The 57,671-nt window shown below is 34.7% G+C and carries 60 protein-coding genes and 2 tRNA genes (2 of these 62 only partly in view); 37 read left to right on the plus strand and 25 right to left on the minus strand.

All coding sequences use genetic code 11. From position 1 onward, the window contains the following. The 5 genes from D7004_RS08830 to D7004_RS08850 form a co-directional block, all read right to left on the minus strand. A protein-coding gene (locus D7004_RS08830; protein WP_123205506.1) for an alpha/beta fold hydrolase crosses the window boundary here: on the minus strand, positions 1-710 show its 5' portion. Its footprint begins 151 nt before the window's first position; 710 of the gene's 861 nt are visible here — the first part of the coding sequence; it begins with the start codon at positions 708-710; its stop codon lies beyond the left edge, outside the window. Between the two features lie 16 nt (positions 711-726). After that, the gene (locus D7004_RS08835) at positions 727-1,194 is read right to left on the minus strand and encodes a pyrophosphohydrolase domain-containing protein (protein ID WP_123205507.1); all 468 of its coding nucleotides are present in this window, start codon (positions 1,192-1,194) and stop codon (positions 727-729) included. Positions 1,195-1,287: 93 nt separating this feature from the next. Further along, positions 1,288-2,001: a LytR/AlgR family response regulator transcription factor gene (locus tag D7004_RS08840; RefSeq protein ID WP_123205508.1), complete on the minus strand. Its 714-nt coding sequence runs from the start codon at positions 1,999-2,001 to the stop codon at positions 1,288-1,290. Continuing rightward, complete coding sequence (locus D7004_RS08845; RefSeq protein WP_123205509.1) at positions 1,998-3,005, minus strand: sensor histidine kinase; 1,008 nt, start codon at positions 3,003-3,005, stop codon at positions 1,998-2,000. The genes D7004_RS08840 and D7004_RS08845 overlap by 4 nt, the downstream gene beginning before the upstream one ends. 93 nt (positions 3,006-3,098) lie before the next feature. After that, a complete protein-coding gene (locus D7004_RS08850; RefSeq protein ID WP_123205510.1) occupies positions 3,099-3,581 on the minus strand; it encodes a GNAT family N-acetyltransferase in 483 nt (160 codons plus the stop codon). Positions 3,582-3,669: 88 nt separating this feature from the next. Here D7004_RS08850 and D7004_RS08855 point away from each other — a divergent pair, with 88 nt between their 5' ends. From D7004_RS08855 to D7004_RS08865, 3 genes are all read left to right on the plus strand, one after another. Then, positions 3,670-4,311 (plus strand): DUF47 domain-containing protein, encoded by a 642-nt coding sequence (locus tag D7004_RS08855; protein WP_123205511.1) that lies wholly within the window; start codon positions 3,670-3,672, stop codon positions 4,309-4,311. Positions 4,312-4,393: 82 nt separating this feature from the next. After that, the gene (locus D7004_RS08860) at positions 4,394-4,669 is read left to right on the plus strand and encodes a hypothetical protein (protein ID WP_123205512.1); all 276 of its coding nucleotides are present in this window, start codon (positions 4,394-4,396) and stop codon (positions 4,667-4,669) included. A gap of 50 nt (positions 4,670-4,719) precedes the next feature. After that, positions 4,720-5,319 (plus strand): hypothetical protein, encoded by a 600-nt coding sequence (locus D7004_RS08865; RefSeq protein WP_123205513.1) that lies wholly within the window; start codon positions 4,720-4,722, stop codon positions 5,317-5,319. Between the two features lie 276 nt (positions 5,320-5,595). On the opposite strand, the gene D7004_RS08870 is transcribed toward D7004_RS08865, so the two are convergent. From D7004_RS08870 to D7004_RS08880, 3 genes are all read right to left on the minus strand, one after another. Continuing rightward, a complete protein-coding gene (locus D7004_RS08870; protein WP_123205514.1) occupies positions 5,596-7,188 on the minus strand; it encodes a S41 family peptidase in 1,593 nt (530 codons plus the stop codon). Between the two features lie 528 nt (positions 7,189-7,716). Then, positions 7,717-7,789, minus strand: a tRNA-Phe gene (locus D7004_RS08875). Positions 7,790-7,910: 121 nt separating this feature from the next. Further along, positions 7,911-7,983 (minus strand) — tRNA-Phe (locus tag D7004_RS08880). Between the two features lie 231 nt (positions 7,984-8,214). On the opposite strand from D7004_RS08880, the gene D7004_RS08885 reads away from it, so the two are divergent. Together D7004_RS08885 and D7004_RS08890 are read left to right on the plus strand one after the other, a co-directional pair. Continuing rightward, positions 8,215-9,510 (plus strand): 4Fe-4S dicluster domain-containing protein, encoded by a 1,296-nt coding sequence (locus D7004_RS08885; RefSeq protein WP_123205515.1) that lies wholly within the window; start codon positions 8,215-8,217, stop codon positions 9,508-9,510. Positions 9,511-9,633: 123 nt separating this feature from the next. After that, entirely contained in the window at positions 9,634-10,422 is a 789-nt protein-coding gene (locus tag D7004_RS08890; protein WP_123205516.1) for a (Fe-S)-binding protein, read from the plus strand. 9 nt (positions 10,423-10,431) lie between these two features. Here the strand turns inward: D7004_RS08890 and D7004_RS08895 are convergent, their stop codons facing one another. Then, positions 10,432-10,896 carry a hypothetical protein gene (locus D7004_RS08895; RefSeq protein ID WP_123205517.1) on the minus strand — a complete coding sequence of 155 codons (465 nt, stop codon included), beginning with the start codon at positions 10,894-10,896 and terminating at the stop codon, positions 10,432-10,434. A 50-nt stretch (positions 10,897-10,946) separates the two neighbouring features. Here D7004_RS08895 and D7004_RS08900 point away from each other — a divergent pair, with 50 nt between their 5' ends. Continuing rightward, positions 10,947-11,426: an ABC transporter ATPase gene (locus D7004_RS08900; RefSeq protein ID WP_123205518.1), complete on the plus strand. Its 480-nt coding sequence runs from the start codon at positions 10,947-10,949 to the stop codon at positions 11,424-11,426. Between the two features lie 93 nt (positions 11,427-11,519). Next, complete coding sequence (locus D7004_RS08905; protein ID WP_123205519.1) at positions 11,520-13,940, plus strand: AsmA family protein; 2,421 nt, start codon at positions 11,520-11,522, stop codon at positions 13,938-13,940. A gap of 98 nt (positions 13,941-14,038) precedes the next feature. Here the strand turns inward: D7004_RS08905 and mtgA are convergent, their stop codons facing one another. After that, the gene (gene mtgA / locus D7004_RS08910) at positions 14,039-14,761 is read right to left on the minus strand and encodes a monofunctional biosynthetic peptidoglycan transglycosylase (RefSeq protein ID WP_123205520.1); all 723 of its coding nucleotides are present in this window, start codon (positions 14,759-14,761) and stop codon (positions 14,039-14,041) included. 128 nt (positions 14,762-14,889) lie between these two features. Here mtgA and D7004_RS08915 point away from each other — a divergent pair, with 128 nt between their 5' ends. Continuing rightward, positions 14,890-15,594, plus strand: coding sequence for an SDR family oxidoreductase (locus D7004_RS08915; RefSeq protein ID WP_123205521.1), 705 nt, complete (start codon positions 14,890-14,892; stop codon positions 15,592-15,594). Between the two features lie 256 nt (positions 15,595-15,850). Here D7004_RS08915 and rplI read toward each other — a convergent pair whose 3' ends face one another. From rplI to rpsF, 3 genes are read right to left on the minus strand one after another with little or no spacing between them, the layout of a single operon-like run. Further along, on the minus strand, positions 15,851-16,294 hold the full coding sequence (rplI, locus tag D7004_RS08920) for a 50S ribosomal protein L9 (protein ID WP_123205522.1): 444 nt from the start codon (positions 16,292-16,294) through the stop codon (positions 15,851-15,853). 11 nt (positions 16,295-16,305) lie between these two features. After that, positions 16,306-16,569: a 30S ribosomal protein S18 gene (rpsR, locus tag D7004_RS08925; protein ID WP_056093004.1), complete on the minus strand. Its 264-nt coding sequence runs from the start codon at positions 16,567-16,569 to the stop codon at positions 16,306-16,308. Further along, positions 16,569-16,925, minus strand: a complete 357-nt coding sequence (rpsF, locus tag D7004_RS08930; protein ID WP_056871348.1) for a 30S ribosomal protein S6 — start codon at positions 16,923-16,925, stop codon at positions 16,569-16,571. The genes rpsR and rpsF overlap by 1 nt, the downstream gene beginning before the upstream one ends. 285 nt (positions 16,926-17,210) lie before the next feature. On the opposite strand from rpsF, the gene D7004_RS08935 reads away from it, so the two are divergent. Beyond that, positions 17,211-17,765 (plus strand): syntaxin family protein, encoded by a 555-nt coding sequence (locus D7004_RS08935; RefSeq protein WP_148042777.1) that lies wholly within the window; start codon positions 17,211-17,213, stop codon positions 17,763-17,765. 109 nt (positions 17,766-17,874) lie between these two features. Here D7004_RS08935 and D7004_RS08940 read toward each other — a convergent pair whose 3' ends face one another. Continuing rightward, positions 17,875-18,468, minus strand: a complete 594-nt coding sequence (locus tag D7004_RS08940; RefSeq protein WP_123205524.1) for a hypothetical protein — start codon at positions 18,466-18,468, stop codon at positions 17,875-17,877. Positions 18,469-18,641: 173 nt separating this feature from the next. On the opposite strand from D7004_RS08940, the gene D7004_RS08945 reads away from it, so the two are divergent. Then, positions 18,642-19,514 carry an AraC family transcriptional regulator gene (locus D7004_RS08945; RefSeq protein WP_123205525.1) on the plus strand — a complete coding sequence of 291 codons (873 nt, stop codon included), beginning with the start codon at positions 18,642-18,644 and terminating at the stop codon, positions 19,512-19,514. 136 nt (positions 19,515-19,650) lie between these two features. Next, positions 19,651-21,480, plus strand: a complete 1,830-nt coding sequence (locus tag D7004_RS08950; protein ID WP_123205526.1) for a DNA polymerase III subunit gamma/tau — start codon at positions 19,651-19,653, stop codon at positions 21,478-21,480. A 77-nt stretch (positions 21,481-21,557) separates the two neighbouring features. Here D7004_RS08950 and D7004_RS08955 read toward each other — a convergent pair whose 3' ends face one another. Further along, positions 21,558-21,965, minus strand: coding sequence for a hypothetical protein (locus D7004_RS08955; RefSeq protein ID WP_123205527.1), 408 nt, complete (start codon positions 21,963-21,965; stop codon positions 21,558-21,560). A 98-nt stretch (positions 21,966-22,063) separates the two neighbouring features. Between D7004_RS08955 and D7004_RS08960 the strand changes: the two genes are divergently transcribed. Further along, positions 22,064-22,687 (plus strand): hypothetical protein, encoded by a 624-nt coding sequence (locus tag D7004_RS08960; protein ID WP_123205528.1) that lies wholly within the window; start codon positions 22,064-22,066, stop codon positions 22,685-22,687. Between the two features lie 4 nt (positions 22,688-22,691). Continuing rightward, positions 22,692-23,222, plus strand: a complete 531-nt coding sequence (locus D7004_RS08965) for a hypothetical protein (protein ID WP_123205529.1) — start codon at positions 22,692-22,694, stop codon at positions 23,220-23,222. A 95-nt stretch (positions 23,223-23,317) separates the two neighbouring features. Here the strand turns inward: D7004_RS08965 and D7004_RS08970 are convergent, their stop codons facing one another. Next, complete coding sequence (locus D7004_RS08970) at positions 23,318-25,537, minus strand: NADP-dependent isocitrate dehydrogenase (protein ID WP_123205530.1); 2,220 nt, start codon at positions 25,535-25,537, stop codon at positions 23,318-23,320. 257 nt (positions 25,538-25,794) lie between these two features. Here D7004_RS08970 and D7004_RS08975 point away from each other — a divergent pair, with 257 nt between their 5' ends. Both D7004_RS08975 and D7004_RS08980 read left to right on the plus strand, forming a co-directional pair. Then, the gene (locus tag D7004_RS08975) at positions 25,795-27,126 is read left to right on the plus strand and encodes a PQQ-dependent sugar dehydrogenase (RefSeq protein ID WP_123205531.1); all 1,332 of its coding nucleotides are present in this window, start codon (positions 25,795-25,797) and stop codon (positions 27,124-27,126) included. 89 nt (positions 27,127-27,215) lie between these two features. Beyond that, the gene (locus D7004_RS08980) at positions 27,216-29,264 is read left to right on the plus strand and encodes a TonB-dependent receptor (protein ID WP_123205532.1); all 2,049 of its coding nucleotides are present in this window, start codon (positions 27,216-27,218) and stop codon (positions 29,262-29,264) included. A 138-nt stretch (positions 29,265-29,402) separates the two neighbouring features. On the opposite strand, the gene D7004_RS21140 is transcribed toward D7004_RS08980, so the two are convergent. After that, positions 29,403-29,525, minus strand: a complete 123-nt coding sequence (locus tag D7004_RS21140; protein ID WP_279634741.1) for a hypothetical protein — start codon at positions 29,523-29,525, stop codon at positions 29,403-29,405. Positions 29,526-29,777: 252 nt separating this feature from the next. Then, entirely contained in the window at positions 29,778-30,119 is a 342-nt protein-coding gene (locus D7004_RS08985) for a single-stranded DNA-binding protein (RefSeq protein ID WP_123205533.1), read from the minus strand. A 235-nt stretch (positions 30,120-30,354) separates the two neighbouring features. Between D7004_RS08985 and D7004_RS08990 the strand changes: the two genes are divergently transcribed. The 16 genes from D7004_RS08990 (at position 30,355) to D7004_RS09070 (ending at position 41,852) form a co-directional block, all read left to right on the plus strand. Then, on the plus strand, positions 30,355-30,711 hold the full coding sequence (locus tag D7004_RS08990) for a hypothetical protein (RefSeq protein ID WP_123205534.1): 357 nt from the start codon (positions 30,355-30,357) through the stop codon (positions 30,709-30,711). A 236-nt stretch (positions 30,712-30,947) separates the two neighbouring features. Further along, positions 30,948-31,067, plus strand: a complete 120-nt coding sequence (locus D7004_RS21250) for a hypothetical protein (RefSeq protein WP_407946536.1) — start codon at positions 30,948-30,950, stop codon at positions 31,065-31,067. Positions 31,068-31,165: 98 nt separating this feature from the next. After that, a complete protein-coding gene (locus D7004_RS09000) occupies positions 31,166-31,423 on the plus strand; it encodes a DUF7660 family protein (RefSeq protein ID WP_123205535.1) in 258 nt (85 codons plus the stop codon). Then, the gene (locus tag D7004_RS09005) at positions 31,416-31,790 is read left to right on the plus strand and encodes a pentapeptide repeat-containing protein (RefSeq protein ID WP_123205536.1); all 375 of its coding nucleotides are present in this window, start codon (positions 31,416-31,418) and stop codon (positions 31,788-31,790) included. The genes D7004_RS09000 and D7004_RS09005 overlap by 8 nt, the downstream gene beginning before the upstream one ends. A 220-nt stretch (positions 31,791-32,010) precedes the next feature. Next, positions 32,011-33,039 (plus strand): threonine aldolase family protein, encoded by a 1,029-nt coding sequence (locus tag D7004_RS09010; RefSeq protein WP_123205537.1) that lies wholly within the window; start codon positions 32,011-32,013, stop codon positions 33,037-33,039. A 164-nt stretch (positions 33,040-33,203) separates the two neighbouring features. Continuing rightward, a complete protein-coding gene (locus D7004_RS09015) occupies positions 33,204-34,073 on the plus strand; it encodes a hypothetical protein (RefSeq protein WP_123205538.1) in 870 nt (289 codons plus the stop codon). A 347-nt stretch (positions 34,074-34,420) separates the two neighbouring features. Next, positions 34,421-35,038 (plus strand): hypothetical protein, encoded by a 618-nt coding sequence (locus D7004_RS09020; protein ID WP_123205539.1) that lies wholly within the window; start codon positions 34,421-34,423, stop codon positions 35,036-35,038. Between the two features lie 348 nt (positions 35,039-35,386). Next, a complete protein-coding gene (locus D7004_RS09030) occupies positions 35,387-35,806 on the plus strand; it encodes a hypothetical protein (protein WP_148042778.1) in 420 nt (139 codons plus the stop codon). Positions 35,807-36,174: 368 nt separating this feature from the next. After that, positions 36,175-36,702 (plus strand): GNAT family N-acetyltransferase, encoded by a 528-nt coding sequence (locus D7004_RS09035; RefSeq protein WP_123205541.1) that lies wholly within the window; start codon positions 36,175-36,177, stop codon positions 36,700-36,702. Positions 36,703-36,943: 241 nt separating this feature from the next. Beyond that, positions 36,944-37,501: a DUF4256 domain-containing protein gene (locus tag D7004_RS09040; protein WP_208646810.1), complete on the plus strand. Its 558-nt coding sequence runs from the start codon at positions 36,944-36,946 to the stop codon at positions 37,499-37,501. Between the two features lie 169 nt (positions 37,502-37,670). Further along, positions 37,671-38,051 (plus strand): RidA family protein, encoded by a 381-nt coding sequence (locus tag D7004_RS09045; RefSeq protein WP_123205543.1) that lies wholly within the window; start codon positions 37,671-37,673, stop codon positions 38,049-38,051. A 102-nt stretch (positions 38,052-38,153) separates the two neighbouring features. Next, positions 38,154-38,720 (plus strand): cupin domain-containing protein, encoded by a 567-nt coding sequence (locus tag D7004_RS09050; protein WP_123205544.1) that lies wholly within the window; start codon positions 38,154-38,156, stop codon positions 38,718-38,720. An 85-nt stretch (positions 38,721-38,805) separates the two neighbouring features. Continuing rightward, complete coding sequence (locus D7004_RS09055; protein ID WP_123205545.1) at positions 38,806-39,702, plus strand: NmrA family NAD(P)-binding protein; 897 nt, start codon at positions 38,806-38,808, stop codon at positions 39,700-39,702. A gap of 15 nt (positions 39,703-39,717) precedes the next feature. Continuing rightward, positions 39,718-40,635 (plus strand): helix-turn-helix domain-containing protein, encoded by a 918-nt coding sequence (locus tag D7004_RS09060; RefSeq protein ID WP_123205546.1) that lies wholly within the window; start codon positions 39,718-39,720, stop codon positions 40,633-40,635. A 30-nt stretch (positions 40,636-40,665) separates the two neighbouring features. Next, the gene (locus D7004_RS09065; RefSeq protein ID WP_123205547.1) at positions 40,666-41,220 is read left to right on the plus strand and encodes a DNA-3-methyladenine glycosylase I; all 555 of its coding nucleotides are present in this window, start codon (positions 40,666-40,668) and stop codon (positions 41,218-41,220) included. 5 nt (positions 41,221-41,225) lie between these two features. Further along, positions 41,226-41,852: an alpha-ketoglutarate-dependent dioxygenase AlkB family protein gene (locus D7004_RS09070; protein WP_123205548.1), complete on the plus strand. Its 627-nt coding sequence runs from the start codon at positions 41,226-41,228 to the stop codon at positions 41,850-41,852. On the opposite strand, the gene D7004_RS09075 is transcribed toward D7004_RS09070, so the two are convergent. Then, positions 41,833-42,618, minus strand: a complete 786-nt coding sequence (locus D7004_RS09075) for a hypothetical protein (protein WP_123205549.1) — start codon at positions 42,616-42,618, stop codon at positions 41,833-41,835. The genes D7004_RS09070 and D7004_RS09075 overlap by 20 nt on opposite strands. Before the next feature lie 124 nt (positions 42,619-42,742). Between D7004_RS09075 and D7004_RS09080 the strand changes: the two genes are divergently transcribed. From D7004_RS09080 to D7004_RS09090, 3 genes are all read left to right on the plus strand, one after another. Then, positions 42,743-42,955 carry an alkylphosphonate utilization protein gene (locus D7004_RS09080; protein WP_123205550.1) on the plus strand — a complete coding sequence of 71 codons (213 nt, stop codon included), beginning with the start codon at positions 42,743-42,745 and terminating at the stop codon, positions 42,953-42,955. A gap of 71 nt (positions 42,956-43,026) precedes the next feature. Continuing rightward, positions 43,027-43,425 carry an META domain-containing protein gene (locus tag D7004_RS09085; RefSeq protein WP_123205551.1) on the plus strand — a complete coding sequence of 133 codons (399 nt, stop codon included), beginning with the start codon at positions 43,027-43,029 and terminating at the stop codon, positions 43,423-43,425. Between the two features lie 75 nt (positions 43,426-43,500). Further along, a complete protein-coding gene (locus D7004_RS09090) occupies positions 43,501-44,445 on the plus strand; it encodes a YihY/virulence factor BrkB family protein (protein ID WP_123205552.1) in 945 nt (314 codons plus the stop codon). Positions 44,446-44,481: 36 nt separating this feature from the next. Here the strand turns inward: D7004_RS09090 and glgB are convergent, their stop codons facing one another. The 3 genes from glgB to D7004_RS09105 form a co-directional block, all read right to left on the minus strand. Then, the gene (glgB, locus tag D7004_RS09095) at positions 44,482-46,467 is read right to left on the minus strand and encodes a 1,4-alpha-glucan branching protein GlgB (protein ID WP_123205553.1); all 1,986 of its coding nucleotides are present in this window, start codon (positions 46,465-46,467) and stop codon (positions 44,482-44,484) included. A 59-nt stretch (positions 46,468-46,526) separates the two neighbouring features. Next, entirely contained in the window at positions 46,527-48,989 is a 2,463-nt protein-coding gene (locus D7004_RS09100) for a glycoside hydrolase family 31 protein (protein ID WP_123205554.1), read from the minus strand. 234 nt (positions 48,990-49,223) lie between these two features. Then, entirely contained in the window at positions 49,224-52,088 is a 2,865-nt protein-coding gene (locus tag D7004_RS09105; RefSeq protein ID WP_123205555.1) for a TonB-dependent receptor, read from the minus strand. Between the two features lie 193 nt (positions 52,089-52,281). Between D7004_RS09105 and D7004_RS09110 the strand changes: the two genes are divergently transcribed. The 3 genes from D7004_RS09110 to D7004_RS09120 are packed head-to-tail and all read left to right on the plus strand — an operon-like array spanning position 52,282 to position 56,079. Then, positions 52,282-54,711 carry a penicillin acylase family protein gene (locus D7004_RS09110; protein WP_123205556.1) on the plus strand — a complete coding sequence of 810 codons (2,430 nt, stop codon included), beginning with the start codon at positions 52,282-52,284 and terminating at the stop codon, positions 54,709-54,711. A 5-nt stretch (positions 54,712-54,716) separates the two neighbouring features. Further along, the gene (locus D7004_RS09115; protein ID WP_123205557.1) at positions 54,717-55,076 is read left to right on the plus strand and encodes a hypothetical protein; all 360 of its coding nucleotides are present in this window, start codon (positions 54,717-54,719) and stop codon (positions 55,074-55,076) included. Between the two features lie 19 nt (positions 55,077-55,095). Continuing rightward, positions 55,096-56,079, plus strand: a complete 984-nt coding sequence (locus D7004_RS09120) for a LuxE/PaaK family acyltransferase (protein ID WP_208646811.1) — start codon at positions 55,096-55,098, stop codon at positions 56,077-56,079. 2 nt (positions 56,080-56,081) lie between these two features. Here the strand turns inward: D7004_RS09120 and D7004_RS09125 are convergent, their stop codons facing one another. The 3 genes in view from D7004_RS09125 to tyrS are tightly spaced (at most 60 nt apart) and all read right to left on the minus strand, a layout consistent with a single transcriptional unit that may run on beyond the window. After that, positions 56,082-56,534, minus strand: a complete 453-nt coding sequence (locus D7004_RS09125) for an RES family NAD+ phosphorylase (protein WP_123205559.1) — start codon at positions 56,532-56,534, stop codon at positions 56,082-56,084. Next, a complete protein-coding gene (gene parS, locus D7004_RS09130; RefSeq protein WP_123205560.1) occupies positions 56,534-57,013 on the minus strand; it encodes a type II RES/Xre toxin-antitoxin system antitoxin in 480 nt (159 codons plus the stop codon). Before parS ends, D7004_RS09125 begins: the two co-directional genes overlap by 1 nt. A 60-nt stretch (positions 57,014-57,073) precedes the next feature. Then, on the minus strand, positions 57,074-57,671 hold the 3' portion of the coding sequence (gene tyrS / locus D7004_RS09135) for a tyrosine--tRNA ligase (RefSeq protein WP_123205561.1). It continues 689 nt past the right edge of the window; only the last 598 of its 1,287 coding nucleotides appear in the window; its start codon lies off the right edge, out of view — the gene reads right to left on this strand; it ends in the stop codon at positions 57,074-57,076.

Here is a 57,671-nt window from a genome sequence, read left to right on the forward strand (position 1 = left end):
TCTTCTTTATCGTAGGCTAAAAAATGAGGCAGCTTATTTTGTAGTGTATAAAGTTCTTCAAGATTGAAATAATCTACCGCAACAGGAAATTCATCGCTGAAATTCTTAAAAAAATTAGCCTTAGCGGTAGCAGGAATATTAACACTATCCATGCTTTGCTCAAAATTTTCTTTCAATCTAATTAAAGGTGCAATGCTGATTAATAATTTCGACTGTATTTCGCTTTCCTGTATTGCAATAACGTTTGCCATGCAACCCAGCGAGTGACCAATGATTACATCAACTTTTGCGTAGTTTTCATGTATCGATTTTACCGATTCTGCATACAACATCAGGTTGGAAAACTCTGATTCAGAACTTCCATTTCCGGGTGCGTCAAAAGCAATAATTTCAACATCATCCAGTTTTTGAAGTTCCGTAATCAACTCAAAAAAGTCGGCTGCTTTTGATGCCCAGCCATGTGTAAGCAAAATTTTTGTTTTTCCGTTTCCCCAGCTAAAGCAGTTGATGGTTAGTTCTGCACCTGTAAAATAGGTATCGGCAACTGGTAAAGTAAATGCTTTTGATGTGGCCAAAATTTGCTCTTGGTGCAAACGCAAGGGCATTTTAGGCGAATAGAAAATATATTGGCGTATTAAATCTTCAGCATTTTTATCCTGAATGCTTGTTGAGCTTTTAAGCTCCGTAATCATAGCCTTTAATCTTTTCAATCGCTCTTTTCTTAGGTTAGACTAATATTGTTTTTAAATCAGCTGGTGAATAATTTACAGACTTTAAGGTCTTATCATCCGATTTTCTAAAAACTAAAAACAAGCCGTCGATTTCTTTATAATATGATTCTGTACCATCTTTATCTGCATAAAATTGTATGGTTTGCTCGGCTTCTTCAACCGTTTTGCAAGCCTTGCTCATATTAGAGCGATGAACTTCATCAAACAGCGTTTTAAATTTTCCACCCAAACCAAATTCGTGGATAGCGCCTGCCAAAACGTATTGTAAATCGCAAAGTGCATCAGCAACTTCAACTAAATCATCATTTTCAACAGCTTCTTGCAGCTCTTTTAATTCTTCTGCCAGTAACGAAATACGAAGATTTGCCCTTTGTTTTGATGGAATAACTGGTGTTTCTAATATTGGATGTTTAAAAGTTGTATGAAATTCTGCAACTTGATTGAGCGAATTGGTTTCCTGCATTTTTGTATTCTTTTATGCAACAAACTTAAAAAAATTGAATGAGAAAGAGTTAGTTCATTTGTTTTATTGTTTCAACAATTCATCTGCAACACTTCATTTTTTCTCCTTTACGATTTTAAAAAATTCTTCCCGGTAAGTATCTCCTATCGGGATGGATTGCTCGCCGATATACAATGCATTTCCATCAACCATTTTTATTTTTTCGAGGGAGATAATGTATGATTTATGTACCCTGCAAAAAGGTGGATGCGGCAACTGCGTTTCTAATTCTCTTAAAGATTGATACGTAATAATACGTTGATTTGCAGTATAAACCGAAACATAATTTTTCAGTCCTTCTATGTACAGAATTTCGTTATAATTTACCTTTATAAACTTGTTTTTAGTATCGCCTTTTATGAAAATAAAATCGCTGGTTGTTGTAATTTGCTGAACAGCTTCTTGCGGTGTGGGCGATATCATTTGCTGTGCCTTTTGTGCCGCTTTGTAAAACCTTTCGTAAGAAATTGGTTTTAAAAGATAATCTACCACATCTAAATCAAAACCATCTAAAGCATATTCGGGGTAGGCTGTTGTTAAAATGACTTTACATTTATCACCACAAATTTTTAAAAACTGAATGCCAGTTAATTCGGGCATTTGAATATCTAGAAAAACTAAATCAACTTTTCCATCCTGCACCAAACTCAATGCTTCAAATGCATTTGTTGTTGTGGCAACCAAAGTTAAAAAGGGTGTTTTATTGATAAATGTTGCAATGATATCCGAAGCATAGGCTTCATCATCTACAGCGAGGCAGCGAATCATAAATGTATTATTAAAGTGGTTTTATAAGTGTTGCCGTTGTTAGAAATAAGCAGCTCATGTTTTTCGGGATAAATTAAATCTAACCTTCGTTGTATATTAACCAAACCAATACCGCTTGAAAGGTCTTTTTGAGCATGGCTAATTTTATTGCTTACTTCAAAGCTTAACCGCTTATTTTGTACCTTAAGCTTAATGCGAATGGGTTGTTTTTCATCATCAATTGTGCCGTGCTTAAAAGCATTTTCTACAAAAGGGATTAACACTAGAGCTGCAATTTTTTGGTGTAAAACACCCTCAGTTGTAAAATTGACATAAAAGCGGGGTTCAAATCTCATTTTAAAAAGTTCAATATAACTTTCTAAATAGTCAACTTCTTTGGCAAGGCTCATCATCCCATCAGGACTATCATTCAGCGTATAACGCATCAAATCAGAAAGACGCAATACAGCATTTGCCAACTTATCAGAAACTGGAATTGCGAGCGAGTAGATATAATTTAATGTATTGTACAAAAAATGAGGATTTATCTGCGATTTTAGAAATGCAAGTTCGGCTTTTACCACTTCATCTTTTAGTCGCCTATTGGTTGTTTCTGCTTTGAAATTTTGCACAACACTATAAACCGCAGCCGGAATAACGAAAAAGGCTATGCTATAATAAATATTATCAGAAATATATTTAGTCGCCAAAGTATCGTCAGAATAGTTTTTCATCCCAAACCATTCGAAATATAAAATTTGTTCAATTAAATACCTCATTCCAATAAAAATAGCGATGGTAAATATTAGCGCTGCAATAAGCTGAACAATTTTTCCTCGCTTTAAGAATGATGGATAAACCCACAGATAGCAAATATAAAATTCTACAATCTGTATAAAATTCATCGAAATATCGAAAGCTGATTCTCTTAATGTTACACCTTTAATTAATGTTTCTCCATAAAAATAGGCCAATACGGCTATCCAGCAAACTAAATGAATTAATGTGGTTTTAGTTTTCTTCATGCTATAAACCTATGCATACATTTCTTTAAATCTCATTTTGTTATTCCAACATGCTATTAATTTATCCCAACTGCCTATTTTCTATTCTTAAATTTATAAAACAAGCAGCATCCAAACATTACAAGCAAAATGCCCCGAATTGCCAAGTGGCGATTCGAGTTTTTTAAAGCCAGCTTTTTCATACATGCCAATCGCGGTGGCAAGTTCGGGGAAAGATTCTAAATACATTTCGTTGTAGCCAAATTGCTGTGCAGATTCTATACTTTTCTGCATTAACATTTTTCCAATTCCTTTTCCTCTTGCAGCTGCAGATAAATAGAACTTCACCAATTCTACACAGCCATCTGGCAATCCATCTGTTGGATAAATACCGCAACCACCAAGCAATACACCATCTTCTTCTGCCAGCCAATAAGCCGAACCTTCTTTTTCAAAAACTTCAAATAAATCGTCTGTTGTAGGGTCGGTGTAAACTGTGCCAGGTTTATCTATCTTAAATTCTCTAAAAACTACGCGAATTAACTCAGCCAATTCCTGATTATCCCGTTTCTCAATTTTCCTGATTAGAAGACCCATACTTATACATTAAAACTTATCAAAATAATACACAATTTATGTTTACTTAATATACCAAAGGTACATTTACTAATATTTAATAGTCAACATGAATCAGATATTTAGCTTATTTATTCCAAAGGATAAAACTTTTCAACCACTGTTTGAAGAAGGCGCAACAAACCTGTTTAACATTTCTGAAGCTTTGGTGCTTTTTATCCGTTCTAAAGATAAAGAAGGAAAGATAAAGCTTGCAAAAGAAATTAAAGCTTTAGAATTGGTTGGAGATAAAGCAACTGATAAAATTTACGAAGAGCTTAATAAAAATTTTATTGTTCCTTTTGATAAACAGGATGTACATGCACTTGCCACTAAAATAGATGATATTGCTGATGATATTTTAGCTGCTGTGCTCAACATGGAACTTTATCAACTCGATACCTCAAACGAGGCAATGTTGAAACTGGGGGAAATTATCGCAAAAATGTGTAGTGAGTTGGCTATCGCGATAAAGGAAATAAAACATTTTAAAAACAAGCAACTCATTGTAGATATCTGCTTTAATGTTGGGCAATTAGAAAGCAAAGCCGACAGACTTTACGAACAGGCAATTTCGTTGCTTTTTGATAACGAAGCGGATGCAATTTCTTTAATCAGGCAATCAGATATTTTAAGTCAGTTAGAGAAAACCACCGATAAATGCGATGATTTGGCAAATGTGATAGAAACCATCTTCTTAAAAAACGCTTAAATTCTAAGTTAGGTTCCGGAAATATTTTACGATTGCAAAACAAAAGGCAATTCACAAACCTTTGTTAGGTAAAAGAATTATTATGGAAAATTTAGATAACAACCCCGAAGAATCAAAAGCACATCCAAAACCATCTGATGATGCTCAATCGCAAGTAGAAACCATCATTCCTTCAACCGAATCAGAAGAGAGTACAACCACTAAAGTTAAAGAGCAGGAGGCTGAAGAACCTACATCGACTGAAAAAGAAGAGGACGCGGATAAAGAGCAAAGCGAGGAGCCGAAACAAAATTCAGATAAGTCTGAAGATAATGAAGAGGATGATAAAGGCGACGACATTGAAACGGTTAGTGTATAAGAATTACTAAATCATTAAAATAGTTTTATTAATTTACCGTTATGACTAACATGAAAAAGACTCTATTGCTTTGCTTATTAACCATCTCGATATTTAGTTGCGGGATAAATAAGCAGGCCCAACAAATTAAAGCACTCGAAGATTGCACCTATAAAATTAAGAATGTAAACCAAATTACCTTAGCAGGAACTGATTTAAAACGCTTAATAGACCAACAAGATTTCAATTTGGCAAGCTTACCTGGTGTTGCTTTAGGTTTGCTTAGAAAAGATATTCCTTTAAGAGCAAATCTTAACTTGGAGATAACAAATCCATCTGCAAACCTTGCGGCAATTAATCAGTTTGAATATAAAATTTTGGTAAACAATACAGATTTAGCCGAAGGTTTCGTAAACCAGGCGGTTAGCATTCCGCAAGGACAAACGGTTACCGTGCCAATACAAATGGGTAGCAATATTTATGGCTTAATTTCTAACGGAAACGTTTTAAGTGATATTATGAAAGCTGCTCAGAGAGGCTCTAAAAGTGATGAGAAATTAGGTTTACTTACGATTAAGATTAAACCAACATTTATGATAGGCAATACACCTGTGAAATATCCGGGTTATATCACCATAAATAAAGACATCACCAATAAGATATTGCTTTAAAACACCAACAAACCGAAATAAAAAAGCTGGTCGCGACATGTAAATGTTTCGACCAGCTTTTTTTTATAAAATTATTTAACCAGCCTGAGTTTGATTCTTAACTTAATATTTTGCTGTTTTATCTCCGTATAGCATGTACTAACTTCTTGCAGAATTGATTTGAGCATCTTTCCTGCAAATCAGACCCTGAAATAAATTCAATATGACATAAACTAAAAAAAGCAGCTTATTAAAAATGTTAAGGAAAATTATTAATCGAGCTCAAGTTAATTAGGTTTAAAATTTATGGCGAGGAGTTTTAACCATTCCTTTAAAACTATTTTGATCTAAGCTTTCTGAAACTTCCTTAGTTTCTGCAACCGATAATTTTGATTGTAGTGATGCAGATTGTGTACTTAAACTTCCCGTTCTAGCTGGTGTGGTTACAAAATTTCCGTTTTTTGGGTATAGTAAGGCGTAAGATAATAAAGTTTCCGTTTCATCTCCCCAAGCTTTGGTTAAATCTTCAAACGCGTCTTTATCAACGGTTAAACCAGCATAATAACCACCTGTACCTGATTGATTTTTAGTTTCAAACTCGGGAATATACATATCAACCTTATCAATTTTAATTGGAAAAAAGCCAACTGGTTTACCATAAGTTGTTGTGCCGATTAACTTTACATCCATTACAGGTTTTAGGCTGTTTACGGTTAACTCACTTGCAGAAGCTGTAGCGCCTGTTACTATAAAATAAACCCTGCTTAAATTTAGTGTACCCGATTTGGCGAATTTTTCAATATTATCTGATGAGGTAGATGAATAATCCAAATCTGCATAGGTTGCATATTTACCGTTTATGCCACTTGTAAAAGTTTGGAGTTTACCTTGGTCATCAGTTAAAGGTTGCTGAGCCAAAATAGAGGCCTTTCTTTGAGTAGCCGTTAAATTTTGCAGAAAGGTATTATAATAGGTTGTGTACATCACATTTCCATTCTGTGCAGCAGGAGCTAAAATATTTATCAACTGAGTTGCTGTGCTAACGTATCCGCCACCATTATACCTTAAATCTACAATAAGCTCAGTAACGCCTTGGCTTGCAAAATTTGAAAAAGCCGAATTTATTGCAGCTGAGGCATTATTGGTAAAGCTATTAAATACAATATAACCAACCTTTTTAGTGCCGGCGGTGTAAACTCCGGTATATAAAATCGGATTGACCGTATAGGTGGCTCTTGTTACCGTAACACTTTTAGAAACTCCTGCTAAATCTGTAAAAGTTAAACTTATACTAGCGTTTGTACCGAATAAAGCATCGTTTAGAAAGGTAAGGTTGTTTGATGTATAGGAAAGCGAAGTTCTGCCATTTACGGCGGTGATTTTGCAACCCCTTGTTAAGCCTTGCTGACTAGCTGGAGAATTCGGATAGACATATTTTACCCGCAAATCGGTTAATGTATTATAATCTGCAGAAAAACCATAATCGTTTTCTGTACCATTTACATCTGCCTTCAAAGAAGCTTTTTTACCCGTAGTACCGTAATCAAAAAACGAATATTTTGGAGATGTGCTATTGCTTACGTACTCGTAAGGCCGGCCTGTAGTCGGATTTAGCGAGTACTGCGTTAAAGCATATAATTCTGTTTCGTTTGAACTAAAGCTTCTGGGTTTAAATGCATCGTAAGTTGGTAAGGATGTATTCCAATAATACAATTCTTTGGCATACAAAAAGATAGAATCCTTAGTAAGCTCATCTCTTGTACCTGTAATAGTGGTAACTGGTGGCACTGGAGGTACTACAGGTGCTGGATCACTTTTTTTACAGCCAAAGGTTATAGAAACAAATGCGATTAAAACCGCTGAAAAATATTTTATGCGCTGTGGTATCATAACGGACGATAATCAAATTTATAAAATGGTATATACGTTTAAACTTGGTTAAAAGTTTAGGCAAAAGGTATTTACCAAATAATACGTGTACTAATTTAAACTTATAATTTTAAATAGTTGCCGAAGTTTTGTTAAATGCAAAAATTTAACGTTTAAAACAGAAGACCTTTCATTGCTGAAAGGCCTTCGCTGTAACAAATAGGGATGTTTAATGCCACAGGTTATTTCAGTCCTTCTACCAACTGAAAATATTTTATGATGTTTAACACAATCAAATAAATTTTAAAAAAATCGGCGAAATGCCGTTTTCTTAATTTTAAATCGTTCAACTGAAATAAATATAAAAATTAAATAAATTTTGATTTGTTAAAGTAGATGTAGGGCCTTATTTAGTCGATAATTGATGACCTTCTGAAGATTAGTATCACAAAATACAGAACATTTCAACTCAAATTTTGACTGGGCTGCAAAGACAAAAGCTAACAACCAAAAAAAGCCATTCATATAGAATAGCTTTTTGTTAGAAAGTGGTGCCACCTGGATTCGAACCAGGGACACAAGGATTTTCAGTCCTTTGCTCTACCGACTGAGCTATGGCACCTCCCATTTGGGATTGCAAATGTAGTATCTTTTTTTTCAAATGCAATAAACCTGTAAAATATTTAGCAAAAAAAATGCCTTTAAACCAAAAAAGCCTTTCATTTCTGAAAGGCTTTTGGAAGTGGTGCCACCTGGATTCGAACCAGGGACACAAGGATTTTCAGTCCTTTGCTCTACCGACTGAGCTATGGCACCATCCGTTTGGGATTGCAAATGTAGTGTTCTTTTTCTAAAAGCAAAATTTTATTTTAAAATAGCACATGTATTGCTGATAATCAATTTGTTAATTTTTATATGCGTTTCTAAATAACAGATACAATAAAATTTAGAATCAATACAAACTATCATATTTTTAAATTATTTTATGCATGCATAGTAATTTATTCAAATTAAATATCCTAATTTAGCGTTATTAAGCTATAAAATATGGTAAGCCAAATTATATTTCTGATTTTAACACTAGCAGCTATTGCGCTATTTACAGTTAATTTTCGAAAAATTATTCGCAATATCCGATTGGGTAAAGATGTAAATCGTAACGACCAGCCTACAAAAAGATTCATCACCATGATGCGGGTTGCATTCGGTCAATCTAAAATGATTGTTCGTCCAATCCCAGCTATATTACACTTCTTTGTTTATGCTGGCTTTGTAATTATCAATATTGAAGTATTAGAAATCATGATTGACGGGCTTTTTGGCACTCACCGTGTTTTCCATGGTTTAGGCGGCTTATATGATTTTTTAATTGGCTCATTCGAAGTGCTTGCTTTTACAGTTTTGCTTGCTTGCGTAATCTTCTTTATCCGAAGGAATATTTTAAACATGAAACGCTTCAAAGGTGTAGAAATGACTGCTTGGCCAAAATCTGATGCCAATTACATTTTAATCATTGAAATTTTATTAATGTCTGCATTTTTAATAATGAATGCAGCCGACGCAAAACTTCAAACATTAGGTGCAGGCCATTATATTACTGCTGGTTCATTCCCGGTAAGTCAGTTTTTAATACCTTTATTGCCAAATACCGAAAATGCCTTGATTATATTGGAGCGCAGTTGTTGGTGGTTTCACATTGCAGGTATTTTAGCTTTTTTGAATTACCTACCCTATTCGAAACATTTTCACATTTTGTTTGCCTTTCCAAATACATACTATTCTAATTTAGAGCCAAAAGGTGAATTTACAAATATGGCTTCGGTTACTAATGAAGTTAAAGCCATGCTCGATCCATCTTTTGTACCTGCTGAAACTGAGCCAGGAAAATTTGGCGCTAAAGATGCAACCGACTTAAGTTGGGTAAACTTGATGAATGCTTACACTTGTACTGAATGCGGACGTTGTACTTCGGTTTGTCCGGCAAACATTACAGGTAAACTTTTATCTCCCCGAAAAATAATGATGGATACCCGCGACAGAATTACTGAAGTTGGTAAAAATATCGACAAGCATGGTGTTGGTCATGATGACGGAAAAGCTTTATTGGATGATTACATTAGCAGGGAAGAAATTTGGGCTTGTACCAGTTGCAATGCCTGTGTAGAAGCTTGCCCAGTTAACATAGATCCCTTACAAATTATTATGGAGTTACGTAGATTTGCTGTAATGGAAGAATCACAAGCACCTGCGAGCATAAATGCAATGATGGGAAATATAGAAAATAACCAGGCGCCATGGAAATACTCACCTGCAGACCGATTCAACTGGGCAGAAGGAAACTAGATTAATAAATAAAAAAACTGAACACGGCATCAAATCTTGAAACTCGCTACTTGATACTTGATACTTGATACTCGATACTTGATACTAATTACTCGATACTAACTACAAATACTCGATACTAAAATGGAATTTAAAGTCCCAACAATGGCCGAATTAATGGCTGCAGGAGAAGAACCTGAAATCTTATTTTGGGTAGGTTGTGCTGGAAGTTACGATGAGCGGGCACAGAAAATTACCCGCGACATTTGTAAAATCCTGCATCACGTTGGAATAAAATATGCTGTTTTAGGCACTGAGGAAAGTTGTACTGGTGATCCTGCAAAAAGAGCTGGAAATGAATTTCTGTTTCAAATGCAAGCCATGACTAACATTGAGGTACTAAATGCCTACAACATAAAAAAGATTGTTACAGGTTGTCCTCATTGCTTTAACACCATTAAAAACGAATATCCCGGTTTAGGCGGTAGTTACGATGTAATTCACCACACGCAATTAATACAGGATTTAATTAACGATGGCAAGTTAAAAGCCGAAGGTGGAGAAAGCTTCAAAGGCAGAAAAATTACTTATCACGATCCTTGTTATCTTGGTCGTGCAAATGGAATTTACGAAGCGCCAAGAAAAGCACTAGAAGTATTGGATGCCGAATTGGTTGAGATGAAACGTTGCAAAAGTAACGGACTTTGCTGTGGCGCTGGTGGAGCACAAATGTTTAAAGAACCTGAAAAAGGAAACAAAGATATTAATGTAGAGCGCATTGATGAAGCATTACAGACTAACCCGCAAGTTATTGCAGCAGGTTGCCCTTTTTGTATGACGATGTTAAGCGATGGAGTTAAATTAAAAGATAAAGAACAAGAGGTTAAGGTTTTAGACATTGCAGAAATTACAGCAAGGGCAAATGGATTGTAATTTATAAACTTAAGGCTTGGTAATCTTTGTTAAGTTTTCTCTGATTTGATTTAAATCTTCGGCTTCAATATTTTTTAATGGAATAACTACACAGGTTCCCATCGAATCTACATCGCCCTTTTTATCATTGTAAGTTTGTACAATAACATCATCATTTTTGGTTCTTAAATATAACTGACCGGATGTAGTTGTTCCGTAGTAATCCAAATCCTTAAACTTAGCGAGTTTAAAAGCAAAATATTCTATTTTTCCATTCGTAAAATAGCGTTTATATCTGCAGAATCCATTGTTGGTAAAATTTAGTTCATACTTCTTCACTACACTATTTTCCTGACTAAAATCATAGTGGTCGCTAAAGCTTTTCTGTAAAAATGAAGTATAATCTTCCAACGTATCGTTGAGGGAAAAAGCTGTCAAAAACAAACAAAAGGCAGGAATTAAAAGTAATTTCAAGCAGAATGTAAACTTTTTCATAGGGAAAGCAGTTTGATGATAACAAGTTAATTAAATTGATAAATTTGTTTATGATTTTTTCTCCACAATCCAGGGTTTGGATATATCAAAGCAACCGAAAGTTCACTTCTACCGAAGAAGTAGAAATTCTGCAAAAACTCGAAGCGTTTACTAGTCAATGGAAAGCACATGGAAACGAATTGCTGGCAAAAGCAGAAATCAGGTATGGCTTTTTTATTATTTTAACCGTTGATGAAAGTCAGGCTAACGTTACTGGTTGTTCTATTGATAGTTCGGTGAGAATTATTAAAGATATTGAACTCGCTTATCAGGTCGATTTATTTAATCGCTTTAACATTGCTTATAAAATTGATAATGAAGTACACGTTCAAGGTAAAGAAGATTTTGAAACATTGGTAAATATCAAAAATGTAACGCCTGAAACCATTGTTTTTAACAACATGGTTCAAAATTTAGATGAATTGCAAACCAAGTGGGAAGTTCCATTTAAGAATAGCTGGCATGCCTCAGTATTTGCGCATTTACTGTAAAATGTTTTTAAGTAAATCTTTATTTAAATAATTTTACGGCAGCAAACAATATTGTTTATAAAAGCTTTATATTACAGATTATAAATAATTTGTATGGCACGTTGGCTTAAAATTTCATTAAGAATTTTATCTATTTTTATCGGTCTGATTATTGTAATCTGGCTTGCTGGTGCATTTTACATCAATCGAAATAAAAAAGAAATTCTTGCATCAATACTAGAACAAGCAAATAAAAATCTGAACGGTCAGGTAACTGCGTCTGATATGGAACCAACCTTGTTAAAAGGTTTTCCTGGTATATCTGTATCGTTAAAAAATGTTTCGCTTAAAGATAGCTTGGTTAATATTCATAAACACGAACTACTAAAAGCAGAAGATATTGATGTTTCATTAAACGTTTTTTCGTTAATTGCTGGCAATACAAAAATTAACAGAATTACAATTAATAACGCTTCTGTTTATCTTTTTACCGATAGTAATGGTTACAGCAACACCAATTTATTTAGGAAAAAGAGTAAAAGTACTGAACCTGAAAAAGGTAATTCCGCGGCATTAGAAGTAAAGAAGATAGATTTTAATAATGTAAATTTTGTTGTAGATAATCAGCAGAAACACAAACTTTTCGATTTCGCGATTAACGAAGTGAACGGAAAAATTAATTATCCTGATTCTGGTTGGGTTGGAACAATGAAGTTAAACACTTTGGTTAAAAGCTTCTCATTTAATACCAAGAGAGGAAGTTTTTTAAAGGATAAAATCTTAAAAGGAACTTTATCATTCCATTACAGCAAGGAAACCGAAGAGGTTACAATCGAGCCTAAAAGACTTGATATTGGCAAATATCCTTTTACCATCGGCGCTAAAATTAATTTGAAAGAGAAATCTGGAGGTTTTGCAATTAGTATTGCTGTTGATGATATTTTATACAAAGATGTGGCTCTACTACTGGCACCAAATATTTCTAGTAAACTACTAAAATTCGGAATAGAAAAACCAGTATCAATCCGCGGTAATATTATTGATGATGGAAACCCGGTTCACAAAGACCCTTTAATTAAAGTTGGAATAAAAGTAAGAGATAACGTTGTAACCATCCCAGCCGGAACGCTAACTGCTTGCAATTTTGATGGCTCTTTTACCAATCAAGATACTGTTGGAGGTACAATTGGTGATGAAAACTCATCTATAAAATTTGTAAAATTAACGGCCAATTATTTTAATGCGCCTTTAAAGATAGATTTATTTACAGTAAACAACCTGGCTCGCCCTATTGCTACAGGATTGGTTACGTCGCAATTTCCCTTATCCAACCTCAACAACTCTATTGGTACAAATGATTTCGAATTTAAAAATGGCACAGCCAATTTAAGTTTATATTGCAAAGCCGATATTGATAATTTCCGGTTCACTAAACCCGTTTTTTCGGGCAAAATTCAAATAGCCGATGCAGATATTCTATACATCCCACGCAAATTGCATTTGGTTAAAAGTGCCTTGAACATCAATTTCGATCAGAATAATTTATCGATAAAAAATGGTCATTTCCAGTTAGGCAAAAGTGAACTGAATGTAGATTGTGATATTGCTAATTTTGCTAATTTGTATTATACCGACCCGGATAAAATAGTTGTAAACCTTAAAATGTATAGCCCACAGCTTTACCTTAATGAGTTTTTACCATTCTTAGGTCCGAGAGTTGCGCTGAAGAAAGCTAAATCAACTGGCCCAACGAAAACGGCGTCAAAGCAGTTAAGCAATGTTTTAGAAGTGTCGAAAATGAATATTCGTTTGGTTGTTGATAAAGCTATTTATGATAAGTTTACTGCGAAAAATTTAGATGCAGATATTGCACTTCGGGGAGAAGGCATTTATTTCAATAAGATAAGTGTAGCTCATGCAGGTGGCTTACTCAATCTAAATGGCACGATTATTCAAGAACCAAACTCGAATAATTTCAAACTAAGCTCAAAGATTAGCCATGTAAGTGTTAAAGATTTTTTTTACTCTTTTGATAATTTCGGACAAAACAGCATTACCAATAAAAACCTGAAAGGTTATTTGTCATCAACGGTAAATATATCGGGCAGAATATCGCAAGCAGGAAAAATCCTTCCAAGGTCTATAAATGGGAAGGTTATTTTTAACCTTAAAAACGCCGCTTTAGTTAATTTCGAACCATTGGAAAAAGTAGGTAAACTTGCTTTTGCAAATCGCAATTTATCAAATATTGAAATCCCGAATTTAGATGGCACTTTAACCGTTAGAGGAGATAAAATAGAAATTAGTCCGATGCAAATTAATTCAAGTGTTTTAAACCTAAATGTTAAAGGAATTTATGGTTTAACAGCTGGAACCAATATCGAAATGGATATTCCTTTAAGAAATCCGAAAGGAGATGAAAACCTTGACAGAAAACAAAAACGCGACGCCAGAATGCGAGGTATTGTGTTACACCTAAAAGCCTTTGAAGAAAAGGGTGAATTAAAAGTTAAGTGGAATAGAGATCATGATTAAGGATGTAAAATGGATAATGGAACTGAGAAAAAGCTACAGATCCATCTCCCCTTTTAAATATTCCATTTTACATCTTCCATTCTACATCATCCATCCTTTTAAAAATCTAACGGCCCAAGCCTCTTCATATTTCTTAAAATTAAGTATTGCCGATGCCTGATGTACGGTGTTGCATTTTTCGGCGACCATCTTCTAGGATTTGGAAAGCATGCGGCAATTAATGCAGCCTGATTTCGTGTTAATTTAACACACGATTTTCCATAGTATTCTTGAGCAGCGGCTTCCGCACCATAAATCCCATCGCCCATTTCTATTACATTCAGGTAAACTTCTAGAATGCGTTCTTTACTCCAAAAAATTTCGATTAAAAGTGTAAAGTAAGCTTCGAAACCTTTTCTTATCCAAGAGCGACCAGGCCATAAAAAAACATTTTTAGCAGTTTGCTGAGAAATGGTACTCCCACCTTTCACTTTTTTCCCTTTGGCATTGCTTGCAAAAGCCTTTTCTATGGATTTAAAATCAAAACCAATATGTTGAAGAAATAATTGGTCTTCGGCAGATACTGCAGCCCGTTTCATATTATTTGATATATTTTCAAATTTCACCCACTTCTTTTCTATTTTAAAAGATTTACCATCTGCTTTACGTTCCAAATTCCGTAGCACCATTAATAACGTAATGGGTGGATTAATAAAACGTAGTGCAATAACCCAAAATACCGAAACCAGCAAAAAGTAGATAAAAACCTTAGTGGCAATATTTGTCGCTTTTTTGATGAATGGATGCTTGGTTTTTGCTTTTGAAACTCTAGGTTTTGCCATTTGGCAAAGTTAATAAAATCTTTATCTCATGATAATTTGATAGTAAGGTTAATGACAATTGATCAACCTTATTTAAATGAATATTAAACATATTTGCTTTTCGAACGTTGAATAAATAAAGATTTATTATGAGCATAAAAGTAGCCCTGGTAACAGGAGGAAGTAAAGGAATAGGATTTGGAATAGCGGAAGCGTTATTAAAAAATGGCTATAAAGTTGCCATCACCAGTAGAACGCTAAATGCAGCAAACGAAGCCGCATCATCATTGGTACAGCATGGCGATATTTTAGCAATAGAATCGGATGTTAAAGACTTTCAGTCGCAACAAGAGGCTGTTAATTTAATTGTACAAAAATGGGGTCAATTGGATGTTTTAATTGCAAATGCAGGTATCGGACATTTTGCACCAATAGATGAAATTAGTCCTGAGCAATGGCTAGAAACTATTGATACTAATTTAACAGGCGTATTTTATGGTATTAAAGCTTCGGTAGAAGAACTAAAGAAAACTAAAGGAACGATTATAACCATATCTAGTTTGGCTGGAACAAACTTTTTTGCTGGTGGTTCGGCGTACAACGCTAGTAAATTTGGCTTAACAGGATTTACCCAATCGGTGATGCTTGATTTGAGAAAATACGGCGTGAAAGTGAGCACCATAATGCCAGGTTCTGTAGCGAGCCATTTTAACGATCATAATCCAAATGCGGAAGACGATGCATGGAAAATACAACCAGAAGATATGGGTAAATTAGTAGTTGATTTATTGGCTATGCCAGCAAGAACGCTACCAAGTAAAATCGAAATTAGACCGACAACACCGAAGGGATAAAAAAGGATGGAAGATGTGGGGATGGAAAATGGATGATGGTGTATGGAAAATGGTTGATGGATGATGGAAAATGGATGATGATAAATTGTAAAATTGGTTAAATTATTATATTAGAGCTGAACTAACAACCATCATACCTCCTCCATTTTACATTTTTTCCATCTTACATCCTTCCATCTTACATCCTTACATTTTACATCAAAAAAAAGTCCTTTCAGCAAAACTGAAAGGACTTTTTTTATGATTAAAGAATTGCTTATTCAGCAACTACTTCGAAAGGAACCTGAACTTTCACTTCTTTGTGTAAGTTTAAGTTAGCAATATATTCACCAACAAATTTAGGGTCAGTTTCGAAAGTAATACGACGACGGTCAACATCAAAGCCTTGAGCTTTTAATGCTTCAGCAATTTGGATAGTGTTAACAGCACCAAATATTTTTCCGCTTTCGCCAGCTTTAGCACCGATAGAAAGTTTAACATCAGTTAAACGCTCAGCAATACCTTCAGCATCTTTCTTAATTTTATCTTGTTTAAAAGCAGCTTGCTTTAAGTTTTCAGCTAAAACTTTCTTTGCAGAAGCTGTAGCTAAAGATGCAAATCCTTGCGGAATTAAATAGTTACGACCATAACCTGGTTTTACCGTAACGATATCGTCTTTCTCGCCTAATGATTTAATATCTTGTTTTAAAATAATTTCCATATCAAATCCTCCTATTTTAATTGGTCAGCAACGAAAGGTAACAAACCGATGTGACGAGCACGTTTAACGGCCTGAGCCACTTTGCGTTGAAATTTTAACGAAGTACCAGTTAAACGGCGTGGTAATAATTTACCTTGATCGTTAATAAATTTTAACAAAAAGTTTGCGTCTTTGTAATCAATGTATTTAATACCGTTTTTTCTGAAACGGCAATATTTTTTACGGTTATCCTCTACTTTAGGGGCAGTAACGTATTGTATTTGTTCTCTTGCCATTACGCTGCAACCTCCTTAGTTTTTTTGTTAAACGCACCGCTGCGTTTTTTTGCGTTGTATGCTACTGCATGTTTATCTAACCTGATGGTTAAAAAACGAAGCACACGCTCATCGCGTTTTAATTGTAATTCTAATTTAGCAATCAAGTCACCCGGAGCACTATACTCGGTTAAGTTGAAAAATCCGTTAGATTTTTTAGCGATCGGATACGCTAATTTTCTCAAACCCCAATTGTCTTCATGGACAATTTCGGCACCGCCATCAGTAAGAACAGCTTTGAATTTAGCTAATGCCTCTTTCGCAACTTCTTCTGATAACAACGGGGTTAGAACGATAACAGTTTCGTACTGATTCATTGTTATATAATTTAATTTTTTTAATCCCGAGGTATATTACGGGGATGCAAAAGTAGCAATATATTTCTTTAAATCAAACGTTTAGTTAAAAAAATTGGCATTGTTTTTAAATAAAAGTTTATGATATCTGTTTGATTCACAGCCTAAAAATTTCTCAGCTATTGCGATTAGTGCACCAAACTTAACTTTCTAAAGTTCTTTCATCAATTTCAAATTTCTAATCCGAGCAAATCGGCTTAGTTTTTGATTGCACAAAAACTAAATTTATAGCAAAACTCCCTTTTTATGATGAACAGATCCCTAACATTGAATTACAAAATTTCTTTTTACTTTTTAGCGCTATGCACGGTATTGTTCTCAGCCTGTTCTGAAACGCCCGAAAAATTCTTCGATATAGCAATCCTTAACACCAACATGATTAATGATTTCGCAAGCCCAGATTTAGCACGGCACATTAATGATGAAACAACAGAGTTTCCAGATATCCCATCAAGTAAGAAAAAGGGCAATGAGGCCGAAACAGGTATCAAAAATAAAATTCTATACCTCGAACAATCATTAGAAAAAGTTAAAGCACTTTCTCCTTCTGGTAAGGATGAAGAAGAGATTAAAAAACTATCGATGCAATTGTATGAAATGGTAATACCAGTTTACAAAAATGAATACCTAACATATGCTAAAATTTGTGATAAGCATGGTAGTCAGACCGTAAAAGATGAAATTGTAAATAAAATAGACCAGCAATACGGCCAACGCTTTGAACAAAACTACAATGCATTAATGGACAAAGGAAAAGCTTATGCTAAAGAAAACAACATCCAGGTAAATTGGGGAAAATAACACAGTTCATCTTTACTCAGATAACATCGAATCTATCATAGTATTTTCAAAATAGAAAAAGGGGATAATCTAGCAGACTATCCCCTTTTTAATAAAAATATTTTTTGAATTAGCGAATTGCAATTGTTTTTAATACTTCCTGATTTTTAGCTCTTACAACAAAAGTTAATTCTTTACCAAACGTTTTACTAGTGTTAAATTTCTTAACTAATTTAGCTTTATCAGTAAATGTTTCATTGTAAAGTTCTTCATTATATTCGTTTAAAATTTGAACTTCAACAGGACCTTTATCTGCGTTATCTAAAGATAATGTTAACATAGATTGCTCTTGAGTAAACACAGGCTTTAAAAGTTCAGTTACTTTGGGTGCAGAAACGACAGCCTTATCATTTTTTATTACGATTGTATATTCAGCAACTTTAGCTTCGTAGGCTACATTTAGCACATATTCTCCATCAGGCAATGCATTTAAATCGTAAGTTTTAGTAGAAGCGCCTTCAGAATGAATGTTTTCTTCGAACAAAACCTGACTATTTAATTCTCTTATAGATAACTTAATATCTGATGCCTCATCAATAGAGAAGCGAATGGATTTGTTATCCTCGCTTTTTACAGTAAGTGTAAAAACATCTTCGTTTGCGTATGTTGCAGAAGCAGTAAACATTGTTGCTGCAATAAGGCTGATTTTTAGTAAATTTTTCATAATCAATAATTTTATGGGGGTTAGTAATTATTTGATAATGCTAAATTACCACTGTTTCAAGCACATACATGATTCAATATGTTCTGATATCTATGCTATATTAACCCAAATTTTAGATAATTAACATTAAATAAACAATTAAGCATATTATTATATATATTTTTGTTTAAGGAATGAAAAAAATTAAACCAAGTTTTGAAATCGTAGAACCTTCTTTCGGCAGTTCTTTTTACTATTCAAAATATGATGAGAATGCGAACAATAAAGCGCACTTGTGGCACTACCACCCCGAGATAGAAATGGTTTTTGTAAATGGAGGTTCGGGCAAAAGGCAAATTGGTAGTCATGTTTCTTATTATACCGAAGGTGATTTAATTTTAATTGGTAGTAATTTACCGCATTGCGGATTTACGGATACACACACCGGAAACAAAAATGAAACTGTGATTCAGATGAGACCTGATTTTCTTGGTAATGATTTTTTGATGCTCCAAGAAGTGAAACCAATTTTTGAACTTTTTGATAAAGCCAAAGGTGGAATTGCGTTCGGAACAGAAACCATTAAAGCTGTTGGCACAAAAATAGAAAAAATGGAAAGCCAGCAGCCATTTGAGCGATTGGTAAGTTTATTAAAAATTTTAAAAGAGCTGGAAAAATCTTCGGATTATAAAATTTTAAATGCTTCGGGCTTTTCGATGGAAATGCAAGTCCAAGATAACGACCGGATTAACATGGTGTTTAATTACGTTAAAGATCATTTTTTGGAGGAGATTAGTTTAGAAAAAGTTGCTGAAATGGCGAGCATGACTGTACCGTCTTTTTGCCGCTACTTTAAAAAAATCACTAAAAAAACGTTTACAAAGTTTGTGAATGAATACCGCATTGTACACGCATCAAAACTCTTAGCAGAAAAACCTATCAGCATAGCTAACATTTGCTTTGAAAGTGGCTTTAATAATTTTAGCCATTTTAATAAACTGTTCAAAGAATTTACGGGCAAAAGTGCTTCACAATATAGAAATGAACTGAAAGCAGTAATAAAGTAAGTTTAGGGTTTAGAGATAAGCGTTGAATTGTGTTTTGTTAATTGATAACTATGAACGAATCTGCATATAAACTCAACTTTTCAACATTCAGACATTTCAATCCAACAACACCTAAATTTTTCCTATTTTCGTGCCTATGGAAAATTTTATTGTTTCTGCCCGTAAATATCGCCCAGCCACGTTCGAAACCGTTGTTGGTCAGCTGCATATTACAGGCACTTTAAAAAATGCAATTAAAAATAACCAGTTGGCTCAAGCCTTTTTGTTTTGCGGTCCTCGTGGAGTTGGTAAAACCACCTGCGCCCGAATTTTAGCAAAAACCATAAACTGTACCAATCCTACAGCAGAAATGGAAGCTTGTGGACAATGCGAAAACTGCGTTTCATTCCAAACAGGGCACTCTTTTAACATCCATGAATTAGATGCTGCATCAAATAATTCTGTTGATGATATTCGTAGTTTAATTGAGCAAGTTAGAATACCTCCACAAGCCGGAAAATATAAAATCTATATTATTGATGAGGTGCACATGCTTTCGGCAAATGCTTTTAATGCATTTCTGAAAACATTAGAAGAACCACCTGCTTATGCAATTTTCATTCTTGCAACAACAGAGAAGCATAAAATTTTGCCGACGATTTTATCTCGTTGTCAGATTTTTGATTTTAACCGCATCCAGGTAGAAGACATTGCCAACCATTTAGCGGCAATTGCACAAAGGGAAAACATCGCTTTTGAATCGGATGGATTACACATTATTGCACAAAAAGCAGATGGAGGTTTGCGTGATGCACTTTCGATGTTTGACCAGATTGCCAGTTACGCCAATAAAAACATCACCTATAAAGCTGTAATTGATAACCTAAACATTTTAGATTACGATTACTTTTTTAAACTTACCTCCTATTTAACCGCTGCAGAAGTTAGCCAAACATTGCTACTATTTGATGAGATTTTAAATAACGGTTTCGATGGAAATAACTTTATTAATGGATTAGCTTCACATTTCCGTAATTTATTGGTTGGTAAAGATGCAGCAACGATTAAACTATTAGAAGTTAGCGAAACTATAAAGCAAAAATATTTAGATCAGTGCAGGCAAACCGAACTGTCGTTTTTATTAACGGCATTAAATCTTGCTAATACCTGCGATTTAAATTATAAAAACTCTAAAAATCAACGATTGCAGGTGGAATTGGCGCTTATAAAAATGTGCCATATCCGATCAGTCGTCAATTTAGCGCAACAACCTTTAAGCATTAATAACACAGCAACTGACCAAGGTCAGGATAAAAAAAAAACTGATGTAACTAAGGTTGAGGCTGATAGTCAAAAGGTTAAAGCTGAAAGCGAAGACCATCCAAAAGCTGAAAGTCCAAAGATTAAAGCTGAAAGCGAAGACCAGTCAAAAGCTGAAGACGAAAATCATTTAAAAGAAACGCCAAAATTAAGCCCAATTTCTTCGGCCACTTCTATTAAAATAAACATTCCAAAAGCAAACGCTACAAGTACATTCATTCCATCATTAAACGATTTAGAGCGTTTAGCAAATGGTGAAGAAGATTCTGGTCCTAAAAAGGCTACTGGTGAAGCAAGAGAAACTTTTACTTATGAAAAGTTGTTAGAAGTTTGGAACAGCTATATTCAGATTTTAAAAGCTACAGATAAAATTAACCTTTTTACCATCTTAAATAATTTTGCTCCTGCACTACCCAAACCAGAATTAATAGAAATTTCTGTTGAGAGTAAAACACAAGAACAGTTCGTTCAGAAAGAATCTGTAGAATTGCTTAATTACCTAAGAAATAAACTGAAAAACTTCGGGATAGAAGTTACTTATAAGTTGATGGAGCGTAAAATTGAGAATCGATTGTATGGTAATCGCGAGAAATACGATTATCTGGTTAATAAAAACCCAAAATTAGACGAACTGCGCAAACGTTTTAATTTAGATATTAATCCGTAGCCAACTTGCAGATTTTAGTATTCAGTTAGCAGCAAACATCATTTCAATAATGTACACTGCCAACTGAAAGTTTTTAATTATTTCTCTGGTGCATCATTAATCGGATAACCTTCTTCATCCAAATCATCACGATCATCTTCAGGTGTATGAGCTAAAATTTCATCTTCAGGACTTAATTTTACACTTTCGCCATTATCTAAATGCATACCAATTTCTTCTAAAGTATCATCGGCAATATCTTCTTCTCTTGCGTACTCATCGCCAACGTACGGATTTGCTTCATCATAAGTTGAATCATCATCAACAGCACCTGCGGCAACGGTTTCGTATCCCATTGGATGATCGTAATCTGGTTCTGTTCCTTTTACATCCAATTCGTAGCTTTGTTTATGCTCATCAAAAGATAAATTTTCTTTATTGATTTCGCTGTTTTCGGTAGTGCTGTGAATCTTATCTTGCGAACCTTTATTTTCGTTATTGTCCATGATATTTTCTCCTATTATTTATAAGTATAACAAATGGTGAGGCGAGAAGGTTTTTCTTTACAAGGAAATTAAAATGTAAATTTAACATAAAATGCAATATGAAATATCTCTTGATTCTCTCTATAATTTCATTAAAAATACTCCCTAGTTATGGTCAAGATGCAAAGCCGTCAAAATTTGAAACTAATATAAAATTAAATGCAAGATATTTAGCAAGCGTGAGGGTATTCTCTGGAAAGTTAGATAGCACTACCTATAAAACAATTAAAAAAGATATAGAAAACGAGCTTAATGTAGAAATCCAAGCTAATACGGCTATATTAATTAATTATGTACAAGGAGCATCAAATTGTCTATTAGCCGGCTTAAATGATACAGATGTTTCTAGGGTTATTGACAATAAAAAGAGAATTTCATCTCAACTGTGCATGGCAAATAATGCTATTGATTTTTTTGTTTTTTATCCTAATGCAGACCCTAAAGAATTGTTTCAAAAAAGAGATTATTTTAAAAAAGACTCAGGATTTTTTTATGAGAATATCTTCACTCTACACGATAATTGCGATGCTTTTCTAATTTTAAAGCCAAATGGAGATTTTTTAAAATATTATGGAGAAGATTATTTCTCTCAGGTTGAAAAATTTTTTAAAAGAAAACGATCACCTAATCTGAAGACCTCTGTTTCTCTATTTTCTACGACCGTTACAAAAAAATCCAGATAATACAATGAATTTTACAAAAGCTCTTTTTTGTGGATTTTTCTTACTGAGTTTGTCAATATACATTCTATTTCACGATCTTTTCTTTAATGCAAATGAATTGATTAAAATTAAAAGTAAGTTGGAAAATTCCGAAGTATCTACTGAGATAAAGAAAGTACCCAAAAAATATTTCGGTGAAGATATATACACTTACGCCGTTATAAGATTTAAGCTGAAACAGGTCAATCAAAATTTTGAACTACTTGAAAATATCACCAAACTTCAATCCAGCGAAAATAACATGGAAAGACTGAATTCTGTACTTAAAGATTCAGAATATATTTCTGTTTTTATTAGAAAATCAGATTTAAATAACAGATTTCCCGACATCTATCGAATTGATGCTGACGAATACAATGCTTATAATTATGAGAAGAAAAAAAGCAATCAATTCACTCTTTTTTTTATACTAGTTGGAAGTTCCTCATTTTTTTTCGTCATCCATTTTATGATTCTAAAAATAAAATCTAAGGAATCTCAAGATAAAACATTATAGTTTTGATATTCATTGGTTAACCTACGAATCTATCTTTCCAACAAACAAAAACCCCAATAAAATTTTAGTGGGGTTTTTGTGTTATATCTATTGACTTACAAAGCAGCCAATGTTTTATTTAATGTTACACTCGGGCGCATCGCTTTACTTGCCAATTCATCATTAGGGTTGTAATAACCTCCAATGTTTTGAGGCTTACCTTGAGCACCGATTAATTCTTCATTAATCTTCGCTTCGTTTTCGGCTAAAGCTTTTGCAAGCGGTGCAAATCTTGCCTGTAACTCTGCATCTTTAGTTTGTGTTGCCAAAGCTTCTGCCCAATACAATGCTAAATAAAAGTGAGAACCACGGTTATCAATCGTACCTAATTTTCTACCTGGCGATTTATCAGTAGCTAAAAATTTAGCATTTGCTTCATCTAAAGCATCGGCTAAAGTTTGTGCTTTTGCATTGTTTTGTGTTTGTGATAAATGCTCCAAAGAAGCTTGAAGTGCTAAAAATTCACCTAATGAATCCCAACGTAAATAGCCTTCTTCAATAAACTGTTCAATGTGTTTTGGAGCAGAACCACCTGCACCGGTTTCGAATAAACCACCACCATTCATTAAAGGAACAATAGAAAGCATTTTAGCAGAAGTACCCAATTCTAAAATTGGAAATAAATCTGTTAAGTAGTCACGCAATACGTTACCTGTAACCGAAATGGTGTCTTCACCTTTACGAATGCGTTCTAAAGTAAACTTAGTCGCTTCGATTGGTGCAAGAATACGAATGTCCAAACCAGTTGTATCGTGGTCTTTTAAATACTTATTTACTTTAGCAATAATTTCTCTATCGTGAGCTCTGTTTTCATCTAACCAAAAAATTGCGGGTGTTTCTGATAAGCGAGCTCTGTTGACTGCCAATTTAACCCAATCTTGAATTGGCGCATCTTTGGTTTGGCACATGCGGAAAATATCACCTTTTTCTACTTTTTGGTCGAAGAAAACTTTACCATCAGCATCCGTTACACGGATAGTTCCATTTGCCGCAGCTTGAAATGTTTTATCGTGAGATCCATATTCTTCAGCTTTTTGAGCCATTAAACCAACGTTAGGAACTGAACCCATTGTAGTTACATCAAAAGCCCCATGAGTTTTACAATCATCAATTGTTGCCGTGTAAACACCTGCATAACAACGGTCTGGGATTAAGGCGATAGTATCTTGAGGTTTGCCGTCTTTATTCCACATTTGACCAGAAGTACGAATCATTGCAGGCATCGATGCATCAACAATAACATCAGATGGAACGTGTAAATTCGTAATGCCTTTATCAGAGTTTACCATTGCTAAAGCCGGACCATTTGCAATTGCATCAGCCAATGCTGCTTCAACTTCAGCTTGTTTAGGGTTTCCAGCAATTTTAGCATAAACATCGCCTAAACCATTACTCGTTTCAACATTTAACTCCTTAAATAAATCAGCGTATTTTGCAAAAACATCTGCAAAGTAAACTTCTACAATAGCTCCGAAAATTAATGGGTCAGAAACCTTCATCATCGTTGCTTTTAAATGCGCTGATAAAAGAACTCCAGCTGCTTTAGCTTCTTCAATTTCTTTAGCAACAAAAGTTTTTAATGCCGATAAACTCAAAGCAGAGCTATCAATAACTTCGCCCGCTTTTAATGGTGCCAAACCTTTTAATTCTTTTACCGAGCCATCTTCTGCAACAAATTCAATTTTAAACTGACTTGCTTCTGTTAAGGTAACTGATTTTTCTGAACCATAGAAGTCGCCTTCCGTCATGCTAGCAACTTTAGTGTTAGAATCTGCAGACCATTTACCCATCGAGTGTGGATTGGTTTTAGCATAATTCTTAACTGCTTTGGGTGCTCTTCTATCCGAATTACCTTCACGTAAAACAGGATTTACAGCCGAACCTAAAACCTTCGCATATTTACTTTTTATTGCTTTTTCTTCTTCACTTTGTGCGTTATCAGGATAGTTAGGAATTGCAAAACCCTGAGCTTGCAATTCGGTAATTGCTCCAACCAACTGAGGTATAGAAGCCGATATGTTTGGTAATTTTATAATGTTTGCCTCAGGCGTTGTAGCTAAACCACCAAGTTCTGCCAAAGCATCACCAATTTTTTGGTCGTCTTTTAAATATTCTGGGAAGTTTGCCAAAATTCTACCTGCCAAAGATATATCTCTGGTTTCTACATCAATCCCTGCTGAGGCGGTAAACGCTTGTACAATAGGTAACAATGAGTAAGTTGCCAACATAGGCGCTTCATCTGTTTTGGTGTAGATAATTTTTGATGTATTAGACATGTTATATTCGAATTTTACTAATTAATGTAAATAAAATATTTCAATTTGGATTAGAAACCCTAATTTTTAAAATCGCCTAAAGATAAAATAATCGATTGAATTAAGGAACACATCAATGTTATTTATCAATCTTAAACAATAGATTTTGGCTTAACATAAATATTCTGAATAGTATTCAATGTATACAAACAACCTTTCAATTTTTCTGTTATTAAGCAAGGTGTAACTAAATCCATTTTGCTTACTAATATAACTGTATGAAAAAAGAAATTTTATATGCGGCGCTATTTTCTTCCGCTGCTTTGGCCAGTTGCCAATCCAATTCGAACTCTAAAAATGAAGCTGATAGTTTAGCTTCTGATACAACAATTGAAACATCGATAACTGAATTAAAACTTCCGGCACCTAATGAAAAAGATGCCAAAAGTAAATTTAGTAAAGTGATCGGCTGGCCAGAAGGGAAAACGCCTATTGCTCCTGAAGGCTTTGTAGTGACTAAATTTGCATCAGGAATAAAAAGTCCTAGAAATATGATTTTTACTCCAAATGGCGATGTTTTAGTGGTGCTTACAAATTCTGAAAGAAGTGCCACCGAGGCTATAGCTGGTGCAGTAACCGGTAAATCCAAATCGGAAGTTCCGGGAAAAAGCGCAAATACCATCGTGTTATATCGCGATGCGGATAAAGATGGAAAAGCAGAAACCTCTTCGACATTTTTAACTGGATTAAACCAGCCTTATGGAATGGCAATAATCGGCGACAATTTTTATGTTGCAAATACGGATGGATTGTTACAATATCCATATAAAACCGGAGATACAAAAATCACAGGAAAAGGTAAGAAAATCTTAAGCCTACCTGCTGGTGGTTACAATAATCATTGGACACGTAACTTAATAACAAATGCTGATAAAAGTAAAATCTACATCACAGTTGGTTCGGGTAGTAATGTTGGGGAAAACGGAATGGATAAGGAGGTTCGCAGAGCAAGTATTTTAGAAGTAAATCCTGATGGTTCCGGCGAGAAAATTTATGCTAGTGGCTTACGTAACCCTGTTGGTGTTGATTGGGCTCCCGGTACAAATATGCTTTGGACAGCAGTAAACGAGCGTGACAGATTAGGTGATGATTTAGTTCCTGATTATATTACTAGCGTAAAAGAAGGCGCATTTTATGGCTGGCCATATTCTTACTATGGTCAAAATGAAGACCCTAGAATGAAAGGTAAAAACCCTGAATTGGTGAAAAAAGCAATTGCTCCTGATGTTCCTGTTGGTTCGCACACTGCTTCTTTAGGTTTAGCATTTTATAAAGCGAATAAGTTCCCTGCAAAATACCAAGGCGGTGCCTTTATTGGGCAGCATGGTTCATGGAACCGCTCTGCATTGGCCGGTTATAAAGTAGCTTTTGTACCTTTTAAAAATGGTAAACCAATTGCTGATGCTGAGGATTTTTTAACCGGATTTGTGGCTGATGCTGAAAAAGGAGAAGTTTATGGTAGACCTGTTGGTGTTACTTTGACACCAGATGGTGCTTTACTAGTTGCCGATGATGTTAGCGGAATTGTTTGGAAAGTAGCCGCAAAATAATTTTTTCAATCCTTATTACATTCGCAGGTTATTGGTAATTTTGCCAAATAACCTGCGATTTTTTTTTATCTTCAAAATCAAACATCCTATTGAAATCAGCACTTACCTTTATTTTACTTCTTTCTACAGTTTTTGTTAAGGCTCAAACTGTCAAATCAGATTCTTTAAACAAATTAAATGATGTTGTTATAAAAGGTTACTACAACGCAGTGCCAATTTTAAGGTCGGTTTCTGCAGTAAGTTTAGTTGATAGCAATTCAATTCGCAATCAACAAAGCAGTTCGCCTGTAAGTATTTTCAATACGGTTCCGGGTGTTAGAATGGAAGAACGTTCTCCCGGCAGTTATCGGTTATCGCTACGCGGAAGTTTATTACGTTCGCCTTTTGGCATTCGGAATATTAAAATTTATGTTGATGATTTTCCACTTACCGATGCTGGTGGAAATACCTATTTAAACCTTTTAGATGTTGCATCTTTAGGTTCGTTAGAGATTTACAAAGGTCCGGATGCAAGTATTTATGGTGCAAATACCGGAGGTGCAATTTTAATTAACACTCCGGATAATCAGAATGAAATTGGTGCATCGGTTTCAGGAGGTTCGTATGGCTTATTTCATCAAACGGCAAACATTTCTAAAACATTTAAAAATTATAGTTTTAGCGTTGCTCAGGGCTATCAACGTAGCGACGGTTACCGGCAAAATAGTGCTTTAGAGCGAAAATACTTCCAAACCACACAACAATGGAATTATAATGCTTCCGGTTTTTTAAAAGCTTTTATTTTTTATAGTGATTTAGGCTACGAAACACCTGGCGGATTAACGGCTGTTCAGTTAGAGCAAAACCCTAAATTGGCCAGACCTGCAACACCAACCATACCTGGAGCCATAACACAACAAGCGGCGATTTATAACAAAACCATTTTTGGAGGATTATCGAATACCTATCAAATTAATAAAAATTTCCGCCACGTTTTTGCATTATTTACTTCATATACTGATTTTAAAAATCCGTTTATTACCAATTACGAGAAGCGTTACGAAAGCACTTTAGGCTTTAGAACATTTTTAGAATTTGCCCAGCGCAATGAAAGTTTTAAATGGAATGTTCAGGGTGGTATAGAAAGTTCGGGAACAAAAACACAGGTGAAAAACTATAACAATAATGCTGGCACACCTTCGGCTTTGATGGCTTATGATGATTTAAGAGCCAATCAAGATTTTGCTTTTCTTCGGTTTAATTTCGATATCAATAGCAAGTTATTAATTGAGCTGGCTTCGAGCATTAACTTTTTCAACTATAAATACGAACGTTTTTTCCCAACTATTATTAACGAACAAAAAAGAAATTTTGATGCGGAATTGATGCCAAAACTAGCTTTGTCTTACCTATTTAGTCCGAAGGTTTCACTTAGAGCGTCTGTTAGCAAAGGCTACTCGCCTCCTACCCTTGCAGAAGTTCGTTCATCAGATAATAATATTAATAATGATTTACAAGCCGAAAATGGTTGGAATTATGAAATCGGTTTGAGGTATAAACCACTTAACAATCGGTTTTATGCAAACGCAAATATTTTCCAATATGAACTTAAAGATGCAATCGTAAGACGCTTGAATGCAAATGATACAGAATTTTTTATAAACGCTGGCGGTACCAAACAAAAAGGTATTGAATTAGAATCTGCATTATGGTTGATTCAAAATGCAGGAGGCTTTTTAAATGGTTTACAATTACGAAGCAGCTATACGTACAGCCATTATCGATTCGAAAATTTTATAAACGGAAATTCGAACTACTCAGGAAATAAACTTACGGGTGTGCCCGAAAGTGTTGTGGTTAGTAGCTTAGAATTTTTATTTAATGATGGGATCTATTTGTTTGGTCAGCATAACTATACATCATCCATTCCATTAAATGATGCAAATTCTGTTTTTGCGAAACGTTATAATTTAATAGAACTAAAGGCCGGCATTAGAAATTTAAAGCTTGGTAAAACTAAATTTGAAATATTTGGAGGCGCAAATAATTTGCTAAACGAAAAATACAGTTTAGGAAATGATTTAAACGCTGCAAACAACAGGTACTTTAACCCCGCTCCTGGAAGCAATTTCTACGCAGGTCTTTCTGTAAAATTGTAGCGCTTGTTTTTTCTTAAGCTTTGCCCTTAAATCGTCCTTCTATATGCAAGCAATATGCAGGTGGGAATCTTAATGTAGTAGATATAAAAAAGCTTGCCCCATTAAGATTCCCTATCAAGCTGAATTCGATTCTTAAACTTAATATTTTGCTGTTTTATTGCCGTATTCCTTGTACAACGCATCTTGCTGAATGTATTTCAGTATCTTTCCTGCAAGAAAGCAGGCTGTATCATAAATCATTTTATCCTTGAGTTTTGTCACGTTGAGTTTGTCGGAACCTCTCAAACGGCAGTATATGCAAGTCCTTCGACAGGCTAAGGATGACATTTTGTATTTATGATACAGCCTCGACGTCAACTAAAAAAACAAGCTTACTAATAATATGAGGGAAAATTAATAATCGAATTCAAGTTATCAAGTAGAAAATGACGAAAAAGCCAGATTATACTTAAAACACCTCATATTATTTTCTTTTAGGCGTTAACAACGAACTACATGTTGCGAAACTATGTATCAATTAACCTCGGTTTCTTTAGTAGAAACCCCACTTACCACAATTTCTATTGAATAGCGTTTGCTGCCATCTTTAGCTTCATAGAAATTATTTACTAATTTACCCTCAATGTTAATATATGTTCCTTTTTTAATTTGCTTTTCAGCAAAATCTGCATTGGCATTCCAAAAAGTTAACGTAAACCATTGTGTGTTTTTTACCGCTTCGCCAGATGCATTTTTGTGGTAATCATTTACGGCTAATCTTACTTTAGCTAATTTTTGTTTTCCCGATAAATTTTTAACCTCTGCATCAGCACCTGCAAAACCGCTTAATACCACTTTGTTTGTTCCATTTTCCATGATCTTCTAATTTAGTTTCTGAATGTTTAAAGAACGATAGTCACCACGACTACCGACAGAACAAAGTTGCAACAGATGGGAAAACTTAACCGTAAATTAATTATTTATAGTCGTTTATAAACGTTTAAAAACGGATAATCATTGTTTAAGCCCATAAAAACCATTTGCTATTTGATTTATTTTCACAAATTCTTTAGATTTAAGCATCATCCCATAATTAATAAATAAAAAAATTATGGAACGTTTATGTCTCGATTGCGGTACACCTGTTAAAGGCCGTGCCGACAAAAAATATTGTGATGATTTATGCCGCAACAATTATAACAACAACCTTAAGGCAGCAGACAGCAATATTGTTAAGAAGGTAAATCATATCCTTAAGCAAAACCGAATTATTCTGGCTAAACTAAATCCAGAAGGGAAAACAAAGAAAATTAGCCGGAAGATATTGCTTGATAATGGTTTTAAGTTAGATTATTTAACTTCTGTTTACCAAACACAAAGCGGAAAAACTTATAACTTTTGCTATGAGTATGGCTTGCTCGTTTTGGCCGACAATGAATTTTTATTGGTAAAACGGGAGGAAAAATAAATGGCTAAAGAAAAGTTATTTGGCGAGCTGCCGTATTGGTAATGTAAGAAACCCAAGTTGTTATAGAAAAAATACACAGGCCAAAAAGGACAAAGTTGTGGTGAGATGTATAGTGAGACAAGCTTACAAAGTGTTTTGAAACAAGCTTTAGAAAAAGTAAAAATGACAAAACCTGTAACCCTGCATTAGCTTAGACATAGTTATGCTACCAATTATTAGAAAGCGGAACTGATTTAATGTATATACAGGAATTACTAGGACACTACAGCAGTAAAACGACTGAAATTTATTTCCACGTAGGAAAAAAAGCTTGCAACAATTTAAAAGTCCAGTTGACGATTTATAATTTTTTTTAATACTTTTAATTGGATAACATTTATCAGACCTATCTGCAGAGAAGTTGGATGGATAGTTCTGACGATGTCAGATGTATATATGAGTTATAGCCGATTTTATGAACGACACACTTAACGACTTTAAAGTAACGGACAGACAAAGCTTCGTTGAGTTTCTTGACTTATTACGCAAGGACTTTTTGGACAATCCTGAAAGTTGGGAAAATAAAACACTGCCTGACTTTTTAGAAGCGTTAAGTGGATACACAGAAGATATTCAAGGTTATTACGACAATATGAAAATAAATGTAAATGCCAACAAACCAGAATGGTCGATAATTGCAGACATTTTTAAAGGAGCTAAAATTTATGAATAAGACAAATTTTGCAGAAAGTATCTTGGAACAATATCAAAATGGACAAAGATATTTTGTTGACCTAGATTTAGAGAATGAAAGTTTTGACGACCAGCACTTACAAGACATAGTATTTGAGCATTGTTTTCTTTATTCAAGTTTTAAAAGAACGAACTTAAAAAACGCCAAGTTAATAAATGGAAATATCAAGACTTGTGACTTTAGAGAAGCCCATTTGACAAATGCACATTTTGAAAATCTTTCAGTTGAAAGTTCGCAATTTGCACGTGCTAAAATTGAAGGAATATATTTTGACAACAATTGGGCTTACGGACAAAAAGTAACAAGAGCAGAATTTGACGAATGGATAAAAAATCACGAAGAATAAAAAATGGCTATAACAAGGGTTTTGCGTCAGGCGGGCTGAAGTGCAAAATTCAACAGTAGTTCTTCAATTAACAATTAGCAATAAATTTAGCTTTTGTGCTTCGAAATCCCGGTCGAACGCAAAGCCCAGAAATTTTAGTGGTAATTTCGTAGATCGATGCCGTGAAACAAAACAAACAACTTTTTAAACAGTAAACAACCGAATTAATTGATAGATAAGAATGAACAACTTTAAAAATGACTACTCTGTTGGAGCGCACCCAAATATTTTAAATAAATTAATAGAAACTAATCTTGTTCCTCAATTGGGTTATGGCGAAGACGAATATTCAGCTCAAGCAAAAGATTTATTAAAACAAAAGATAAATAATTTCGACGCAACAATTTATTTTGTTTCGGGAGGAACGCAGACAAACCTTCTTGTCATTTCGACTCTTTTACAAGTTCACGAAGCCGTAATAAGTGCTAAAACGGGACACATTTTTGCACACGAAACAGGCGCAATTGAAGCAACAGGACATAGAGTAATTACGGTCGACAGTCATGATGGAAAGCTAAAGCCTAGCGACATAGAAAAAGTGTTGCAAGCCTATTCTTTAAGACCACACGTTGTAAAACCTAAAATGATTTATGTTTCAAATTCTACCGAAATTGGCACTATTTATAATAAGGAAGAATTAGAACAGTTGTCCGAATTTTGTAAGACACAGAGTTTATTGCTCTTTTTAGATGGTGCAAGATTGGGACACGCTTTGACTGCTGAAAACAATGATTTGACACTAAAGGACATCGCTAAACTGACAGACATATTTTACATTGGAGGCACTAAGAATGGTGCTCTATTAGGAGAAGCAATTGTTTTTAATAAACCGCATTTAGCACCAGAATTCGACTATGCTTTAAAGCAAAAAGGAGCATTATTGGCAAAAGGAAGGTTGTTAGGCATTCAGTTTCTTGAATTATTCAAAGACGATTTATATTTCGATTTAGCCAAACACGCCAATAAAATGGCAATGAAAATATCAGCTGCAGTGGAAGAGAAAGGTTATTCTTTTTTAACACAATCAACAACTAATCAAATTTTTCCCATCTTGCCCAAAACACTTATTAGCAAACTAAATGAAAAATATTTGTTCTACGAATGGGCGGCTATCGATGAAACTAAATCAGCAATTAGACTAATAACTTCTTGGGCGACAGACGAAACCAAAGTAGATGAATTTATTAATGATTTAAATGAACTCGAATAACAACGAACCGCTAACATCGGTTTGGCAATATGACGGCTGAAGTACTTCTGTGAACTATTTGTGCAAGGTTCAACAGAGGTAATTCTATTGAACTTTTGTGCTAAAAATCCGCCCCTTCGCTAAGCCAAAATCGTTATAGGACATTTTAAAAGGACGATACAGAAATGGGGACTTGGGGAACAGCCATAAAAGACAGTGACGCATTTGCTGACATTTACAGTGAGTTTTTCGACTTATATAATAAAGGAGGACAACCCGACATCATTTCCAAAAAAATCGTAGACGACAAGTGGGAAATTCTTGAAATAGAAGAAGAAAAGAACAGTTTGTGGTTTGCTCTTGCCTTAGCCCAATGGGAAACAAAATCGCTTGACCCAAAAGTATTATCGACAGTTGAAGAGATAATTATATCAGATGCTGACTTGAAAATTTGGCTTGACCTTGGAGCAAGTGAACAATACATTAAAAAGCGAAAAATTGCCCTTGAAAAATTCCTTGAAAAAATAAAATCAGACAGACCAAAAGTTAAACCAAGAAAACGAGAAAAATTAAAAACCCCAATTTTCGCAATAGGTGACTGCTTAGTTTTTAAATTGACAAATGGAAATTATGGCGGCGCTGTTGTTTTAGCAACTGACAATAATCCTGAGACTGGTTACAATTTAGTAGCTACAACAAGACTTAATCAAAATAACAAACCGACACTTAAAGACTTTGAAAATGCAGAAGTTCTAATTTGTAATTTCGGTCAGTGGAAGGACAAAGTAGATGTAACTTGGTATATGCCAGATTTATTTTATAAAGACTATGCCGACAGTTATGAAATTAATGGAAATATTACGGTGGAATTAGAGTATGAAATAAAGAATTATGACGGCAAAGGTTATTTGTTCAAACCTTCGTGGACATCAGGTTGGAGTATGAACTATTCAGCAGAAAGACAATTTGAATCTGAATTAACGAAACCAAAGCCGTCAAAGATTTTAACTATAAAACAGCTAACTAAAAAAGTGAAATGGTTGAAAGTTTTCTAAGAAAAACGCCCTATAACAGCACCTAATGACAATAGAATTTGAATTACTAAAAATGTGACCTTATGCAGGTGACGACAGATAAAAGGAAAATCCATTTATTTGCGAAATAAAAATTATTGACGACAAAGGAAAAGAATATAAACATAAACACGAAGGCTGGTGGTTTCCTGAGACAGAAGAAAAATAATTGGTACTCACAGCACCTTGCAAAAGCGGGGCGCTCGTGATAGCAGAAACTTTTCTGCTCCGAATAAACATTATCGTAGCTTTACAGATTGTTCTTCGAAAACCCCGCCTTCGGCAATACCCGAAACGTTACATGCAATTTTCACGAACACCCTACATAAATGGACAATAAGAAAATAGAAGACGTATTTAATAAAACATTTTCCGGTTTGACACTTTTTTATCGGGACACAGAACTAAGTGAAAATCTTATTTCAAAGTACCAAGTTGGACAAATAATTATGGAACGTGGTTTTACGGACATGACTTTTATGGGCGGTGGACTTCAATCAAACTTTAGATATTTAATTGCGTCTGCATTCGGTAAAGACCTTTCCGCATTTAATCCAGAGGCATCTAAAGTCGGACACATCGTATTGACATCTAACTCTTATTTTAAAGTTTTAGACATCTACCATGTTGACAAAAAGACACAAGTTTTTCTTCTGAATATTCCTGAACATGCTATAGACTTATTTCATAGTGCAACCACCAACATAGAAACGGACATCATTCAGAAAGCAAGAGAAAGTTTTGAAAGCAAAAAAGATTTGGAACCGATTAAAGAATTGCACAATTACGATTGGCAGGAAAGGACAAAATTTCCCATTGGAATGAATGATAACGGTGTTTTATTTTTCGACAATTCTCAAATAAAGCAAATGAATATTGACCAAATCACAACTAAAAAAGAGATTGAAGAAAACATCCAAGAGAAGAAGCCATGGTGGAAATTTTGATAGACCATTTCTTGCTGACCGAAACTGCGTGTAACAAGGGTTTGGCGTTACAATTTAGTGTTTGATATTGGCAACTTTTGCATCTTCAATTTTTAGCAAATTGAAAACTAACAAAAAAGTATCAAATTGGATAAATAAAATTTGTGGACTAACAATGATTGGACTTGGAATTAAAGTAGCATTGACTGACCATAAATAGAAAACACTACTACAAACCAGGCTGCTATGTCTCAGGCGGGCTGATTGCAAAATTCAACAAATTCAAGATGAAAATAAAAATTTAAAGGTTAATATTTCTGAACATCAAGAAAGATACTTAAAAGGAGATGAAGATAAAATTAAAAGAATATGAAATTCAAAATTGGCAATGTAAGCTTTTTCCCATTTGAAGTGATACGCAGACTATCCTATCTAATACTTTTTCTATTCTTGGTAATTTTTTTCAGCAATGTATTTACTATGTGGGGAGAAGTATTTAGTGGTAGATCGCCTTATGGTTCTAGCGAAGATTTTCAAACTCTAAATGGAGAGTTTAAATACACATTGAAAATGTCGAAGTTTACTACAGCAGAGGAAGAATTGTTAGAATTAAATAATGCTTTTGACAAATTTAAAGAAGAAAATACATTATTTCAAAAAGCAATACTATATAGAACAAGTGAATATTATAATATCAATGTTTGGAAGTTATGGAAATGGTATAGATATTTTGAGACAAGTCATATTTTGAGTTATCCTTATTTAGAAAACAAAACAAACATAAAATAATTTAAAAACAATCGTAAATTGTAGCCTGACAGATAAAAACGGTAGACACTAAATAAAGCAGAGGAACTAATCAACATCTTACGAAGACAATTATGACAACTGAAAGAAAAACTTACCATAAAATCTGTTTGGCAATATGGCGACATAAGTGCTAAATTCAAGTCCAGTTCTTCGATTGAACTTTTACGCTAGAAAGCCGCCACTGCGCCAAGCCTTTAACGTTATAGAACCGACAATTACGACAAAAATTTAATGAATTGACCGAATAAAAACTGCACATAATAGGAGTTTTACTTCAGAAGGCCAAGAAACTATTCTGCTAAAAATCGACCGTTACATCCATGACTTGGCGAAGTAAATAAGACAAAATGATAAACGAAAATTTCAAACCTTTTCCAATTTTGACAAGTGAAAGGCTAACGCTTAGAAAATTAGCAATTGACGACCAGCAGGATATTTTTGCTTTGCGTACTGACGCAGAAATAAATAAATATCTGGATAGAGCACCAAGCAAAACAATTGAAGATGCCCTAAACTTTATCAACAAGGTTAATGAAAACATTGAAAAAACCATGGCATTTTACTGGGCAATTACCTTTACAGATACAAAAAAATTTGTCGCGACTATTTGTCTTTTTAACTTTTCAGGTGAGAAAAATAGCTGCGAAATTGGATATGAGCTTGTAACAAAATTTCAGAATCAAGGAATAATGAAAGAAGCGGCACAAATAGTTATCAACTATGTTTTTAACACATTGAAGGTTAGGAATATTCTTGCGTTTACGCATCGCGACAATCAGAATTCAACAAAGCTTCTTTTAAAATTAAATTTTGTAAAATCTGAAGAAACAGACAAAGAAAATCCTGATTTAAATATTTTCACGTTGAAAAAATAAATCCCATTGACACGTAAAGCATAGTGGAGGATGAATAGGCTGTTAAACGAACGAGAAGAAAGTCGAAACATAACCATTCGAAATGATTAATTTAAATAAAAATTCGAAGATAAATAGAATTCTATTTATTGGAGTAGATGAAAAGGAGTTATGGTTTCCAAGATAGCTGAAAACATTCTTAACCAATTTGTTCTAATTCAAGATTATTGATTTTAAAAACAAACCAAGAAAATTATTAATTATGAAAAATGAAATGTCTATCCAACAAAACGAGGAACTATTCAACATTTTGAAAATCCGTTTCGAGAAAAACATGACTCGCCATGAAAACATTGAATGGGCTGAGGTACAATCTAAGTTAGAGGCGAATGCTGAAAAAGTTAAGTCACTTGGAGAGATGGAAATAACAGGTGGCGAACCAGATGTTATTGCTTACAATAAAGAAACCAACGAGTACATTTTTTTCGACTGCTCGGCAGAAAGTCCTAAAGGCCGAAGGAGTATTTGCTATGATCATGAAGCCCTGGAATCAAGAAAAGAATACAAGCCTCAAAATAGTGCTATTAATATGGCTGCTGATATGGGTATTGAGATTTTAGATGAAGAACAATATCGATACTTGCAACAACTCGGAAAGTTTGACACCAAAACATCAAGCTGGGTAAAAACCCCCAACCAGATTAGAAAACTTGGTGGAGCAATTTTTTGTGATTGCCGCTATGATAACGTATTTACCTATCACAACGGAGCAGAATCTTACTATGCCGGAAGGGGATTTCGCGGTTCGCTAAAGGTATAGATTTAAGTAAGTGGTGATATCCAAGTATGAATAAGGCCCTTTAATTTAAATAATTGTTACCACATGTTATTATGCTTATATTTAATGAGTTATACATAAATGCCAACAAATTCATTCTTCATGATGCGATAAATCTGCTGTAACATATTTGAACATTCATCTTATAAAAATGATTACCAAGCAAAATTTCAACACAACTAAAGTACCCAGAACAACGGAAGTGTTCCCACAGGCTGTTATTGCTGGCAATTTAATATATGTTTCAGGCACCACAGGCATCAATCCAAATACATCAAGCTTAAGCAGCAGCTTTGAAGAACAAGCAGTGCAAGCTTTTAAAAACATCAAAATTATACTCGAAGAAGCAGGAAGCAGCATGGATAAAATTCTAAAAACAACTGTGTTTATGGTAACTGGAAATGAATTCAGTGTTTTAAATAAAGTTTATAAAGATGTATTTCCTCATAATGCCCCTGCAAGGAGTACGCCGCAGGTAATGCCATTTCCTGCCGGAATTTTAATTTCTGTAGAATGTATTGCGCTTGTTTAAAAAAAATTACAACTGCTTACCAGTAAAGCACTCCATATTCTTTTCAGAATGTCAGGCGCTCAATTTTTAGTGAATTAATAAACACTTTAATAAGTCAAGCATATGAAAAGAAACAAATTTATAGCAGCAATTGCAACTTTAATTGCCGCTCCTGCCCTGTCGTTTTCTCAGTTGAAAACAAAAATTATAGATGTAACAAAAGGATTTAAAATAAATTCGGGTGAAGGAAGAATTCACGGCCACATGCAATTGAAGGGCGTAAATGCTAATATCCTCGATGTAAAAATATCAGGAAGCGATACAAATGGCGCTTTAGCAATATTTGAACAAACCTCTCTTTCGCAAGGCAAAGGCACACCATTACATATTCACGATGCTCAGGATGAAGTTTTCTATGTTATAGAAGGTGCATATTATTTTAAAGTTGGTGATGATACGTATGATTTAAAAGTTGGTGACAGCATCTTTTTGCCTCGAAAAATTCCGCACGCATGGACACAGGTATCTGAAAGGGGGAAAATGATAGTGATATTGCAACCCGCAGGAAAACTTGAAAATTTCTTTTTAGCGATGGCGAATTTAAAACATGAACCAAACCAAGCAGAGATTGCAAAGATTTTTTCTGACAATGGAATGAATGTAGTTGGACCACCACTTAAACTTAAATAATTATTTTTTCGACTACAACTACAGTAGATTTGGTTACTTCTAGTTGTTTGATTCTTCAGAAATTTGAAACATCAAATAATAGAAAATGAAAATTATTATAACAGGTTCGTTAGGACACATCAGCAAGCCACTAACCATAGCATTAGTGCAAAAAGGGCATGACATTACAGTTATCAGCAGCAAGCCTGAAAAGCAAAAAGAAATTGAATCACTTGGTGCAAACGCAGCAATAGGTTCTCTACACGACGTTGAGTTTTTATCAAAAACTTTTAGCGGTGCAGATGCAGTATACACTATGGTACCTCCCGGCAATTATTTCGATCCAAATTTAGATTTATTAGCTTATTACAAAGATTTGGGCAAAAATTATGCTCATGCCATTAAAAACGCAGGTGTAAAGCGTGTTGTTAATTTAAGTACAATTGGTGGAAATTTAGCTGAAGGAAACGGCATTTTAGCTGGTGCACACTATGTCGAACTGATATTAAACGAATTGCCTGCAGACGTTGCTATCACGCACATGCGCCCTAACTCATTTTATTATAATCTACTTAGTTATATAGAGATGATAAAATTTAATGATGCAATTGTTGCAAATTATGGCGGCGATGATATCATTCCATGGGTTTCTCCAGTTGATATTGCAGCCGCCATAGCAGAAGAATTAATTACTCCATTTAGCGGTAGAAAAGCACGATCTGTAGGAAGCGAAGACTTATCAGGTAACGAAACTGCAAGAATTTTAGGTGAAGCCATTGGCAAACCAGATTTAAAATGGATACTTGTATCGGATGAAGAAACATTGAAAGGTTTAATTTCTATTGGTATGAATCCAGAAATTGCATCAGGCCTGGTAGAAATGTATGCTGCCTTACATAGCGGATTACTTGCAGAAGATTATTACAAAAATAAACCTGCTGTAATGGGTAAAGTAAAAATGACAGATTATGCCAAAGAATTTGCCCTCGCCTTTAATCAATAATATTTAACTTAGACCATGGCGAAACTCCAATTTCATAAATTTAAAACGATTAGTGATTTTCATAAATTTAGGGGATTACCAAAACCAGAGCATCCGCTCATTAGTGTAATAAACTTAGCTGATGTTAAAAGCATGCCTGAAGGCGAAAACAGTATTCTTTTAGATTTTTATTCCATTGCATTGAAAAGAAATTTCAATGCTAAAATAAGATACGGACAGCAAAAATATGATTTTGATGAAGGCATCATGTTTTTTATCTCGCCAGGTCAGATTTTTCGTATTGAAGTAGAAAAACATACAACTTTAAACCAATCGGGATGGATGTTACTTGTTCATCCCGATTTTTTATGGAATACTCCTTTAGCCAAAATTATTAAGCAAAGCGAGTTTTTCGATTATTCTGTACATGAAGCGCTTTTCCTTTCGGAGAAGGAAGAAAACACAATTGCGGCAATCATGCAAAACATTCAACAAGAATATCACTCAAATATTGATAAATTCAGTCAGAACGTTATGCTGGCGCAACTAGAACTTTTACTTACTTATTCAGATCGATTTTATCACCGCCAGTTTTTAACCAGAAAAATATCAAATCATACCATACTTAACCAGCTGGAAAACATTCTTACCAACCATTTCGAAAGTGATAAACTTGCAAAAAAGGGTATACCAAGTGTACAATTCATCGCGGAAACATTAAACGTTTCCCCAAATTATTTAAGCAGCTTATTAAAAGTACTAACCGGACACAGTACGCAGCAACACATTCACAATAAATTGATGGAAAAGGCTAAAGAAAAATTATCAGCAACCGATTTATCTGTAAGTGAGATAGCTTACGAGCTTGGCTTCGAACATCCTCAATCATTTAGTAAGTTGTTCAAAACTAAAACCAATCTTTCGCCATTAAAATTCAGGGCATCTTTTAATTAATGATAATCAACCGTTTTATAAAAACTAAAAATGTCGTATTGTACCGCTATTGAACTAATGCAACCTGAGGAAAGAAAGGCTTTGCATAAAAATTATCATGATAATCATTACGGCTTCCCGATACATGATGACAATGAATTATTTGGCAGGCTGGTTATGGAAATTAATCAAGCCGGTTTAAGCTGGGAAACCATATTGAAAAAAGAAAAAACATTTCGTTTAGCTTACGATAATTTCAACATAAAAAAGGTTGCAGCTTACACCGATAGCGATTGGGAAAGGCTGTTGAATGATCCCGGAATTATACGAAATCGATTAAAGATAAATGCAGCAATTGAAAATGCAAAAACCATTAGCATACTGCAAAGCGAATTTGGATCGTTTGAAAAATGGCTGGAATACCATCATCCTAAAACCAAAGAAGAGTGGATAAAGATTTTTAAAAAGACATTTAAATTTACAGGTGGAGAAATTGTGAACGAGTTTTTAATGAGTATAGGTTATTTGCCAGGTTGCCATGATGAAAATTGCCCGGTGAATAAGGAAATATTAAAACAAAAACCAATGTGGCAAATTAAAGGTTAAACGAAATGGATTTATTCGGCAACACAATAAACAGCAATACAAACCTTTTGCCTTATGGCGGTACAGTTAAATATTATGGTAAGTTATTCTCGCAAATAGAAGCAAATCAATACTTCGATGTATTGTGGAATACTATTAATTGGAAGAATGACGAAGCCTTCATTATGGGAAAGCACCTCATAACCAAAAGGAAAGTTGCCTGGTACGGAGATCGTGAATACTCTTATACCTATTCAAAAGCATCGAAAACAGCTTTGCCATGGACGCCAGAACTTTTGGCAATTAAGAAAATAGCAGAAGAAAAAACTGGTACAACTTTTAATTCCTGCTTGTTAAATTTATACCATAATGGTGATGAAGGTATGGCTTATCATAGCGATGATGAAAAAGCCTTGGCTAAAAATGCTACAATTGCATCAATAAGTTTTGGTGCAGAAAGGAAGTTTTTATTAAAGCATAAACAAACCAAAGAAACCATAGGCATACTTTTGGCAAATGGGAGTTTATTGGTTATGGCTGATGAAACACAAACCAATTGGTTGCACCGACTACCAACAACAAAAAAAGTTAGCCAGCCAAGAATAAACCTCACATTTAGAACAATGAATGATACTAGTTACCAAACTCACTAATATCGATAATCCTATCGTTATCATATTTCTTTAAAAAAAGTGTTCCTTTATTATTTTTTTGCCAACTGAAATCTTGCTGAATATTTTTTATAATCGTTTGAGGATTCAGCGTTTCTGCAGAAACAGGCAAATCAAATGTTTCTCCGGTTAAATAATTTACCTGATATAAGGATTTTTCCATCGCGAAGACCAGTGTAGATTTATCTGCAGAGTTTAGTAAAAATTTACCTTGAATTCGCTCGTTGTCATGCTCTCTTTTTACAGGATATACTCTTCCATTAATTATAGTAACTACGAAATCATTATTAATTAAAAACGTACTCAAGCTGATTTCCTGTAGTCCAACAGTAAATTTGCTGTCGTTAGCACCATTCGATTCTTGGTCTAATTTTACAACTTCAGGTATTCCATCCTTTAATGCAACAATATAAAATGGCGATACCAATCCTGTTCCATCTGCAACCTGAACTATTGCAGCAGTTTTTTGAGTATTTAAAAACCTAGGGGCTTTAAACTGCTTTACCAAAGGCTTAGGGTTATCTTGAATAAAAATTGATGTGTCTTTAAAAGTTATAGCATAAACATCACCATCTTTTTTGCCTGAATCAACTTTCACTAGCTTAAGGGCATCTTCTTTTGATTTTGTTGTTTCATTAAAGCTCTCTCCATTTACTAAAGCCCTTGGGGTATAGGTTTTTTCTAACTTTTCTTGCTTACAAGAAAATAAAATTACAGATAATATAAGGGCTAAAAAGGTCGTCTTCATGAGTATTAAGGTTTTTTTGTAAGTATAGCTTTTATTTACAAAGGTTAAGAAATTTAGGTTAAAATTATGTTCTTTAATTGTTAGTTTTGATTATTAACTCTAATTTCGCATCCTAAATTAGGATATGGAAACCAAAGATAGCAACGGAAATACATTGAGCGAAGGCGATTCAGTTACTGTAATAAAAACCTTAAAAGTGAAGGGAATGGCGGCTGACATCAAGCAAGGAACAGCGGTTAAAAATATCCGCTTAACTGATGACCCTAAAGCAATTGAAGGTAAAGTGAATGGAACAATTCTGGTATTAAAAACCGAATTCTTAAAGAAAAAAAGCTAAGTTTAGCTCAAATTTATTACGCTAAATCAATTGGTTTAGTTTATGTAGCATCTAACCAAATCAAATACATTATGAGAAATTCAATCATCCTCGGATTAATAATCTGCTGTTTAACATCCTGTTTAGAAAAAATTGACCCCGCTTCTTTAACCAATACAAAATGGGAATTATCAGAATTAACTGGTAAAAAACTTCCAGAGAGCGCTAAAGCAACTTTAAATTTTGGCGATAGCTTAAAAGTAACCGGCAAATCTTTTTGCAATAATTATGGCGGACAGGCAGAGATTGCAGATGATAAAGTAACCGTAAAAAATGTGTATGGCACAAAAATGATGTGCCAGGAAACTGATTCTGAAGAAAGAGCTTTTTTGAATGCACTGAAAGAAACAGATCATGCAAAAATGGCCGAGGGTAAATTGCAACTACTTAAGGGTGAGCAAACCTTATTGGTTTTCACCAAAGTAAATTAACATTAATAACATTTATTTCTAAGCCCGAATAAACTATTTTTAGTATTTTCGGGCTTCTTAGTTTAATAAAGCCCAATGCCGATATCAATTACAAACGAATTGAAGTTTTTCTTCTCAACTTTGAGAAAGGCATTTAATATATTTCAGCAAAATGACCCTTTACGCTTAGCTGGTGCAACAGCTTTTTTTACAAATTTTGCTCTACCGCCAATACTAATTATTTTAATTAGGCTCTTCGGAATGTTTACCGACAGAAGGTTGTTCGTAACCCATATATTTCAACGTTTAAGCAACATTCTCGACAATGAAAGTATTGAACAAATCAGGCTTACATTAAGAAACATCCGTGGAATCGACCAAGCCTGGTACGTTACGCTAATAAGCTTTGTATTCTTCTTATTTGTTGCAACAACACTTTTTAACGTAATAAAAAATTCGTTGGAGCAGATTTGGAATATTGCCATGAAAGATAAAAAAGGCATTTTAAATACCTTAAAATCAAGAGCCATATCGGTTACCATTATATTATTAGCAGGCATGTTGTTTTTAGTTGGTTTATTGGCCGATAGTATTCAGGCGATAATAGGCTCTTATCTTAAAACCAACTCACCATCTTTTGAATTGGTTGCCACATCGGTTATCAATCAACTTATTTTTATAATCATTGTTACGGCATGGTTTAGCGTGTTGTTTCGCTTTTTAACTAACGGACGACCAACCTGGAGAGCCGCTTTGTCTGGTGGTTTACTTACCGGCTGTTTATTTACCTTAGGAAAATATATTTTACGCATTTTATTGCCATTAAGCAACATCAGCAATATTTATGGTTCTGCAGGCTCTATTGTAGTAATTATGCTTTTTGTATTTTATTCTTCTTTAATATTTTATTTTGGGGCATCATTTATAAAAGCATTAAGTGTGGGCAGAGAAACACCAATTGTACCAAAAAATGGCGCTTTTGCTTATGAACTTACCGAGATTGAAAGCGAAATTACTGGAAATGAAAAAGAGGAAGTTTAATTGCTTCCTCTTTTTTCTATTCTAAATATTTGAATACTACTTACTTTTAAATATTATAACTGCCAATGGTGGTAAAGTAACAGAAATTGAAAATTGCTGATTGTTGTAACCATCTTCAACTGGAACTATATCTCCTCGGTTATTGATTCCGCTTCCATAATAAACGATATCATCTGAATTAAATATTTCCTTCCATTTGGTTTTAAAAGGAACCCCAATTTTATAATTTTCGCGGACAACCGGAGTAAAGTTTAAAGCAATAACTAAAGTATCTTTCGCTTTTGGTCCCTTACGCATATAAACAAATACCGATTCATCTCGATTATCAGCATCCAGCCATTCAAATCCCTCATAACTAAAATTAAAATGGTACATGGCAGGTTCTTTTTTATACAAAAAGTTTAATGCTTTAACGGTTTCCTGCATTCCTTTATGTGGTGGGTATTGTAGCAAGTGCCAATCTAAAGATTGCGTAAAGTTCCATTCGTTGGTATCGCCAAACTCATTGCCCATAAACAAAAGTTTTGCTCCTGGGTGTGTGTACATATAAGCGTAAAGTACCCGCAAATTTGCGAATTTTTGCCATTCATCTCCTGGCATTTTATACAACATAGGCGATTTACCATGAACAACTTCATCATGAGAAAAAGGAACCATAAAATTCTCTGTAAAAGCATAAGTCATGCTAAAACTGAGTAAATTTTGATGATGCTTTCGTTCTATCGGGTCAATTTTGAAATACTTTAAGGTATCGTTCATCCATCCCATCATCCATTTCATACCAAAGCCTAAACCGCCTTCGTGTACTGGATGTGTTACGCCATGGTAAGTGCTACTTTCTTCAGCAATGGTTTGCACACCTTCAAAATTACCATAAACGGCAACATTTAAATCTTGCAGAAACTGTATTGCACCTAAATTTTCACTTCCGCCATATTCATTTGTTGCTGCATCTACATCTTCTCTGGAGAAATTAAAATACAACATGGATGCAACGGCATCTACTCTTAATCCATCGGCATGATATTTATCCAACCAAAACAAAGCATTGCTTATTAAAAATGAACGTACTTCATTCCGGTCGTAATTGAAGATGTAAGATTTCCAATCCGGATGAAAGCCCTTTCTCATATCTGCATGCTCGTACAAATGGGTTCCATCAAATTCGTATAAACCATGTCTGTCGCCTGGAAAATGCGATGGCACCCAATCTAGTATTACGGCAATATTCGCTTTATGCAGCTCTTCAATAAGGAACATTAAATCTTGCGGCGAACCGTACCTTGAACTTGCACCGAAATATCCTGTAATTTGATATCCCCAACTTGGAAAATATGGAAATTCCATTATCGGCATCAATTCTACATGCGTAAAACCCATTTCTAAAATATACGGAACCAACGCCGCAGCAACTTCTCTACAATTTAAAACCCGGTCAGGCTCATTAGGGTCGCGTTGCCACGAACCTAAGTGCAATTCATAAACAGAAATGGGTTGATTTAATGCATTTATTTTTGGTCTTTTTGTTAGCCAGGATTTATCTTTCCAGCTATAATCAGTATCCCATATAATGCAGGCTGTTTGAGGTGGATGTTCCCAGCGCACCGCAAAAGGATCGCCCTTTAAATGTTCAGATTCATCAAAACCTTTAACAAAATATTTATACACATTACCCTTTTGCAAATTGGGGATGAAACCTTCCCAAATACCAGATTTATCCCATCTTTTATTTAGCGTGTGCGAAGTATTGTTCCATTCATTAAAATCTCCTACCACACTAACACGGATGGCATTTGGCGCCCATACAGAAAAATACGCACCTGCCGTATTTTCAACGCTTAACAAATGCGAACCCATTTTTTCGTAAAGGCGGAAGTGCTTGCCAACTAGAAATAAATCAACATCATAATCTGTAAATAGGCTATACGGCCAAACAGGCAAATTTTTATCAATGCTAGGTAATGTTACTTCAACTGCCTTTTTAGCTAGCGGTTTTGCAGATGCTTTTTTTGCTGCTACCATAAATTTCGGTTAGATTTTAATAACCCCGAAAGCCTTTTAATGTTTTCGGGGTTATGATTTTACAGACTAAAAATCTGTATTTCAACGAAGGTTTTGTTGCATTTGAAATGTAAGTTGTTATTATCATCGATAATAAAATCACTTACCTCCTTGCCATCAACACTTACTTTTTTTACTTTAAAATTAATGCCGAAAACGTTACAAGCATACAACTCATAATTTGGTGTGTATAGACCCTCGGTAAGTTGATTAATTTTTAAAGCTCCGCCATCTCCTTTTACGGTAAATTTCTTTTCCAGATAAATATCCTGCTCGTAAGCGAAAGTATCACCATGATCTTCATACATAAATGAATTCACTTCGTAATCACTATAGTATATGTTTAATATGACTTCGGTTATTACTTTTTCATCTACATACTGCATTACCGGGTATTCTGGCAAAACAGATCCGGCTCTGACAAACATTGGCATACTATCTATTTTTGCCTCTACAAAATGTTCGCTTTCACCTGCTAAAACCTCGTTTGTCCAGTAATTATACCAGGTTCCTTTTGGTAAATATACTGTTCGTGCTACTGCACCTTGTTCTAAAACCGGGCAAATCAGCAACTTATCGCCATAACAAAACTCATCTTGGCGGAAGTGATTGCTAATGTTTTCTTGTTCTAACATTACCAAAGGTCTTAGAATAGGAAAGCCATAACGGTGATGTTCCCAAAAAACAGAATACAAGTAAGGCATTAAACGATACCTTAGTTCGATAAATTTGCGGTTAATATCTTCGAAGAAATCTCCAAAGCTCCACGGTTCGCGTTCTGCGGTATCACCTGCGGAGTGTGCTCTCATAAAAGGTGAAAATGTACCAAGCTGTATCCAACGGGTAAATAGTTCTCCATCAGGCTCTCCGCTAAATCCACCGATATCTGTACCACAAAAAGGTACTCCAGAAACCGATAGCCTTTGACATTGGATATTGCCCATTTTTAAGTGTTCCCAGCTTGCAAGGTTATCGCCTGTCCAAACGCTTGCATAGCGTTGCATACCCGAATAACCTGCCCTGGTAATCGTAAATGGACGTTTATTACGCATAAGTTTTTTCAAACCTTCGTACGTAGAGCGCACCATTTGCATACCATAAACATTATGCGCTTTACGGTGCGAGCCACGGAAACCATCATAATTATGGCGAACGTCGTTCGGGAAGGTTCCTGAACCGAAAACCGCAGGTTCATTCATATCATTCCAGAATCCTGCAACGCCCATATCTACCAATTCTTTGTATAAATTACCCCACCAGCTACGCACTTTTGGGTTGGTAAAATCAGGAAATTGGCAACGACCTGGCCATACGTGGCCTTCCATATAATAATCATCGCTTCGGCGACAGAAAAATCTTTTTTCTTTACCCTCTTTGAAAACCCAATAATCATCATCTACTTTAATTCCGGGGTCAATCATTACAACGGTTTTAAAACCATCATCCGAAAGTTCTTTTATCATCCTCCTAGGATCTGGAAAGTATTTCTTGTTCCAGGTAAAGCAGCGATAGCCATCCATATAATCAATATCGAGATATATGGCATCGCAAGGTATTTTTCTTTCGCGAAATTGCTTTGCTATTTCTTTTACTTTAGATTCTGGATAATAACTCCAGCGGCATTGCTGGTAACCTAAAGTCCATTTTGGAGGCATTGGATGTGTACCCGTTAAACTGGCATAACGTTTAACAACATCCATCATGTGCGGTCCATGGATGTAGTAATATTGCAACTCGCCACCATCCGACCAAAAACTGGTTTTATTTACATCTTCGCTACCAAAATCAAAATATGATTTAAAAGTGTTATCGAAAAATATACCATAAGCCGCCTGGTTATGCAAGCCAATATAAAATGGGATTGTTCTGTATAATGGATCCTGATTCCAACCGAAGGAATAAGCATCGGTATTCCAGTTTTCGAATCTTCGTCCGCGTAAATTGAAATTTCCAGATTTATCGCCTAAACCAAAGAAATTTTCTTCGGGATGGCATTTTTTTGTGGCGTAAATATAGTAGCCACCAAAATCTGTATTTTCTTCCCAGTGCATGGAGTTTGCTTCATCAACCATCAACGTACCAGTAACGTTATCAGAAAACGAAATATGAAAATTTGCCTTATCGATTTTACATGTTACCGAATGGGTAGAAACGGTGTAGCTATCCTCTTGCTCCTGCATTTTAAATACAGAAACCTTTTGATCAACCTCTGGTACTGCGTAAGAAAAATCATCTAAAAAAACACCATGCGGTGCCAAACGAACGCGAATAATTTCATCGCTAACTACTCTAATTTCTACTCTAGCATCACCATCAGAAAAATAAAAACGATTGCCTTCTTTTTTTACTTTTTTAACTGTACCTAAATATTGCTTAACAATTGGTTTTACAGATATATCAACCGGATTATTTAAATGCTGTATCTCTTGCTCTTTATCAATAAGATCATTAACCTCGCCCGATTTGTCTTGTGTGTCTTCCATCCTTATTTATTCAAAATTAATATTTAATTGCCCTTAAACTGGGATGTGCTTAAGAAAGTACTATAATACAAATATTTTACAAAAGGCAAGGTAATAATTGATAAAAAAGGCTTTATAAATGATATGGTGTATATAATTATGGCTTATGATAAAGGCCGAACACACAAAATGTTATTCAACTAAAAAGCCCTCATTATTACGCAAAATAATGAGGGCTTCAATATTTTACTGATTTTAAGGATTGAAAGTAAAGCCTAAATAATAAATTGCTCCAGCTGCCGGGTTACCATAAGAGGTAATGTAATATTTATTTAAAATATTCGAGCCACCCAGTTTTATTGATGACATAACCGATGGGATTTTTAAGCTAACCTGTGCATCAACAGAACTATATGAAGGAACATCACCAGAGGCAAATGATGAGTTCCAATAAAATTTATCTTGCCAACGGTACGACACATTAAAACCAAAGTTTTTAATGATTTCTTTATTTCCAAAGCCTAAATTGAAACGAACTTTTGGGGTATTGAAATCGTTGATGTAGTTTACAGGAAGATCTCCAATTTGATTGTAGGATACGTTTCCGCTAAAATTATAATTTCCAACCAAATAATCTAAGCCCAAAGCTGCACCATACGAAGTAACCTCGCCGGCTGCATTTACAGGAACACCAAATTTAACAAAAGTTGGACTAGCTAACGTACCTACATTTTGGTAAACATCTACAGCGGTAATAAAGTCTTTATACATATTATAATAACCGTAAGCATCAATTAATAAGTTTGGAAGGATTAAGCCTTTATAACCTAACTCGTAAGATTGAACACTTTCCGGGCGAACACCTCTATCATCAAAGGTATATTGTTGCAATAAAGCTGGGTTTGGTGTACCAACTGCTGCCGAACCAACAAAAGCACGATAACTAACATCAGTAAATGCTTTGTTGCCGTTTAGGTTATACTTACCGAACATAATTTCTGGCAAACCACCAATTAAGCGCTGAGAACCACCACCAACTGATAAATCGATGTATTGATTTTGTGTTGTTGGATTACGATAACCTGTTTGATAAGATACACGAATGTTATTGTTTTTAGCTACTGTGAAAACCCCTGTGATACGTGGTGTAAAACGACCTTCAAAATTCATGCTCTTATCATAACGCCCGGCGAAGGTAAATTTCACCTTATCGTTAAATAACTTTTTACCAATCTGTGCAAAAGCACCGTACTCGTTAATATCGATAGATTCGTTTAAATCATTAAAAATCGTACCCGCCGAATTTAAATCATATAAACGGTAAGATGCACCAACCTGAAACTCAACAACATTATTAAATGCATTGGTGAAATTGTACATCCCTTCATAATGATACAAATTGGATTTATCATCAAACTTAGCACCATAAATACCTTTTGTAAAATCTGTCGAGCTAATGGTGGTGTTCATAATTCTTTGCTTCGCAGTTTCAAATTGAGCACTTCCAGGTTCAAAACGACCTTGGTTTGCAGCGCCTCTTGCTATTGCATGAGCCGATGCATCACTTTGACCCGCAGCACGAGCACCTACATAATTGCCAATGTATTGAGGAAACCATGTTGTTGATGGTTTAGAAACCTCATTGATATAACTTCCCAAAATAGAAGAAATGTATGAATCTCCCGAGCGCTCTTGCGTAGTGTAGGCTTTTACAAAGAAATCCTGTCCTTTAACTTCCAATTTGTATTGGCCAATATTAAAATTACGCAATGAATAACGATCAGAACCAGTGTAAACTGATGTTCCTGTTCCCCAATTTGCCTGCGCAACAGCCTGAACTGTATTTGTTATATTATAATAAGCTGCACCAGATACTTTTAGAGATTTAGTATCGTAATCAACTAAGTTTTCTTCATTATAACCTGTTCTGGATACATTTTGATTCGGTATTAAACCGGGAGTATTTAACCCAACAAAAAATGGTTGGGTTTGAGCATTAGAGGCTAAGAAAGTATTAATCTGCGCCTGACTTGGAACCAATCCTCCAGTTGCAGTACCGTAATTTCTTATGTAAGTTGCAGTACCGGCAGCCACAACACTTTGAGCAACGTTGCGCATATTCTGACTTACTTCATCACCATAAACATTTATACCGTCATAATTCGTATCGCTATTACGGTCGCCACTTTTAGCAGTTCTAGCATTGCGATCAAAGTTCGAATAATTGTTACCGAACCAATCTTTAGCCTGCAGAAATGAGAAAGCTGCCTTTACTCCAAATTTATTATTCCATGATTTGGCCAATCTCACATCCAATTGATTGTATGGCTGAACGCTAGAATTGTTATCATTTACGTGGTTAACACCTGTTTTATATTGAAAACTTGCACCTTGATATTTAAAGGGATCTTTCGAAGTCATCAATAAAGTTCCATTGATACCTCCTGCACCATATAAAGCCGATGAAGCTCCCGGCAAAAGTTCAACATTATCAACATCAAGCTCTGTGATACCAACGATATTACCTACCGAAAAATTAAGGCCCGGCGCCTGGTTATCCATTCCATCGATGTACTGATTAAATCGGGTATTGCCATTGGAGTTAAAACCACGAGTATTTATTGATTTAAAAGTTAAACTCTGCATACTGCTTTCAACACCTTTCATATTATTAATGGCATCGTAAAATGATGGTGCAGCAATTTCTCTTATCGATGCAGCACTCATTCGCTCAATTGAAACCGGCGATTCTAAAATTCGCTCTGGTGTTCTTGAAGCAGAAACTACAACATCGCCACCTAAAATGGTTCCTGCTTCCATTTCTATAGTTATGCCGGTTGTTGCACCTGTAACTTGCTGTTCTATAGTTCCATATCCAACATAACTAGCGGATAACGTAAAGGGAGCTTTTGCTGCCGTAGTAAAAGAAAATGCTCCTGAAGTATTTGTCGCCGTTCCACCCGATTGACCTTTAACAACCACAGTTACACCAACTAATGGTTCTCTAGTTTGTTTATCTTTTACGGTTCCGCTTACGGTTATGTTTTGAGCTTGTACGGCAAAACCTGTTGCGCACACAAGTAAAAACACATAGAAAATCTGTGTAGAAAGTTTGCTCATAAGATGTTTATTATTTGGTTATTCCTTATATTTAGTTAGTTAAACCTAAACCCTTTTTTTGAATTAAACAAATTATGTTAGCATAATAATTTTAATATCAATTTTATGATTTTGATTCATATTTAGTTTATCGTAATTTGCAATGATATTGCCATACAACTAATTTACTAAATATCGATCTTGGCTAACCATTATGAATAAAATCAAGGCGCTTTGCTGCATTCTCATTCCAATTGCATTGGCATTTTTACTAAATACAAAAATTGGCAGCACACCCCCACTACTCAAATTCTTAAATCCATTTATGGGGTTTTGGCAAAATGCTGAAAATAACCATTTCATGTTTAATCATAAAGCAAAAATTAAAGGCGCAATTGATGAAATAGAAATTGTGTTTGATGATAGAATGATACCACACATTTTTGCTAAAAACGACCATGATTTATATTTAGCGCAGGGTTATGTTACGGCTATGCATCGCCTTTGGCAAATGGATTTCCAAACCCGTTTTGCAGCTGGTAGAATTAGCGAAGTTGTTGGTGATAAAGCCATCGAAGTAGATAGATATCAACGGAGAATGGGTATGGTATATGGCGCAGAAAATTCTTTAAAAGGAATGATGGCCGACCCTAAAGTTAAAGAAATGATTTTGGCTTATACTGATGGGATTAACGCTTATATTAAAACATTGTCTCACGCCAATTATCCAATAGAATATAAAATTTTGGATTTTAAACCTGAAAATTGGTCGCCGATTAAATGTGCATTGTTGCTTAAACAAATGTCGGCTGTTTTGGCTATGGGTTCTGATGAATTTTACATGACGAACATCATGAAAAAATTCGGACCAGATGTTACTAAAGACTTATTTCCTGACTATCCTTTTCGTGAAGACCCTATTATCCCGGTTGGTACAAAATGGAATTTCAACCCACTTCCTACTCCAAAAACACCCGAATCATTTACCAATGCGCAGACTGGTGATGTAAAAACAAAAGAGAAAATTGAAGGTATAGGAAGTAACAATTGGGCATTATCGGGCTCAAAAACTGAATCAGGTTATCCTATTCTGGCAAACGACCCACACTTAGATTTAACCTTACCATCCATTTGGTATCAAATTCAATTGCATGCACCAGGTGTAAATACTTATGGCGTATCATTACCAGGTGCACCAGGAGTGGTTATTGGCTTTAACGGCCAAATTGCTTGGGGCGTTACTAATGTGGCGGCTGATGTGTTGGATTTCTATCAGATAAAATTTAAGGATAATACACATAAAGAATATTGGTTTAACAATGCGTGGAAACCAACCAGTTCTCGCTTAGAAACCATAAAAATTCGTGGCGCTAAAGATGAGATTGATACTGTGTATTATACCCATCACGGTCCTGTTGTTTATTTCCAAAAGCCCAAATACAGTAGGGCAAATAATGTTCCTGTTGGCAATGCATTGAGATGGATAGCACATGACGAATCGAATGAATTGATGACTTTTTATTACCTCAACCGTGGTAAAAATTATGATGATTATAGAAAAGCCCTTACATTTTATACCGCTCCTGCACAAAATTTTGTCTTTGCAAGTATAGATAATGATATCGCAATCACACCAAACGGCAAGTTTCCTTTGAAATGGAAAGACCAGGGTAAATTTATATTGGATGGAACAGATAAAGCTTATGATTGGCAAGGCTGGATTCCGGCTGCTCAAAATCCAACGGTTAAAAATCCATCGCGAGGCTTTGTAAGTTCTGCTAATCAATCTTCAACAGATAAAACATATCCGTATTACATTAATTGGGAATTTGGAGCTTACGAACGTGGTAAACGCATTAACGACAGACTTGGTGCAATGACTAAAGCTAATGCCGATAGCATTCGGTTAATGCAAACAGATAATTACAGCATTATGGCTCAAAATTTAATTCCAGCATTAATGCCGTTGGTTAATAATGAGCAATTAAATGCAACACAGAAAGAAGCTTACAGTTACTTAACAAAATGGAATAAGCGATATGATGCCAATGAAATTGCAGCCAGTGTATTTGAAATTTGGACCAAGCGATTAAGTTACGATATCTGGAACGATGAATTTGAAGTGGAAGGCATACCCATGCGATATCCATCAAGAGATAGAACTGTAGAAATGATTTTAAATCAACCAAATGCGAAATGGTTTGATAATGTTAAAACACCGTCGGTAGAAAAACTTTCAGATTTAGTTAATGAAGCTTTCAAATACAGTTGTGATAGCCTCGAACGCAGATTTGGACCAATAAATAAAGATTGGAATTGGGCAAATGTTAAACAAACCAATGTTCCTCATCTGGCAAAAATTCCAGGCTTTGGCTCAAAAGTTTTGCTTATAGGCGGAGCTAAAAGTACCATCAATGCCATCAGCGAAACGAACGGACCATCATGGAGAATGGTTATTGAATTAGGGAAAAAACCAAAAGGCCATGGCGTTTATCCTGGTGGACAATCAGGTAATCCGGGTAGTAAATTTTATGATAACATGATTGATACCTGGGCAAATGGCCAACTTTATGATTTATTCTTTATGCAAACTCCAGATGATAAATCTGGTACAATTATCTCTCGTTTAAAAATTTCTAAATAAATAAAATGGTTTTCCTAGTTATATTAATTGTTTGTTTTCTGCTTCAAATGATAGCCCCATGGTGGATTATTATTGTAATTGCTTTTGCCACTTGTGGTATTATTGGTAAAACAGGTAAAATTGCTTTCTGGCAATCGTTTTTTGCTATTTTTTTATTGTGGATTGGATATGCATTATTTAAAAGTTTACCAAATGATAATGTTTTGGCAAGCCGCGTTGCAATAATGACCGGCGTAAAAATATGGTGGGTTTTATTATTGGTTACCGGAATATTGGGTGGACTTGTGGCAGGTATAAGTGGCTATTGCGGGTATCAATTTCGCAAAGCAATGCTTATTAAAAAAACTGACGAAAAATTAGCATAAGGCTTTGTACTTTTGCCTTGTGAATCTTACTCCTGAAAATATCTTTTCCATTCAAAATGCTGTAGAATTTGAAGCCTTAGCTTTAGAAATATTTAGGTTTCAAGCTAAAAATTGTAAAGTTTATTCACAATATATTCATCATTTGCATATTGATACCGACAATGTAAACAGCATCAATGACATCCCCTTTTTACCAATAGGTTTTTTTAAAACACAGTCTGTTTTAAGCAATACCGAGCCAGTAGAAATAACATTCAGCAGTTCCGGCACCACAGGAATGGTTCAAAGCAGCCATTATGTTACTGATGTAAAACTTTATGAACAAAGTTACCTACAAGCTTTTAATCAATTTTATGGCGATGTAAAAGAATATTGTTTTTTAGCACTCCTTCCATCCTATCAGCAACGTTCGGGTTCTTCTTTAATTTATATGGTTAATGATTTGATTGTGAAAAGCACCCATCCACAAAGCGGTTATTTTTTGTACAACCACGATGAACTTTTTGAAACACTCATAAATTTAAAATCAGAAAATCAGAAAACTGTTTTAATTGGTGTTACCTACGCATTGCTCGATTTTATTGAGCACTATAAAATAGAATTTCCTGAACTTATTGTAATGGAAACTGGTGGCATGAAAGGTAAACGTAAAGAAATGGTAAGAGATGAATTACACCAGCAACTTACAACAGGTTTTGGCGTACCAGCAATACACAGCGAATACGGAATGACCGAATTGTTATCTCAGGCATATTCGTTAGGTGAAGGAATTTTTAAATGTCCGAATTGGATGGAAATTCTGATTAGGGACACTAACGACCCTTTAACATTAATAGAAAATGGGAAAACAGGTGGTATAAATGTAATTGATTTAGCTAATATTAATTCATGCTCATTTATTGCTACGCAAGATTTAGGGAGAATAATTAGTGATAAAAGCTTTGAGGTTTTAGGCCGTTTTGATAATGCAGATATCAGAGGCTGTAATTTATTGGTTCAATAGATTTATAAAAGCCTGTTATCAAAGTTAAATGGCTTAACCTCAATAATTTTAATTTTATCCGCTAATGAATGATTAACGTTCATCATATAATTATACTCATCAATAATTATAGCAGATGGTACCTTTAATAGCAAATATTTATTCTCATTAACAAAAGCATCACCCATTTTAGCCAATCTATTTGGTGCCGGATAACTTTTCCAATCTTCAGGCAAATCTTCTATCTCCAGCGTTTTAATAGATTTTTCTGGTAGTTCAAAAACGGTTAAACAAAAATTTTTAGAATTTATCATCGAATTTTTGTTTACCAAAACTTCCAATGCAGCCAACGCTCTATTGCTAGCCATATAGTGTAATGGTATTCCAACCGAATTCCACCTGCCACCATATAATTTTGCACCAGTACCGCTAAAATCTTTTGCGTGTAAGCAATTGCTAATTCTATATAAAACCATTAGCTAAATACGCCGTACTCTATTCTGCCTAATATATTTAAAACCATTTCAAAGCCAATTCTGGTATCCAACAAATTAAAGGGAATTTCACCGTTAAGGGCAAGATTTGGTTCTTTAAGCCAAACATTAAATGCTTTAATGCTTCCCAATACTTCGGTACCGCGTTCGTATAAACGTGCCAACTCTATTGCTCTATCAGCATGTTCAGTTTTAACTAATGTTGTTGGTGTGTATCGTTGTAAAGTTCTTTCAGAAATGTGCAACACATTTGCAACTTCTTCAATAGTTAAAGAAATTTGTTTCGCTAAAGCAGTAAGCGATTTTTTAGAAATGCCTTTTCTAGCCAGATTAAGTAGATCAAAATCAGTTGGATGAGCATATTGACTACCCATCATTGCCACCATAGGTGTTGAAACCGTAGCGGTGTACAAGCCCATTGGTTCTTCGGCTAGATTAGTACTTTCAAGTTTTCGTTTCATAAAAACAGACAATTATACTCAAATATATACATTTTGTCTGAAATGTATATATTTTCTTCTTTATTCTGCAATTAGTAAGAAATAGTTCTTTTTACCTTTTTGTACAACAATAAACTTGTCGTTAATTAAATGTTCAGCATTAAATATTTGTCCGAATTCTAAAACCTTTTCCTTGTTTACAGAAACTCCGCCACCTTGAACTAATTTTTTCGCTTCTCCTTTTGATGAAGCTACAGCAGATTTTTCTGCTAACAATGTTGCAGCATCTATGCCACTAGCCAATTCTACTTTTGAAATATGAAATTGCGGTATACCTTCGAACATTTCTAAAACCTGATTTGCAGATAAGCTTTTCAAAAACTCTAAAGAACCGTTTCCAAATAAAAACTCTGAGGTTTTAATGGCAGTATCTAGCGCTTCCAAAGAATGGGTTTTTACTGTTATATCTTCAGCCAAAGCTTTTTGTAAAATCCGCAAATGTGGTGCTGCATTATGTTCAGCTTCTAAAGCCTCAATTTCTTCTTTAGTTTTTAATGTAAAAATTCTAATCCATTTTTTTACATCATCATCAGATGCGTTTAACCAGAACTGGTAAAATTTATATGGCGATGTTTTCTCTGGATCTAACCAAACGGCTCCACTTTCTGTTTTACCAAAT

Source organism: Pedobacter jejuensis, assembly GCF_003725795.1.
Taxonomy (GTDB): Bacteria; Bacteroidota; Bacteroidia; order Sphingobacteriales; family Sphingobacteriaceae; genus Pedobacter; species Pedobacter jejuensis.

Coding starts and splice junctions, on each gene's coding strand:
- D7004_RS08835 (WP_123205507.1), bottom strand. CDS start 1,194: ATGCAGGAAACCAATTCGCTCAATCAAGTTGCAGAATTTCATACAACT.
- D7004_RS08840 (WP_123205508.1), bottom strand. CDS start 2,001: ATGATTCGCTGCCTCGCTGTAGATGATGAAGCCTATGCTTCGGATATC.
- D7004_RS08845 (WP_123205509.1), bottom strand. CDS start 3,005: ATGAAGAAAACTAAAACCACATTAATTCATTTAGTTTGCTGGATAGCC.
- D7004_RS08850 (WP_123205510.1), bottom strand. CDS start 3,581: ATGGGTCTTCTAATCAGGAAAATTGAGAAACGGGATAATCAGGAATTG.
- D7004_RS08855 (WP_123205511.1), top strand. CDS start 3,670: ATGAATCAGATATTTAGCTTATTTATTCCAAAGGATAAAACTTTTCAA.
- D7004_RS08860 (WP_123205512.1), top strand. CDS start 4,394: ATGGAAAATTTAGATAACAACCCCGAAGAATCAAAAGCACATCCAAAA.
- D7004_RS08865 (WP_123205513.1), top strand. CDS start 4,720: ATGAAAAAGACTCTATTGCTTTGCTTATTAACCATCTCGATATTTAGT.
- D7004_RS08870 (WP_123205514.1), bottom strand. CDS start 7,188: ATGATACCACAGCGCATAAAATATTTTTCAGCGGTTTTAATCGCATTT.
- D7004_RS08885 (WP_123205515.1), top strand. CDS start 8,215: ATGGTAAGCCAAATTATATTTCTGATTTTAACACTAGCAGCTATTGCG.
- D7004_RS08890 (WP_123205516.1), top strand. CDS start 9,634: ATGGAATTTAAAGTCCCAACAATGGCCGAATTAATGGCTGCAGGAGAA.
- D7004_RS08895 (WP_123205517.1), bottom strand. CDS start 10,896: ATGAAAAAGTTTACATTCTGCTTGAAATTACTTTTAATTCCTGCCTTT.
- D7004_RS08900 (WP_123205518.1), top strand. CDS start 10,947: ATGATTTTTTCTCCACAATCCAGGGTTTGGATATATCAAAGCAACCGA.
- D7004_RS08905 (WP_123205519.1), top strand. CDS start 11,520: ATGGCACGTTGGCTTAAAATTTCATTAAGAATTTTATCTATTTTTATC.
- mtgA (WP_123205520.1), bottom strand. CDS start 14,761: ATGGCAAAACCTAGAGTTTCAAAAGCAAAAACCAAGCATCCATTCATC.
- D7004_RS08915 (WP_123205521.1), top strand. CDS start 14,890: ATGAGCATAAAAGTAGCCCTGGTAACAGGAGGAAGTAAAGGAATAGGA.
- rplI (WP_123205522.1), bottom strand. CDS start 16,294: ATGGAAATTATTTTAAAACAAGATATTAAATCATTAGGCGAGAAAGAC.
- rpsR (WP_056093004.1), bottom strand. CDS start 16,569: ATGGCAAGAGAACAAATACAATACGTTACTGCCCCTAAAGTAGAGGAT.
- rpsF (WP_056871348.1), bottom strand. CDS start 16,925: ATGAATCAGTACGAAACTGTTATCGTTCTAACCCCGTTGTTATCAGAA.
- D7004_RS08935 (WP_148042777.1), top strand. CDS start 17,211: ATGATGAACAGATCCCTAACATTGAATTACAAAATTTCTTTTTACTTT.
- D7004_RS08940 (WP_123205524.1), bottom strand. CDS start 18,468: ATGAAAAATTTACTAAAAATCAGCCTTATTGCAGCAACAATGTTTACT.
- D7004_RS08945 (WP_123205525.1), top strand. CDS start 18,642: ATGAAAAAAATTAAACCAAGTTTTGAAATCGTAGAACCTTCTTTCGGC.
- D7004_RS08950 (WP_123205526.1), top strand. CDS start 19,651: ATGGAAAATTTTATTGTTTCTGCCCGTAAATATCGCCCAGCCACGTTC.
- D7004_RS08955 (WP_123205527.1), bottom strand. CDS start 21,965: ATGGACAATAACGAAAATAAAGGTTCGCAAGATAAGATTCACAGCACT.
- D7004_RS08960 (WP_123205528.1), top strand. CDS start 22,064: ATGAAATATCTCTTGATTCTCTCTATAATTTCATTAAAAATACTCCCT.
- D7004_RS08965 (WP_123205529.1), top strand. CDS start 22,692: ATGAATTTTACAAAAGCTCTTTTTTGTGGATTTTTCTTACTGAGTTTG.
- D7004_RS08970 (WP_123205530.1), bottom strand. CDS start 25,537: ATGTCTAATACATCAAAAATTATCTACACCAAAACAGATGAAGCGCCT.
- D7004_RS08975 (WP_123205531.1), top strand. CDS start 25,795: ATGAAAAAAGAAATTTTATATGCGGCGCTATTTTCTTCCGCTGCTTTG.
- D7004_RS08985 (WP_123205533.1), bottom strand. CDS start 30,119: ATGGAAAATGGAACAAACAAAGTGGTATTAAGCGGTTTTGCAGGTGCT.
- D7004_RS08990 (WP_123205534.1), top strand. CDS start 30,355: ATGGAACGTTTATGTCTCGATTGCGGTACACCTGTTAAAGGCCGTGCC.
- D7004_RS21250 (WP_407946536.1), top strand. CDS start 30,948: ATGTATATACAGGAATTACTAGGACACTACAGCAGTAAAACGACTGAA.
- D7004_RS09000 (WP_123205535.1), top strand. CDS start 31,166: ATGAACGACACACTTAACGACTTTAAAGTAACGGACAGACAAAGCTTC.
- D7004_RS09005 (WP_123205536.1), top strand. CDS start 31,416: ATGAATAAGACAAATTTTGCAGAAAGTATCTTGGAACAATATCAAAAT.
- D7004_RS09010 (WP_123205537.1), top strand. CDS start 32,011: ATGAACAACTTTAAAAATGACTACTCTGTTGGAGCGCACCCAAATATT.
- D7004_RS09015 (WP_123205538.1), top strand. CDS start 33,204: ATGGGGACTTGGGGAACAGCCATAAAAGACAGTGACGCATTTGCTGAC.
- D7004_RS09020 (WP_123205539.1), top strand. CDS start 34,421: ATGGACAATAAGAAAATAGAAGACGTATTTAATAAAACATTTTCCGGT.
- D7004_RS09030 (WP_148042778.1), top strand. CDS start 35,387: ATGAAATTCAAAATTGGCAATGTAAGCTTTTTCCCATTTGAAGTGATA.
- D7004_RS09035 (WP_123205541.1), top strand. CDS start 36,175: ATGATAAACGAAAATTTCAAACCTTTTCCAATTTTGACAAGTGAAAGG.
- D7004_RS09040 (WP_208646810.1), top strand. CDS start 36,944: ATGAAAAATGAAATGTCTATCCAACAAAACGAGGAACTATTCAACATT.
- D7004_RS09045 (WP_123205543.1), top strand. CDS start 37,671: ATGATTACCAAGCAAAATTTCAACACAACTAAAGTACCCAGAACAACG.
- D7004_RS09050 (WP_123205544.1), top strand. CDS start 38,154: ATGAAAAGAAACAAATTTATAGCAGCAATTGCAACTTTAATTGCCGCT.
- D7004_RS09055 (WP_123205545.1), top strand. CDS start 38,806: ATGAAAATTATTATAACAGGTTCGTTAGGACACATCAGCAAGCCACTA.
- D7004_RS09060 (WP_123205546.1), top strand. CDS start 39,718: ATGGCGAAACTCCAATTTCATAAATTTAAAACGATTAGTGATTTTCAT.
- D7004_RS09065 (WP_123205547.1), top strand. CDS start 40,666: ATGTCGTATTGTACCGCTATTGAACTAATGCAACCTGAGGAAAGAAAG.
- D7004_RS09070 (WP_123205548.1), top strand. CDS start 41,226: ATGGATTTATTCGGCAACACAATAAACAGCAATACAAACCTTTTGCCT.
- D7004_RS09075 (WP_123205549.1), bottom strand. CDS start 42,618: ATGAAGACGACCTTTTTAGCCCTTATATTATCTGTAATTTTATTTTCT.
- D7004_RS09080 (WP_123205550.1), top strand. CDS start 42,743: ATGGAAACCAAAGATAGCAACGGAAATACATTGAGCGAAGGCGATTCA.
- D7004_RS09085 (WP_123205551.1), top strand. CDS start 43,027: ATGAGAAATTCAATCATCCTCGGATTAATAATCTGCTGTTTAACATCC.
- D7004_RS09090 (WP_123205552.1), top strand. CDS start 43,501: ATGCCGATATCAATTACAAACGAATTGAAGTTTTTCTTCTCAACTTTG.
- glgB (WP_123205553.1), bottom strand. CDS start 46,467: ATGGTAGCAGCAAAAAAAGCATCTGCAAAACCGCTAGCTAAAAAGGCA.
- D7004_RS09100 (WP_123205554.1), bottom strand. CDS start 48,989: ATGGAAGACACACAAGACAAATCGGGCGAGGTTAATGATCTTATTGAT.
- D7004_RS09105 (WP_123205555.1), bottom strand. CDS start 52,088: ATGAGCAAACTTTCTACACAGATTTTCTATGTGTTTTTACTTGTGTGC.
- D7004_RS09110 (WP_123205556.1), top strand. CDS start 52,282: ATGAATAAAATCAAGGCGCTTTGCTGCATTCTCATTCCAATTGCATTG.
- D7004_RS09115 (WP_123205557.1), top strand. CDS start 54,717: ATGGTTTTCCTAGTTATATTAATTGTTTGTTTTCTGCTTCAAATGATA.
- D7004_RS09125 (WP_123205559.1), bottom strand. CDS start 56,534: ATGGTTTTATATAGAATTAGCAATTGCTTACACGCAAAAGATTTTAGC.
- parS (WP_123205560.1), bottom strand. CDS start 57,013: ATGAAACGAAAACTTGAAAGTACTAATCTAGCCGAAGAACCAATGGGC.